The 57,671-nt window shown below is 59.1% G+C and carries 52 protein-coding genes and 1 other annotated feature (2 of these 53 running past the window's edge); of the genes, 30 read left to right on the forward strand and 22 right to left on the reverse strand.

The features are described from left to right. A protein-coding gene (locus V6582_RS26310; protein WP_156632812.1) for a saccharopine dehydrogenase family protein crosses the window boundary here: on the forward strand, window positions 1-833 show its 3' portion. It extends 409 nt beyond the left edge of the window; only the last 833 of its 1,242 coding nucleotides appear in the window; the start codon falls outside the window, past its left edge; its stop codon occupies window positions 831-833. A gap of 69 nt (window positions 834-902) precedes the next feature. Here the strand turns inward: V6582_RS26310 and V6582_RS26315 are convergent, their stop codons facing one another. Genes V6582_RS26315 through V6582_RS26335 form a run of 5 tightly spaced genes read right to left on the reverse strand, consistent with a single transcriptional unit; the run spans window position 903 to window position 7,089 of the window. After that, a complete protein-coding gene (locus tag V6582_RS26315) occupies window positions 903-2,639 on the reverse strand; it encodes an acetyl/propionyl/methylcrotonyl-CoA carboxylase subunit alpha (protein ID WP_156632813.1) in 1,737 nt (578 codons plus the stop codon). A gap of 20 nt (window positions 2,640-2,659) precedes the next feature. Next, on the reverse strand, window positions 2,660-4,303 hold the full coding sequence (locus tag V6582_RS26320; protein ID WP_156632814.1) for a 5-oxoprolinase/urea amidolyase family protein: 1,644 nt from the start codon (window positions 4,301-4,303) through the stop codon (window positions 2,660-2,662). Between the two features lie 7 nt (window positions 4,304-4,310). Continuing rightward, entirely contained in the window at window positions 4,311-5,117 is an 807-nt protein-coding gene (locus V6582_RS26325; RefSeq protein WP_156632815.1) for a putative hydro-lyase, read from the reverse strand. A gap of 11 nt (window positions 5,118-5,128) precedes the next feature. Then, window positions 5,129-5,893, reverse strand: a complete 765-nt coding sequence (locus V6582_RS26330) for a LamB/YcsF family protein (protein WP_156632816.1) — start codon at window positions 5,891-5,893, stop codon at window positions 5,129-5,131. A 32-nt stretch (window positions 5,894-5,925) separates the two neighbouring features. Then, window positions 5,926-7,089 (reverse strand): NRAMP family divalent metal transporter, encoded by a 1,164-nt coding sequence (locus V6582_RS26335; protein WP_234889761.1) that lies wholly within the window; start codon window positions 7,087-7,089, stop codon window positions 5,926-5,928. Between the two features lie 400 nt (window positions 7,090-7,489). Between V6582_RS26335 and V6582_RS26340 the strand changes: the two genes are divergently transcribed. Next, window positions 7,490-8,155, forward strand: a complete 666-nt coding sequence (locus tag V6582_RS26340) for a GntR family transcriptional regulator (protein ID WP_156632818.1) — start codon at window positions 7,490-7,492, stop codon at window positions 8,153-8,155. On the opposite strand, the gene V6582_RS26345 is transcribed toward V6582_RS26340, so the two are convergent. After that, window positions 8,156-8,620: an Lrp/AsnC family transcriptional regulator gene (locus V6582_RS26345; RefSeq protein WP_156632819.1), complete on the reverse strand. Its 465-nt coding sequence runs from the start codon at window positions 8,618-8,620 to the stop codon at window positions 8,156-8,158. A 162-nt stretch (window positions 8,621-8,782) separates the two neighbouring features. Between V6582_RS26345 and V6582_RS26350 the strand changes: the two genes are divergently transcribed. After that, the gene (locus V6582_RS26350) at window positions 8,783-9,796 is read left to right on the forward strand and encodes a 1-aminocyclopropane-1-carboxylate deaminase (protein ID WP_156632820.1); all 1,014 of its coding nucleotides are present in this window, start codon (window positions 8,783-8,785) and stop codon (window positions 9,794-9,796) included. Between the two features lie 48 nt (window positions 9,797-9,844). Here the strand turns inward: V6582_RS26350 and V6582_RS26355 are convergent, their stop codons facing one another. Both V6582_RS26355 and V6582_RS26360 read right to left on the reverse strand, forming a co-directional pair. Next, window positions 9,845-10,318: a hypothetical protein gene (locus V6582_RS26355; protein ID WP_156632821.1), complete on the reverse strand. Its 474-nt coding sequence runs from the start codon at window positions 10,316-10,318 to the stop codon at window positions 9,845-9,847. Window positions 10,319-10,590: 272 nt separating this feature from the next. Further along, the gene (locus V6582_RS26360; RefSeq protein ID WP_337739319.1) at window positions 10,591-11,514 is read right to left on the reverse strand and encodes a GNAT family N-acetyltransferase; all 924 of its coding nucleotides are present in this window, start codon (window positions 11,512-11,514) and stop codon (window positions 10,591-10,593) included. A gap of 236 nt (window positions 11,515-11,750) precedes the next feature. Between V6582_RS26360 and V6582_RS26365 the strand changes: the two genes are divergently transcribed. Both V6582_RS26365 and V6582_RS26370 read left to right on the forward strand, forming a co-directional pair. After that, a complete protein-coding gene (locus tag V6582_RS26365; protein WP_156632822.1) occupies window positions 11,751-12,674 on the forward strand; it encodes a 2-hydroxyacid dehydrogenase in 924 nt (307 codons plus the stop codon). Between the two features lie 94 nt (window positions 12,675-12,768). Further along, entirely contained in the window at window positions 12,769-14,226 is a 1,458-nt protein-coding gene (locus tag V6582_RS26370; protein WP_156632823.1) for an NAD-dependent succinate-semialdehyde dehydrogenase, read from the forward strand. Between the two features lie 30 nt (window positions 14,227-14,256). Here V6582_RS26370 and V6582_RS26375 read toward each other — a convergent pair whose 3' ends face one another. Beyond that, complete coding sequence (locus V6582_RS26375) at window positions 14,257-15,156, reverse strand: LysR family transcriptional regulator (protein WP_156632824.1); 900 nt, start codon at window positions 15,154-15,156, stop codon at window positions 14,257-14,259. Window positions 15,157-15,435: 279 nt separating this feature from the next. On the opposite strand from V6582_RS26375, the gene V6582_RS26380 reads away from it, so the two are divergent. The 5 genes from V6582_RS26380 to V6582_RS26400 are packed head-to-tail and all read left to right on the forward strand — an operon-like array spanning window position 15,436 to window position 19,697. Beyond that, window positions 15,436-16,212 carry a 5-oxoprolinase subunit PxpA gene (locus V6582_RS26380; protein ID WP_337739320.1) on the forward strand — a complete coding sequence of 259 codons (777 nt, stop codon included), beginning with the start codon at window positions 15,436-15,438 and terminating at the stop codon, window positions 16,210-16,212. A 12-nt stretch (window positions 16,213-16,224) separates the two neighbouring features. Next, window positions 16,225-16,467: an acetyl-CoA carboxylase gene (locus V6582_RS26385; RefSeq protein WP_156632825.1), complete on the forward strand. Its 243-nt coding sequence runs from the start codon at window positions 16,225-16,227 to the stop codon at window positions 16,465-16,467. Continuing rightward, the gene (locus tag V6582_RS26390; protein WP_156632826.1) at window positions 16,464-17,855 is read left to right on the forward strand and encodes an acetyl-CoA carboxylase biotin carboxylase subunit; all 1,392 of its coding nucleotides are present in this window, start codon (window positions 16,464-16,466) and stop codon (window positions 17,853-17,855) included. Before V6582_RS26385 ends, V6582_RS26390 begins: the two co-directional genes overlap by 4 nt. Continuing rightward, on the forward strand, window positions 17,855-18,730 hold the full coding sequence (locus tag V6582_RS26395; RefSeq protein WP_156632827.1) for a 5-oxoprolinase subunit B family protein: 876 nt from the start codon (window positions 17,855-17,857) through the stop codon (window positions 18,728-18,730). The genes V6582_RS26390 and V6582_RS26395 overlap by 1 nt, the downstream gene beginning before the upstream one ends. After that, window positions 18,720-19,697 carry a biotin-dependent carboxyltransferase family protein gene (locus tag V6582_RS26400; protein WP_156632828.1) on the forward strand — a complete coding sequence of 326 codons (978 nt, stop codon included), beginning with the start codon at window positions 18,720-18,722 and terminating at the stop codon, window positions 19,695-19,697. Before V6582_RS26395 ends, V6582_RS26400 begins: the two co-directional genes overlap by 11 nt. Before the next feature lie 32 nt (window positions 19,698-19,729). Here the strand turns inward: V6582_RS26400 and V6582_RS26405 are convergent, their stop codons facing one another. Then, window positions 19,730-20,728: a GntR family transcriptional regulator gene (locus V6582_RS26405; RefSeq protein ID WP_156632829.1), complete on the reverse strand. Its 999-nt coding sequence runs from the start codon at window positions 20,726-20,728 to the stop codon at window positions 19,730-19,732. A 528-nt stretch (window positions 20,729-21,256) separates the two neighbouring features. Here V6582_RS26405 and V6582_RS26410 point away from each other — a divergent pair. From V6582_RS26410 to V6582_RS26465, 12 genes are all read left to right on the forward strand, one after another. Then, entirely contained in the window at window positions 21,257-22,330 is a 1,074-nt protein-coding gene (locus V6582_RS26410) for an ABC transporter ATP-binding protein (RefSeq protein ID WP_337739321.1), read from the forward strand. 19 nt (window positions 22,331-22,349) lie between these two features. Next, window positions 22,350-23,222: an ABC transporter permease gene (locus tag V6582_RS26415; RefSeq protein ID WP_420360205.1), complete on the forward strand. Its 873-nt coding sequence runs from the start codon at window positions 22,350-22,352 to the stop codon at window positions 23,220-23,222. 1 nt (window position 23,223) lies between these two features. Further along, on the forward strand, window positions 23,224-24,069 hold the full coding sequence (locus tag V6582_RS26420) for an ABC transporter permease (protein ID WP_156632831.1): 846 nt from the start codon (window positions 23,224-23,226) through the stop codon (window positions 24,067-24,069). Further along, window positions 24,066-24,815 (forward strand): SDR family NAD(P)-dependent oxidoreductase, encoded by a 750-nt coding sequence (locus V6582_RS26425; protein WP_156632832.1) that lies wholly within the window; start codon window positions 24,066-24,068, stop codon window positions 24,813-24,815. Before V6582_RS26420 ends, V6582_RS26425 begins: the two co-directional genes overlap by 4 nt. A 19-nt stretch (window positions 24,816-24,834) precedes the next feature. After that, a complete protein-coding gene (locus V6582_RS26430; protein ID WP_156632833.1) occupies window positions 24,835-25,602 on the forward strand; it encodes an SDR family NAD(P)-dependent oxidoreductase in 768 nt (255 codons plus the stop codon). A 67-nt stretch (window positions 25,603-25,669) separates the two neighbouring features. Further along, a complete protein-coding gene (locus tag V6582_RS26435) occupies window positions 25,670-26,902 on the forward strand; it encodes an ABC transporter substrate-binding protein (RefSeq protein WP_156632834.1) in 1,233 nt (410 codons plus the stop codon). Between the two features lie 62 nt (window positions 26,903-26,964). After that, entirely contained in the window at window positions 26,965-28,074 is a 1,110-nt protein-coding gene (locus tag V6582_RS26440) for an ABC transporter ATP-binding protein (RefSeq protein WP_156632835.1), read from the forward strand. A gap of 47 nt (window positions 28,075-28,121) precedes the next feature. Beyond that, the gene (locus V6582_RS26445) at window positions 28,122-29,003 is read left to right on the forward strand and encodes a polysaccharide deacetylase family protein (protein ID WP_070150143.1); all 882 of its coding nucleotides are present in this window, start codon (window positions 28,122-28,124) and stop codon (window positions 29,001-29,003) included. A 69-nt stretch (window positions 29,004-29,072) separates the two neighbouring features. Beyond that, window positions 29,073-29,405 (forward strand): hypothetical protein, encoded by a 333-nt coding sequence (locus V6582_RS26450; protein ID WP_156632836.1) that lies wholly within the window; start codon window positions 29,073-29,075, stop codon window positions 29,403-29,405. After that, window positions 29,398-30,414 (forward strand): CobW family GTP-binding protein, encoded by a 1,017-nt coding sequence (locus V6582_RS26455; protein WP_156632837.1) that lies wholly within the window; start codon window positions 29,398-29,400, stop codon window positions 30,412-30,414. Before V6582_RS26450 ends, V6582_RS26455 begins: the two co-directional genes overlap by 8 nt. Before the next feature lie 72 nt (window positions 30,415-30,486). Then, the gene (locus V6582_RS26460; RefSeq protein WP_156632838.1) at window positions 30,487-31,713 is read left to right on the forward strand and encodes an ABC transporter substrate-binding protein; all 1,227 of its coding nucleotides are present in this window, start codon (window positions 30,487-30,489) and stop codon (window positions 31,711-31,713) included. 26 nt (window positions 31,714-31,739) lie between these two features. Next, window positions 31,740-33,104 (forward strand): amidase, encoded by a 1,365-nt coding sequence (locus tag V6582_RS26465; protein ID WP_156632839.1) that lies wholly within the window; start codon window positions 31,740-31,742, stop codon window positions 33,102-33,104. A 6-nt stretch (window positions 33,105-33,110) separates the two neighbouring features. Here the strand turns inward: V6582_RS26465 and V6582_RS26470 are convergent, their stop codons facing one another. Continuing rightward, window positions 33,111-33,587 carry an Lrp/AsnC family transcriptional regulator gene (locus tag V6582_RS26470; RefSeq protein WP_060717165.1) on the reverse strand — a complete coding sequence of 159 codons (477 nt, stop codon included), beginning with the start codon at window positions 33,585-33,587 and terminating at the stop codon, window positions 33,111-33,113. A 223-nt stretch (window positions 33,588-33,810) separates the two neighbouring features. On the opposite strand from V6582_RS26470, the gene V6582_RS26475 reads away from it, so the two are divergent. Then, window positions 33,811-35,148, forward strand: coding sequence for an NAD(P)/FAD-dependent oxidoreductase (locus tag V6582_RS26475; RefSeq protein WP_156632841.1), 1,338 nt, complete (start codon window positions 33,811-33,813; stop codon window positions 35,146-35,148). Between the two features lie 75 nt (window positions 35,149-35,223). After that, window positions 35,224-35,279: a sequence feature (sul1 is cis-regulatory element that is thought to sense ions involved in sulfur or methionine metabolism; They are found in Alphaproteobacteria), on the forward strand. Window positions 35,280-35,365: 86 nt separating this feature from the next. Further along, entirely contained in the window at window positions 35,366-36,847 is a 1,482-nt protein-coding gene (locus tag V6582_RS26480) for a SulP family inorganic anion transporter (RefSeq protein ID WP_156632842.1), read from the forward strand. A gap of 319 nt (window positions 36,848-37,166) precedes the next feature. On the opposite strand, the gene cysG is transcribed toward V6582_RS26480, so the two are convergent. The 9 genes from cysG to V6582_RS26525 all read right to left on the reverse strand — a co-directional run bounded on the left by cysG (window position 37,167) and on the right by V6582_RS26525 (window position 49,481). Beyond that, window positions 37,167-38,648 (reverse strand): siroheme synthase CysG, encoded by a 1,482-nt coding sequence (gene cysG, locus V6582_RS26485; RefSeq protein WP_156632843.1) that lies wholly within the window; start codon window positions 38,646-38,648, stop codon window positions 37,167-37,169. Further along, window positions 38,620-41,292, reverse strand: a complete 2,673-nt coding sequence (locus V6582_RS26490; protein ID WP_156632844.1) for a nitrate reductase — start codon at window positions 41,290-41,292, stop codon at window positions 38,620-38,622. The genes cysG and V6582_RS26490 overlap by 29 nt, the downstream gene beginning before the upstream one ends. A 5-nt stretch (window positions 41,293-41,297) precedes the next feature. Beyond that, complete coding sequence (nirD, locus tag V6582_RS26495) at window positions 41,298-41,633, reverse strand: nitrite reductase small subunit NirD (RefSeq protein ID WP_087730302.1); 336 nt, start codon at window positions 41,631-41,633, stop codon at window positions 41,298-41,300. A gap of 4 nt (window positions 41,634-41,637) precedes the next feature. Continuing rightward, window positions 41,638-44,085, reverse strand: a complete 2,448-nt coding sequence (nirB, locus tag V6582_RS26500) for a nitrite reductase large subunit NirB (protein ID WP_156632845.1) — start codon at window positions 44,083-44,085, stop codon at window positions 41,638-41,640. A 5-nt stretch (window positions 44,086-44,090) separates the two neighbouring features. Beyond that, window positions 44,091-44,888, reverse strand: coding sequence for an ABC transporter ATP-binding protein (locus V6582_RS26505; RefSeq protein WP_041698612.1), 798 nt, complete (start codon window positions 44,886-44,888; stop codon window positions 44,091-44,093). Window positions 44,889-44,957: 69 nt separating this feature from the next. After that, complete coding sequence (ntrB, locus tag V6582_RS26510) at window positions 44,958-45,866, reverse strand: nitrate ABC transporter permease (RefSeq protein WP_156632846.1); 909 nt, start codon at window positions 45,864-45,866, stop codon at window positions 44,958-44,960. Between the two features lie 38 nt (window positions 45,867-45,904). Beyond that, complete coding sequence (locus V6582_RS26515) at window positions 45,905-47,203, reverse strand: CmpA/NrtA family ABC transporter substrate-binding protein (protein WP_156632847.1); 1,299 nt, start codon at window positions 47,201-47,203, stop codon at window positions 45,905-45,907. A gap of 406 nt (window positions 47,204-47,609) precedes the next feature. Beyond that, a complete protein-coding gene (locus V6582_RS26520; protein ID WP_156632848.1) occupies window positions 47,610-48,881 on the reverse strand; it encodes a CmpA/NrtA family ABC transporter substrate-binding protein in 1,272 nt (423 codons plus the stop codon). Window positions 48,882-48,893: 12 nt separating this feature from the next. After that, complete coding sequence (locus tag V6582_RS26525; RefSeq protein ID WP_070150129.1) at window positions 48,894-49,481, reverse strand: ANTAR domain-containing response regulator; 588 nt, start codon at window positions 49,479-49,481, stop codon at window positions 48,894-48,896. Between the two features lie 481 nt (window positions 49,482-49,962). On the opposite strand from V6582_RS26525, the gene V6582_RS26530 reads away from it, so the two are divergent. Further along, window positions 49,963-50,688, forward strand: a complete 726-nt coding sequence (locus V6582_RS26530; RefSeq protein WP_156632849.1) for a pentapeptide repeat-containing protein — start codon at window positions 49,963-49,965, stop codon at window positions 50,686-50,688. Window positions 50,689-50,724: 36 nt separating this feature from the next. Here V6582_RS26530 and V6582_RS26535 read toward each other — a convergent pair whose 3' ends face one another. Beyond that, window positions 50,725-51,684 (reverse strand): hypothetical protein, encoded by a 960-nt coding sequence (locus tag V6582_RS26535; RefSeq protein WP_156632850.1) that lies wholly within the window; start codon window positions 51,682-51,684, stop codon window positions 50,725-50,727. A gap of 239 nt (window positions 51,685-51,923) precedes the next feature. On the opposite strand from V6582_RS26535, the gene V6582_RS26540 reads away from it, so the two are divergent. After that, window positions 51,924-52,574, forward strand: a complete 651-nt coding sequence (locus tag V6582_RS26540) for a DUF922 domain-containing Zn-dependent protease (RefSeq protein WP_234889758.1) — start codon at window positions 51,924-51,926, stop codon at window positions 52,572-52,574. Between the two features lie 16 nt (window positions 52,575-52,590). Here V6582_RS26540 and V6582_RS26545 read toward each other — a convergent pair whose 3' ends face one another. Beyond that, a complete protein-coding gene (locus V6582_RS26545) occupies window positions 52,591-53,505 on the reverse strand; it encodes a LysR family transcriptional regulator (RefSeq protein WP_156632851.1) in 915 nt (304 codons plus the stop codon). Window positions 53,506-53,605: 100 nt separating this feature from the next. Here V6582_RS26545 and V6582_RS26550 point away from each other — a divergent pair, with 100 nt between their 5' ends. From V6582_RS26550 to V6582_RS26565, 4 genes are all read left to right on the forward strand, one after another. After that, window positions 53,606-54,781, forward strand: a complete 1,176-nt coding sequence (locus V6582_RS26550; RefSeq protein WP_156632852.1) for an acyl-CoA dehydrogenase — start codon at window positions 53,606-53,608, stop codon at window positions 54,779-54,781. Window positions 54,782-54,791: 10 nt separating this feature from the next. After that, window positions 54,792-55,943 (forward strand): CaiB/BaiF CoA transferase family protein, encoded by a 1,152-nt coding sequence (locus V6582_RS26555; protein WP_156632853.1) that lies wholly within the window; start codon window positions 54,792-54,794, stop codon window positions 55,941-55,943. 105 nt (window positions 55,944-56,048) lie between these two features. Beyond that, on the forward strand, window positions 56,049-56,537 hold the full coding sequence (locus V6582_RS26560) for a nuclear transport factor 2 family protein (protein ID WP_156632854.1): 489 nt from the start codon (window positions 56,049-56,051) through the stop codon (window positions 56,535-56,537). Between the two features lie 210 nt (window positions 56,538-56,747). Next, window positions 56,748-57,671, forward strand: the 5' portion of a protein-coding gene (locus V6582_RS26565) for a P1 family peptidase (RefSeq protein WP_337739322.1). It continues 126 nt past the right edge of the window; only the first 924 of its 1,050 coding nucleotides appear in the window; its start codon is at window positions 56,748-56,750; its stop codon lies off the right edge, out of view.

Consider the following 57,671-nt stretch of genomic DNA (forward strand, 5'->3'; position numbering starts at 1 on the left):
AGTGTGAAGAGAAGGGCATTACCGCCATTCTCGGCGCGGGTTTCGACCCCGGCGTGGTTAATGCCTATGCCCGCCTTGCCAAGGACGAATATCTCGACAAGGTCACGGATGTCGATATCGTCGATATCAATGCCGGCAGCCATGGCAAATATTTCGCCACCAACTTCGACCCGGAAATCAATTTCCGCGAGTTTACCGGCGTTGTCTATTCCTGGCAGAAGGGCGAGTGGCAGGTCAACAAGATGTTCGAGATCGGCAAGGACTATGACCTGCCGGTGGTTGGCACGCGCCGCGCCTATCTCTGCGGTCATGACGAAGTGCATTCGCTGGCCAAGAACATGGATGGCGCCGATGTGCGTTTCTGGATGGGCTTCGGCGACCACTATATCAATGTATTCACCGTGCTGAACAGCATTGGTCTTCTGTCCGAGCAGCCGGTCAAGCTGGCCGATGGCTCGGACGTCGTGCCGCTGAAAGTGGTCAAGGCTTGCCTGCCCGACCCGTCATCGCTGGCCCCCGACTATGAAGGCAAGACCTGCATTGGTGACTATGTGAAGGGGGTGAAGGACGGCAAGGAAAAGACCGTCTTCATCTACAATGTCGCCGACCATAAGGAAGCCTATAACGAAGTCGGCTCCCAGGGTATTTCCTACACGGCTGGCGTTCCGCCCGTGGCGGCGGCCATGCTGGTTGCGACCGGCGAATGGGACGTGAAGAAAATGGCCAATGTCGAGGAACTGCCGCCACGGCCTTTCCTCAACATTCTCAACCATATCGGACTGCCGACCCGCATCAAGGATGAAGACGGCGACCGCGCGTTGGATTTCGCCTGATTTTTTTGAAACGGCATTGCCCGTCTTCCACCCTTGGGTTGTTCCAAGGGTGGAGAAAACTAAACGTCTTTACGCGATAATCTTCAAGAGCAGGCTTCCCGCCGCCAGATAATCGCCTTCGCTGGCAATGAGACTGACGGTGCCGGCTGATGTCGCGATGATCTGCGTCTCCATCTTCATCGCCTCCATAACAGCGAGAAGATCACCTGCCTGAACTTGATCTCCGTCCGTCACCTTGAAGGATTGAACCGTGCCGGACACCGGCGCGGTGATCGCGCCTTTTTCCGGCGTATTTGCCGCATCGCCTGTAGCTGCCGGTCCGGCATTGACTGACAGACTGCCAAGGCCCGCGAGAAGCTGGGCCGGAATGCCGAGGGCATGGCGCTTGCCATCGATTTCCACATGGGTGCGGATCAGCGACGTGTCGGCGGCTGGCTCCGGTCGCATGGCCGCCTCGGGCATGGCGGCGAAATCGGTCTCGATCCAACGGGTATGGACCTTGAAGCCGTCGGTGCCGATGAAATCGGCGGTTTCCATGGCGGCACGGTGGAAGGGCAGCACGGTTGCCACACCTTCGATCTGGAATTCCTTCAGGGCGCGTCTTGCCCTTTGCAAGGCTTGCTCGCGGGTGGCACCGGTAACGATCAGCTTGGCCATCAGCGAATCGTAGACGCCGGGAATGGTTGAGCCGGTATCGACGCCACTATCGAGCCGTACACCGGGGCCTGATGGGGACGCAAACCGGGTGATCGTGCCAGGCGTTGGCAGAAAGCCGCGACCCGGATCTTCGGCATTGATGCGAAACTCAATGGAATGGCCGCGTGGAACCGGTGTTTCCGTGATTGCCAACGGCAGGCCTTCTGCAATGCGGAACTGTTCGATGACGAGGTCGATGCCAGTGGTTTCTTCCGTCACCGGATGCTCGACCTGCAGCCGGGTGTTCACCTCGAGGAAGGAAATCGTGCCGTCAACGCCCAGCAGGAATTCCACCGTTCCCGCGCCGCTATAGCCCGCTGCCGCGCAGATCGCTTTTGCGGCATCATGGATGGATTGGCGTTGAGCATCGGAGAGGAAAGGGGCTGGGGCTTCTTCCACCAGTTTCTGGTTTCGTCGCTGCAAGGAGCAATCGCGGGTGCCGAGCACCAGCACGGTGCCGTGCTTATCGGCAATCACTTGCGCCTCGATATGGCGAGGCCGGTCGAGGAAGCGTTCCAGGAAGCATTCGCCCCGGCCAAAAGCGACTGTAGCTTCGCGCACAGCCGATGCGTAAAGCTCTGGGATTTCCTCCATTTTCCAGGCGACTTTCAAGCCACGCCCACCGCCACCATGGGCAGCCTTGATGGCGACCGGCAGGCCGTGACGCTCGGCAAAGGCAATCACCTCCTCGGCGGTGTCCACCGGCCCATCGCTGCCTGCCACCAGTGGCGCTCCGACGCTGGTGGCAATCCGCCGTGCCTCGACCTTGTCGCCCAGCGCTTCGATAACCTGCGGATCGGGGCCGATCCAGGTCAGACCAGCATCGATCACCGCACGGGCGAATTCGGCGCGCTCCGACAGAAAGCCGTAGCCGGGATGGACGGCGTCCGCGCCGGATCGTTTGGCAATGTCGATCAGCTTGACGATATCGAGATAAGTCTCTGATGGCTTGGCGCCGGATAGCCCATAGGCCTCATCGGCAAGCTGGACGAACAGCGCGTCGATATCCGGATCGGCATAGACTGCGACGGATTGCAGCCCGTAATCGCGACAGGCGCGGATGATGCGAACGGCGATTTCGCCCCGGTTGGCGATCAGCACTTTCTTCATCGGTGTCTCCTCTTTTATCGTTATGCGTTCGCGGCTGGGGCATCGACATGGTTGGGGGCAAGGGTGGGGGCGATGTCTGCAAAAGGGGCAATGGGCCGAAAGCGGATGCTGGCATTGATCGGAATCTGTCCCGCAAGATCCAGATGATATTCGGCAACCGTGCCGATAACAGGATAGCCACCGGTCAGCGGATGGTCGGCAAGAAACAACACCGGCTGGCCGCTATGCGGCACCTGAATGGCGCCGGTGGCGGTGCCTTCGCTCGGCAGTTCAGCGCTGTCGATCCGTTCCAGCGCCACGTCGCCCGCAAGCCGGATGCCGATGCGGCTGGATTGCGGCGTCACCTGCCAAAGCTGGTCCGTCAGTGTCGCCAGACCCCTTTCGGTAAACCAGTCGGTGCGCGGTCCAAGCACGACATCCAGCGTGACGATGTCGCCTGCGCTTGGCAGGCTCTCCGGCGGAGATTCATGCAGCGAAACCGCAGTGAGCCCTTCGCTGCCGCCCTTCAGCGTTAAAACCGTGCCTGCTGTCACCGGTTCAGGGCCGACCACGGCCAGCGTATCCGTGGCATAGCTGCCCAGCACCGGCTGGACCGCAAAGCCACCCCGCACGGCAAGATAGCTGCGCATGCCCCGTGGGGGCTGGCCAAGGCTGACGGTATCGCCGGGTTCCAGCGAAATCGGCTGATAGGTTTCAGCCTGCATGACCCGGCCAGAGGCATCCCGAATATGGACCGGGCAGGGCGCACCGGTCAGCGCGATGACGGCGCTTCTATCGCTTTCAAAGGAAAAGCCACCAAGCGTGATTTCCAGACACGGAAAGCCAGCCGGATTGCCCACCACGCGATTGGCAGCCTTCAAGGCCCCCTGGTCCAGAGCACCGGAGGCGGAAACGCCCTGGCCTGTCTGGCCAAGACGGCCAAGGTCCTGAAATACCGCAGGCATGGGGGCGGCAAGCACGGTGAAATGCCCCGCGCCATTCGCATCGGAAAGCTCATCAGACGGATTGGCAGGGGCTGCTGCGCTTGCCGTAACGGCAACCGGATGGACTGATTTCGCCATATCGGTGAAGCGCACCTGATAGCCGGGCTGAAACAGTGCTGGAGGATCGCGGCTGAGATCCCACATTTTTACCGGTGTGAGGCCGATGATTTGCCAGCCGCCGGGGCTGGCCTGCGGATAGACCCCGCTGAAGGCGCCTGCCAATGCCACAGCGCCAGCAGGAATGCGGGTGCGCGGGCTTTTGCGGCGCGGCACATGCAAGTCAGGGTCGCCACCGACGAGATAGCCGAAGCCCGGCGCAAAGCCACAAAAAGCAACCGTGAACGTGCTTTCCGTATGGCGGCGGATAACCTCTTCCACGGCAAGCCCGGTCAAGTCCGCCACGTCGGCCAGATCTTCGCCGTCATAGTGTACCGGTATTTCGACCAGATGATCTGAGGGTGCCAGTTTGGCCGAAAGGTCGCGGGTGCTGACCTCAGATGCCAGGGCTTCCGCTCGGATCGTCTGCGGGCGAAACCGGATCATCAAGGTGCGGGCGGCCGGCACCATTTCATCGATACCGGGGACGGGGCTTGCCTGAAGCGAGGCGAACAAAGCCAGGGTCTCATCGAGATCGGCAAGCTCGACCAGCATCGTCGTCAGGCTGACGGGGAGAAAGCGCATCGGAACCTCAGGCGTGATAGGCGGAATCGGGAATGTCGGTGATGAACATATGGCCGGGCGCATGGGTGATGGCAAAGGGGACGCCCGACGCCATCACGGCTGCTTGCGGGGTGACGCCACAGGCCCAGAACACCGGCACTTCACCCGGCTCAATGCGGACGGGATCACCGAATTGCGGCTTGGCCAGATCTAAAATGCCGATCTGTTCCGGCGCGCCGACATGAACCGGCGCACCATGCACCGCCGGGAACCGACCGGAAATCGTCGCGGCATCGGCAACCCGCGAGGCTGGGATTGGCCGCATCGACACCACCATATTGCCATGCAAACGGCCTGCCGGGCGGCAGGGCTGATTGGTCAGATACATCGGCACATTGCTTTTATCAGTCATGTGGCGGATCTCGATACCCGCTTCCACCATCGGCGTCTCGAAGGTGAAGCTGCATCCGATCAGGAAGCTGACGAGATCGGGATGCTCGGCCCAGGCGGCGGTGGCATCGGGTGTTTCCTCGGCCAGCTTGCCATCGCGCCAGATCCGGTAGAGCGGCAAATCGGTGCGCAGATCCGCGCCCTTGGCGAGCTCCGTCAGATGCGAACCGGGATCGGAGACGTCAAGGACCGGGCAGGCCTTGGGATTGCGCTGCGCATAGAGCAGGAAATCAAAGGCCCAGTCGCGTGGCAGGACGATCATATTGGCCTGGGTAAAGCCGGGGGCGACACCGGACGTCGGCTCCACAGCGCCATTGCGATACCGGGTGCGGGCGGCACGCGCCGGTTCGACATCCCAATGCGCCAGATGCTTCAAGGCAATCATCGCCTCTCTTCCTATGCTGTTAGAAACGGTTGGACGGCAATGCCCTCAGCCTCGAATCGCCTGCGGATTTCCTGGGCAATGGCGACGGCGCCGGGGCTGTCGCCATGCACACAGATTGATTGCGCGTCCACCTTGATCACGCTGCCATCGATGGCTTCCAGCGTGCCTTGGCGGGCAAGCTGCACCATGCGACTGGCGATCTTTTCCGCATCATGCAGAACCGCGCCCGGCTCCCGGCGCGAGACGAGCTGGCCTTGCGGCGTATAGGCGCGGTCGGCAAAGGCTTCCGCCACGGTGCTCAAGCCCGACGTGCGGGCCAGATCAAGGATGGGTGCGCCTGCGAGACCCATCAGCACCAACGAGGAATCGATAGCCTTGACGGCATCGATCACCGCCTGGCCCTGACGGGCATCATTGGCGATCCGGTTATACAGCGCCCCATGCGGCTTGACATAAGTAACTGAGGTGCCAGCGGCAGCCGCCATGCCTTTCAGCGCGCCGATCTGGTAGATCACGTCGGCGATCAGCTCTTCACTGGTCACGTCCATGTCGCGCCGGCCAAAGCCGACGCGGTCGGGGTAGGAAACATGGGCGCCAATCGATACGCCGTTTTCAGCGGCAGCCTTGACGGTTTTCCAGATGCCGGACGGGTCGCCCGCATGAAAGCCGCAGGCAATATTGGCACTGGAAACCACGGCCAGCATGGCGCTATCGTCGCCCATGCTCCATGCGCCGTAGCTTTCCCCAAGGTCGCTGTTGAGATCGATGGCAGCCATGTGCGTTCCTTCCTTGTTTAAAGGTTCAGCGTTTACAGCCCGAGCAGGGCGAAGATTGGCCCGACCGATTTATAAGCCATGTACCATGTCAGCGCGCAGGTGAGGACACCGAGGACCAAGAGCCAGCGCGGATAGCGATAGCCGCCCATCAGGTCGGAGCGCGCCCAGGCGGCATAGATGAAGATCGACAGGCCGATAGGCAGGATCAATCCGTTCAGGCCACCAACGAAGACCAGCATTTGCGCGGGCGGGGTGGTGATGATGATGTAGAAGAACAGCGAAATGGCGATGAATGCCACGGTGGCGAGATTGCGCGCCCGCTCACTCATATCCTGTTTGAAGGCGGTCAGGAACGAGACCGATGTGTAGGCTGCGCCGATGACGCTGGTGATGGCTGCGGCCCAGAAAATGACGCCGAACAGGCGAAGACCGATGTTACCGGCTGCACTCTGGAAGGCTTGCGCGGCCGGATTGGCGCTTTTGCCGGAAATGTCGATGACCACGCCGCTGGCGACGACGCCAAGCACAGCCAAAAACAGCACATAACGCATGACGCCCGTCACGGCGATGCCGGTCAGGGCGGCGCGGTTGACGGCACCGAGATTTTCAATGCCGACGGTGCCCTTGTCCAGCAGGCGATGCGCACCGGAATAGGTGATGTAACCGCCAACCGTGCCGCCGACAATGGTGGTGATGGTGGCAAAATTGATTGTGTCGGGCAGTATCGTCTGGCGCAGTGCCTCAAACAGTGGCGGGCCGGATACATAGGCGACAAACAGCGTCAGGGCGATCATCAGCAAGCCAGCGACGATGATGAAGCGGTCAATTGCCAGCCCTGCGCGCTTCGATAGGAAAATGCCAATGGAGAGCAGGGCGCTGAGTGCGCCACCCCATTTCGGGTCAAGGCCCAGCATGGCGTTGAGGCCAAGGCCGGTGCCGCCGATATTGCCGATATTGAAGAACAGCCCGCCGATAATGACCAGAACGGCAAGTAGATAGCCGGAGCCGGGAATGGCGGCATTGGCAATGTCAGAAGCGCGCATCCGGGTGAGCGTGACGATCCGCCAGATATTCAGCTGGACGACGAAGTCGATGATGATCGAGGTCAGGATGCCGAATGCGAAGGCTGCTCCCATGGTCGCGGTAAAGGTGGCTGTCTGGGTAATGAAGCCCGGCCCGATCGCCGATGTTGCCATCAGGAAAACCGCGGCTGTCAGCGCGGCGCGGCGGGTCTTGGTGGATTGTGGGCCTGAATTGCTTGTCACGGCGATCTTCTGCGGATCGCGCGCTGGGACGTGGTTCTGCGCCATTGGGAGGCTCCATGGTCATCGTCATCCGCCCCTCTGCGGATGATCCATGCAGGCAGTCTGCCACGTTTCACAATTCCGTCAATATTGTTGAACAATTTTATTTTATCGTTCTATCATTCTGTTTATTTGATGAGCGACTTGCCCACACCATTGGCAGAACATGCCAATGGTGTGGGCAAGTCTGCCCCGTTTTCCGCGCTGCCTTGCTCTGCCGGAGGGCATCGGCAATAGTCCCGGCGAAAGATGGCAGCCGTTGAACATGTTCGTGGCTGGGCAAGAGGGACCTATGGCAGACGAGGATGAGAGCCTTTCGCTGGCGGAACGGCTGGTGACAAAGATCCGCGATCAGCTGATCGCCGGGGAGTTGAAGCCCGGCCAGCGGCTGTCTGAAGCAGCACTCAGTACCCGGCTCGACGTGTCACGCAATTCGCTGCGTGAAGCCTTCCGGCTGCTCACCAAGGATGGCTTGCTGCGCCACGAGGCCAATCGCGGTGTGTTCGTCGCCACTCCCAGCATGGCCTCGATCATCGATATCTACAGGGTGCGGCGGCTGGTGGAATGCAAGGCGCTGGAACAGGCATTTTCCGGCCATCCCGCCGTCCGACGGATGCGGTTGGCGGTGGAGACGGCGCGGGCCTGCCGCAATAGCCGTGACTGGCTGGGGGTCGGCAGCGCCAATATGCAGTTTCACGCTGCCATCGTCGATCTCGCCGATAGCAGCCGCCTCAGTGAATTTTATACGCGAATCGCTGCGGAATTACGCTTGAGTTTTGGCCTGCTGGACGATCCGGAACTGTTACATGCGCCCTTCGTGGAGCTAAATGGCGAAATTCTCGGCCTGCTGGAAGTCGACAAGGCGAAAGAGGCGGCAGCCGCGCTCGATGCCTATCTGGTCCGCTCCGAGCGCACGGTGTTGGCGGCATTTGCCCGCGCCACGGCGGATGCTGGCTAATCAGAATTCCAGCGCCCGGTTATCGACCACTTCCTTCATCACGAAGAAGGTTCGGGTTTGCCGCACGCCGGGCAGGGCGATCAGCTGGCTGCCGTGAATGCGGTTGAAATCGGCCATGTCGCCGACCCGGATTTTCAGGAAATAATCGAAATCTCCGGCCACCAGATGGCAATCCAGCACGAAATTCAGCTTGGCCACCGCCGTTTCAAAATCGGCAAAGCTCTCGGGCGTTGACCGGTCCAGCACCACGCCGACCATGACCAGAGCCGCCCTGTTGACCTTGGCTGGCGCCACCATGGCCCGCACACCGGTGAGATAGCCTTGCGCAAACAGTTTCTGGGTGCGCCTGTGGCAAGTGGCCGGGCTGATCGAGACCTGCTCTGCCAGTTCGGCATTGGTCAGGCGACCGTTTTTCTGCAACAGACGGATCATTTTCAGGTCGATGCGATCCAGCGATTCAGTCATGAAAGAAGCTTCCATTTTTAGGGATCAAATAGCAGAATATGCACCTATTATTTCTAGAAAATTGAAATATAGCGCGTTTCATATTGCAACTTAGAAAGCACCTTTCACATTCAAAAGTCTAGCATCCGGGCATTATCAACCACCATTTTCAATGAGGATGCCATGCTCGACGCTTTTGAACGTTACCCGCTGACCTTCGGCCCCACACCAATCGAGAAGCTGGAGCGGCTGACCGATCATCTCGGCGGCAAGGTTCAGCTTTACGCTAAGCGGGACGATTGCAATTCGGGTCTGGCCTTTGGCGGCAACAAGCTGCGCAAGCTGGAATATATCATCCCGGATGCCGTTGCCTCAGGTGCCGATACGCTGGTGTCGATTGGCGGCGTCCAGTCCAACCATACCCGCATGGTGGCAGCTGTCGCTGCCAAGATCGGCTTCAAATGCCGTCTCGTGCAGGAAGCCTGGGTGCCGCATGAGGATGCGGTTTACGACCGGGTCGGCAATATTATGCTGTCGCGCATCATGGGTGCGGATGTGCGGCTGGTCGATGACGGATTCGATATCGGCATCCGCCGCAGCTGGGAGGAGGCGATTGAAGAAGTGAAGGCGGCGGGCGGCAAGCCTTATGCTATTCCGGCTGGTGCCTCCGTGCATAAATATGGTGGGCTGGGCTATGTCGGCTTTGCCGAGGAAGTGCGGGCGCAGGAAGCGGCATTGGGATTCGCGTTCGATTATATTGTCGTCTGCACTGTGACCGGTTCAACCCATGCCGGCATGGCGGTTGGCTTTGCCAAGGATGGCCGCGCCGACCATGTTATTGGCATCGATGCCTCCTTCACCCCGGATCAAACCCGCACCCAGGTGCTGGAAATTGCCCAGCGCACAGCGGATCTGGTCAAGCTTGGCCGTGACATGCGTCAGGAAGACATTGTTCTGGTCGAGGATTATGCCTATCCGGTTTACGGCGTCCCTTCGGAAGAAACCAAGGATGCCATTCGTCTTGTGGGGCGTCTGGAAGGAATGATCACCGATCCCGTCTATGAGGGGAAATCCATGCAAGGCATGATCGATCTGGTGAAGAAGGGGTATTTCCCGGAAGGTTCTAAAGTGCTCTACGCCCATCTTGGCGGAGCGCCGGCCCTGAACGGCTATGGGTATGCGTTTCGCAACGGCTGAAACCATCAGCTAGACGACCGGCCCGAAAAGGGCCGGTCCGTAGACATTTCAGCCGCGAACGCCAGCCTTCTTGGGGGCAAAGGCGACGCGGGTTGTGGTGGTCGCAGTTGGCATCCGCTCTACCGGGCGGCGGTTGCTGTTGGCCGAGACGGTGCGCATGCCGACCGGACGAATAATGGTCTTGGCTGCCACGGGACGGGCTACGGGCGTGGGCGCCGGTGCGGGCGCAGCCTTGGCCTTCTGGGCCAGCGTGACCCAGCGCATGATCGCTTCGAAAGCATGGCGGCCTTCGCGGCGCGCGGTGACCAGGCCGTCTTCGCTGAGCAGACAGGTGGCGCCGATTTCTTTCCAGTTCGGACGGCCGCCATGCAAAGGCGGGGTGGCCTGACGAACGATCAGCCCGAGCATATAGCTGCGCAAATTCTGGTAATCGGATTTGGCAAGCGCCGGCGCAAGCCGCACTTCGCAAAAGGTTTCGATTTTCCGATGAAATACCGGAGCGGAAGGGGTCAATCTTGGCATAATACTCGCAACTCATGAATGGCCCGGCGGTGAGATGCCGGGGTGGCGCTGCTACAGCATAATCGGCCCGACCGCAAGCGATTGGGTTGAAAATTATGCAGTATATTGAATATGTTACAGCGTGACGCTGGTGTCGTCGCCGACGCATCGCGCTGTAAGACATGGATGTTAAAATAGTGTTTCATCAGCCAGAGGGAGAGACCGCGAAGCAGCGGTCAATCACCTGCGAACCGATAGGGGAGCGCCGCTTTACGACTGTCAGGGTGTCTTAGTCAACCCAGTGCTTGGCTCGCCAATCCATAAGTGATGGCACGGGGCTCTGAGTGGCCCTTGTCATCGGCGCTCGGTTCCCCTTTTGGCCCGACCGGCCAGGGTGCTCGCAGCGACATGGTGGTGACGGTATCAAACAGGGAAAGCCCGGATTCCAGCAGGAATTCGGCAAAAGCACCCGAGCCATGCCGCGTATCGAGCCGCAGGAACCGTCCCTGATGGCGTGCGACATGAGGTCGCGTCACGGCAATGGCATCTTCATCGCTGGCGGCAACCACCGGTCCGATCACATGACCCCGCCCAAAGGGTCGGGATAGCGCGAAGGCGACGATTTTACCGGCGCGCAGCAGTGCCACGCCTTCGGACAGGGGCAGAAGGGTGCCAAGCCACCGCTGACGGTTTGCACCGAAGGCAATTGCATCCAGCGCGGCGACATCCGGTAAATCCTCAGGTTTTATGTCGCGCAGCTCTGCGCCATCCGCTGGATTTGCGGTTTCCGGCGGCAACCGTGCCTCGCCCTGGCATTGAAAGACCGAGGCTTCGACGGCAAAGCCGATGCCGCGATAGAGGCGTCTTGCTGCCCGGGTGGAGTTCAGCCCCAGCCGTGCGACGGGAATGCTGCCGAGGATATGATCCATCAGCCAGCGGCCGGTTCCCTGGGTTTGCAGGCGCGGCGAGGTGATCACCATGCCGATGGTGGCGAAATTCTCGTCCATGGGAAACCACATGGCCGAGCCCAGCACCCGGTCTATCGGGTCGATGGCGGCGACGCCCTGGCCATTTGCCAGAAGAAAAGCCCAATCCTCAGTCCGGTGCGGCCAGCCGACGGCGACGGAAAGCCCATGCAGGTGCTCGATGCCGACATCATGAATGTCGGTCAACGTCAGTTCAAAGGATTCCACCTGGATCGACGTTTTCACCGTCACATTGTCTTCCTTGCATCGGGTCGGTTTGCAGCAGATGCGACCGATGCTTATCTAAAGCTGTCCAAGGCAATAGATTCCACTGAAAGCGCCGCAATTTCCAGCATGTTTTATCGAAAAACCCACCAAGAGCGACACTTAGCCTGATGAAAGCGCGTTACTTTCACCTCCAGCGCTCTTTTTTGTGACACCGGCATCGTCAATGACGCCGGATTGAATTGACCCGTTTTAGGATAATCATGGCCTTTCTTTTCAACTCAGATCCGGTGCGTGGCGCGATCTTCGCGCAGGCCTTCGAACGCGACATGCCCGAGGTGGAGTTTCATGTTGTGCCATCGCCGGTCGAGCCTGCGCGTATCCGCTACCTGATGACCTGGGCGATGCCGGAGGAGATCGAGCGCTACACCAATCTCGAGGTGCTGTTTTGCATCGGTGCCGGTGTCGACCAGTTCGATCCCGCCCGGCTGCCCGATACCGTCAAGCTGGTGCGGATGGTGGAGGATGGCATCGTGCGGATGATGCAGGAATATATCACGCTTGCCGTGCTTTCCGTTTACCGCAAGCTGCCAGCCTATATTTGCCAGCAGCAGCAAGGTGAATGGCAGCCCCAACCGGTATCCCGGTCACTTGGGCAACGGGTGACGGTGCTGGGCCTGGGTATGCTGGGGCAGGCGGCGCTGGAGCGGTTGAAGCCTTTCGGCTTTCAGCTGTCGGGCTGGAGCCGTTCGCCCCGCGAAATCGATGGCGTCACCTGCCATGCCGGAATGGAGGCTCTGCCTGATCTGCTGGAGCAGACCGATATTCTCGTCTGTCTTTTGCCCCTGACAGCCGAGACCCGGCATTTCCTTAATGCCCAACTGTTTGCCCGCCTGCCGCGCGGAGCATCGCTTGTTCACGCCGGGCGTGGTGCGCAACTGGATCAGGCAGCATTGCTGGCGGCGCTCGATAGCGGCCACCTCACCAGCGCCTTTCTCGATGTCACCGATCCCGAACCGTTGCCGTCGGACCATCCGCTGTGGCGGCAGCCGAATGTGATCATCACGCCTCATATTGCCAGCGTCACTCAGCCAGAAACGGCGGCCATGGCTGTTATCGATAATATCCGTCGTCATCGCTCCGGTGAACAGATGATTGGCCTTGTTGATCGCGAGCGCGGATATTAAAGATTTTCCAACTCCAACGGTGACTGCGGCAGGACCGCACCTATGTTTCAACGACAGGACGGACCTTTTCGTCTCACTTTATTGAGGACATCCTATGCATAATCTCAAAGACAACACCTTGCTGCGCCAGCAGGGGCTGATTGGCGGCGAATGGGTCGATGCGGCCTCCACCAAGGTGATCGATGTCATTGATCCGGCCACACAATCGGTGATGGGCACGGTGCCGGATATGGGCGCCGAGGACACAAGCGCCGCTATCAAGGCTGCCGAAAAGGCCTTCAAGCTCTGGAAGAAAAAGACTCATGCCGAGCGCGCCGGGCTGCTGGAAGCTTGGTACGGCCTGATGATCGAGCATGTCGAGGATCTGGCGCTGATTCTGACGATGGAACAGGGCAAGCCGCTGGATGAAGCGCGCGGCGAAATCCGCTACGGCGCCTCCTTCGTCAAATGGTTTGCGGAAGAGGCGCGCCGCATCGGCGGCCATACCATTCCCTCGCCAACCACCGACCGCCGCATTGTCGTGCTGAAGGAGCCGGTTGGTGTCTGCGGCATCATCACGCCCTGGAATTTCCCCAACGCGATGATCACCCGCAAAGTGGCCCCGGCCTTGGCGGCGGGCTGCACCGTGGTGATCAAGCCCTCGGATTTCACGCCCTATTCGGCGCTGGCGCTGGGCGTGCTGGCTGAGCGTGCCGGTATTCCGGCGGGTGTCGTCAACATCGTCACCGGCATGCCGACCGAGATCGGCAATGAAATCATGGCCAATGACGTCGTGCGCAAGATTTCCTTTACCGGCTCCACTCGGGTCGGATCGCTGCTGATGCGCGGTGCCGCCGATACGATCAAGAAGCTCAGCCTGGAGCTTGGTGGCAATGCGCCATTCATCGTGTTCGACGATGCCGATCTCGATCTGGCTGTGGAAGGCGCCATCGTGTCGAAATTCCGCAATGGCGGCCAGACCTGCGTCTGCGCCAACCGCATCCTGGTTCAGTCCGGCGTCTACGATGCCTTCGCAGCCAAGCTGACGGCCCGGGTCAATGCCATGAAGGTTGGCCCCGGAACCGAGCAAGGCGTTTCGATCGGACCGATGATCAACGAGGCGGCAATCGGCAAGATCCGCCAGCATGTCGAGGATGCCGTTTCCAAGGGCGCGAAAATTGCCACGGAGAGCCATGCGCTGCCGGAGGGCAAGCAGTTCACCGCCCCCATCGTTCTGACCGGCGCCACCACGGATATGCTGCTGGCCAGCGAAGAGACTTTTGGCCCGGTCGCGCCGCTGTTCAAGTTCGAAACCGAGGAAGAAGCGCTGGAGATTGCCAATGGCACGCCCTTCGGTCTGGCCGCCTATTTCTACACCGAGAGCCTGAAGCGCTCCTGGCGGGTGGCCGAGGCGCTGGAAGCGGGGATGATTGGTCTGAATACCGGAGCCATTTCCACGGAAGTGGCACCGTTTGGCGGCGTCAAGCAATCCGGCCTTGGCCGCGAAGGCGCCCAGATCGGCATCGAGGAATATCTGGAAATGAAGACCTTCCATATCGGCGGTCTGGCCTGATATTCGCTTATGGTTCCGGGGCAGGGTAACCTACCCCGGAATATGAAAGGCCCGCCGGAAATAGGCGCGGAACGCCTCCATGGCCGGGCTGAAGTCCGCATTGCGCCGCCAGGCAAGGCCGACATCCATTGATGGTACCGGATCGGTCAGCGTGACCGTCTCGATCCGTCTACCCTCCAGTGACCATGGCCGATGCACCATATCGGAGAGAATGGCGACGCCCTGGCCATTGGCGACCAGTGAGCGCACGGCTTCGACCGAGGATGTCCGCAGCGTCACCTTCGGCTGGTAGGGCGTCGGGCTCCAGTATCTCAGCGTGGTATGCGACGCTTCGTCCACCGTCAGCATGATATAGTTTTCCTCCGCCACGTCCTTCAGGCCAACCGAGGGACGGGTCAGAAGCGGATGGCGGGCCGGTAGCCAGAGGCGCCGCTGCGAATTCAGCAGTGTTTCGGTGGTCAGTTCCGGGTTGAGAATGTTTGACGTCAGCAGCACGGCGACGTCATAGCGATTGGCGAGCAGACCCTCCTCGACGCTTTCCCGGTTGAGTTCGAATAGCTGAATATCGACCCCCGGAAATTGCCGTTTCAACCTTTCGATATGCAGCGGCAGAAAATAACCGATCACCGTATAGCTGGCGGCGACGCTGAGCTTTCCCTGCACCTTGCCGGTGACGGGATTGAGCGTGGTGATGTCATCGACCTTCCGCAGAATGTCATAGGCCTGGGATAGCAGCAGACGCCCGGCCTCGGTCAGGTCCATGCCATGCGGCGTACGCTCGAACAGCGGCGCGCCGACAATGGTTTCAAGCTCCTTGATTGCGGTGGTCACCGCCGATTGAGAGATGGCGAGGTTGATGGCTGCCTGCGAGACCTGCCCGGATTCGGCGGTTGCCACGAAATAGCGGATCTGACGAAGACTGAGCGACATGTAACGAATTCCCATCTTTATTTTTAATAATGCTATCTGAAAATCAGAACGAATAATCTTCTGATTGCAGTGCTTGGCATATTCACCTGGATCTTATGGTCTAGGGGGCGAAAAACATTCAAATTTCTCTCCTGACCTCCCGATCTACAGTTATCAGTAAATCAGATAATGACTTTCTGAAAATACCATTTTTCAAATGATGATTTTCTGCCTAGCTTTTCCTGACGAAAATGATGGCACTTGAGTTTTTTGCATAAAATTAAAGCATAGAGGTTCCCTGTGGCGCTTGAATCTGTCGATATCAATTGTGATCTGGGCGAGGCCTTTGGCCGCTGGCGGATCGGCGATACCGCCGATCAGGCTTTGATGGGGCTGATCAGTTCCGCCAATATCGCCACCGGGTTTCACGCTGGCGATCCCAATCTGATGGATGAGACCGTGCGGCTGGCGGTGGAGCATGGTGTCGGTATCGGCGCTCATCCCGGTTATGACGATCTCCAGGGGTTTGGGCGCCGCAAGATCAATGGCACGCCGCGTGAATTGGTCAACGATATCGTCTATCAGGTCGGAGCGCTGAAGGAATTCATGCGCCGCCATGGGTCAAGCCTGCAACATGTGAAGCCACACGGCGCGCTCTATATGGAAATGGCTGTTAACCCCGAATTGGCGCAGCTTTTCGTGCACTATATGCGTATCGCCAACCCCAATGCCTATGTGCTGTGCATGGCGGGTTCTGCGACCGAAATCGCGGCGCGCGAGGCAGGCCAGCCGGTGGCGCGGGAATTCTACGCCGACCGTGATTATGACGAAAGCGGCTCTATCGTCTTTACCCGCGATGTCGGGCGTCCCGATCCCGCCGCCATTGCCCGCAAGGTGTTGCGCGCCTGCCTGGAAGGCAAGGTGACGGCGGTGACGGGCAAGGATATCGAAGTGCCGTTCGAGACCATCTGCTTCCATTCCGACACGCTGGGCGCTTTCGACATCGTCCGCCATATGCGCGACGCCCTGGTTGCCGAAGGCATTCGCATTTCGCCCCTTTCAGACATTCTCAAATAATCGGAGACAGCCATGAGCACCCACGAGATCAGATCGCCCCTGCCTGGCACATTCTACCGCAAGCCGTCTCCCGATGCCCCGAGCTTCAAAAATGATGGAGACGCGGTGGCTGAAGGCGATGTCATTGGCTTGATTGAGGTGATGAAGACCTTTCATGAAGTGCATGCGGATGCCGCCGGCACTGGCCTCATCTTCGTGGCGGAAGACAATGAGCCGATCATGGCCGGTCAGGTGATCGCTGAGGTGCAGGCATGAGCATCTCGTCGCTATTGGTGGCCAACAGGGGCGAGATTGCCGTTCGGATCATCCAGGCGGCCAAGGCGCTCGGCATTCGCACCGTGCAGGTTCATTCCGCCGCCGATCGCGACATGCTGGCGGTCAAACTGGCCGATCAGGCGGTGGAGATCGGCCCGCCATCCGCCGCCAAGTCCTACCTGAATATCGAGGCCGTGCTGAAAGCGGCGCTGGAAACCGGTGTCGATGCCGTGCATCCGGGCTATGGCTTCCTGTCCGAAAGTGCTGCTTTCGCCAAGGCTGTCACCGATGCCGGGCTGATTTTCATTGGTCCAAGCCATGAAGCGATCAGTCTGTTGGGCGACAAGGTTGAGGCCCGGAAGGTGGCGATGCAGGCAGGTGTGCCGACGGTGCCGGGATCGAATGGCCGGGTGGATGATCTGGACGCAGGGCGGGCGATTGTCGAGACAATCGGGTTTCCTGTGATGATCAAGGCGGCTGCCGGTGGCGGTGGCCGGGGCATTCGCATTGCTGAGACCATGGAGGATTTCGAGCGGCATTTCCCGCAGGCGTCCTCCGAAGCGCTGGCTGCGTTTGGCGATGGCGGTCTTTACATCGAGAAGGTCATTACCCGCGCCCGCCATGTCGAAGTGCAGATCCTCGGCGATGGGGAAAATGCCATTCACTGCTTCGAGCGGGAATGCTCGCTGCAACGCCGCCGCCAGAAGGTCTGGGAAGAAGGCCCATCGGTGCGTCTGCCTGCGGATGTGCGAAAAGCCCTGTGCGACAGCGCCGTGGCGCTGGCCCGCTCGGTCCACTATCGCGGCGCGGGTACGGTTGAATATCTCTATGACGAGCAGAGCGGCGAATTTTATTTCATTGAGGTCAACACCCGCATCCAGGTCGAGCATCCGGTGACGGAAATGATTACCGGCATCGATCTGGTGCAGGAAATGATCCGCATTGCCGGTGGCGCGCCTTTGTCGCTGCGCCAGGAAGATGTGGTGCTTTCTGGCCATGCTATCGAATGCCGGATCAATGCCGAGGACCCGGCGCGTGGCTTTCTGCCTGGTCCGGGCACGGTCTCAACCCTGCACATTCCCGAGGGCGAGGGTATCCGCTTCGATACCATGCTCTATGAAGGCTATCAGGTGCCGCCGTTCTACGATTCCCTGCTCGGCAAGCTGATCGTCTGGGCGGAAAGCCGTGAGGCCTGCCTGGAAAAGCTTGGCTCGACGTTGGAGCACTTCGAGATTGGCGGCCTTGCCACCACCATCCCGCTGCACAAAAAGCTGGTGGCTGATCCCTCCGTGCGAAGCGCCGATGTCCATACCCGGTTTTTGGAGCCGTGGCTGGAAACGGCCTTTCCGGCTCCCTCCAAGGCACCCGCTTCAAAGGAGACTGTCTGATGGCAATGCGATATACATTCGGCGGTGATGAGCATCTGTTCGTGGAATGCAGCGAGGCGATGTCGCTGGAAGCATTCTTCACCTCGCTGTCGATGACCAACGGCATTTCTCAAGCCCGGATCAAGGGCGTTACCGAGATCTGCCCGGCCAATGCCTCCTTCCAGGTCAAGTTCGATCCTGACATCATTCACCCCGATGATATTTTGAAGGAAGTCCAGGCCATCGAAGTGGCGGCGGCGAAAAGCGATCCGGTGATCGCCACGCGGATCGTCGAAATCCCGGTCTTCTACAACGATCCATGGACCCATGAGACTCTGATGCGGTTTCGCGAACGCCATCAGGAGCCTGAGGGCACCGATCTCGATTATGCCGCGAAGATCAACAATTACTCTGGGGTCGAAGACTTCATCGCCGCCCATGCCGGTTCACCCTGGTTTGTCTCCATGGTCGGCTTCGTGTCCGGCCTGCCTTTCATGTACCAGATGGTCGAGCAGCAGCGGCAGATCGAGGTGCCGAAATATCTGCGGCCCCGCACCGATACGCCGAGGCTGACGGTCGGCCACGGTGGCTGTTTCGGCTGTATCTATTCGGTGCGCGGTGCCGGCGGCTACCAGATGTTCGGCATTACCCCGATGCCGATCTACGATCCGACGCAAACCACCTCTTACCTGCGCGACTTCATGGTGTTCTTCAAGCCGGGCGATATCGTCAAGTTCAAGCCGGTGGATAGAGACGGTTACGATCAGGCGGTGGAAGAGGTGGACAAGGGCATATTCGTACCGCCGATCCGCGAGGTGCGCTTTGATCTCTCGGAATTCCAGAAAGACATCGGCGGCTACAACGCCAGGCTGGAGGGCCTTCTCCATGGTCATTAAGGTTTTGCATCAAGGGCTTGCAACCACGGTTCAGGATCTGGGCCGTCCCGGTTATTTTCACCTCGGCATTCCCCTCGGCGGTGCCATGGATCGGCTGGCGCTGAAGGCCGCCAACCTGCTCGTCGGCAATGATGAAGGGGCGGCGGGGCTGGAAGCGGTGTTCATCGGACCGAAACTGGAATTTGCCGTCGACACCATGGTCGCCGTTACCGGAGCGGAAATGCCGATCCGGCTTGATGGCGAAGAACAGCCCGGCTGGACCGCCTTCAAGGTGCGTGCCGGTCAGGTGCTGAGTTTCGATTTCCTGAAAGCGGGGGCGCGGATCTATATCGCAGTTGCCGGTGGTATCGATGTGCCGCTGGCGCTCGGCTCACGCTCCACCTATGCCATCGGCGCGCTTGGTGGTTTCAAGGGTCGCGCAATTGCTGCTGGAGATGAATTGCCGGTCGGGCAGGCGAAGCCTGTGCCCGAAGGCCGGACCATTCCGCAGGCGCTGCGCCGCCGTCCGGGCGCGCCTGCCGAACTGCGCGTGCTGCCCGGTCTTTACTGGGATCGGTTGACGGAAGAGGCGAAGGGCAATTTTTTCGCGGACGAGTGGAAGGTAGCGCCTGAAGCTGACCGGATGGGCTACCGGTTTCGCGGCGGGCGCAAGCTTGATTTTATGCCCCGCACCCCGCCGTTCGGCGCCGGTTCCGATCCGTCCAACATTGTCGATAGCTGCTATCCCTACGGCTCGATCCAGGTGCCGGGTGGTACAGAGCCGATTGTCTTACACCGCGACGCCGTTTCCGGCGGCGGCTATTTCATGGTCGGCACGGTGATCTCAGCCGATATGGACCTGATCGGCCAATTGCAACCGCATACGCCGACCCGTTTCGTCAAAGTGGATATGGAGCAGGCATTGGCGGCACGGCGTGAGCGGCAGGCGATGATCCGCGACATCAGCGCCCATCTTGCCAAGGTTTAGGAGCGCAGGTCATGGCTGGGTCTGCACAACACTCATTCCTGAACACGGGTCAGATAGGCTGCGGTGGCGCCGGGGTCGGGAATGATCGCGACGATTTTCATCTGGGCGATGGTCCGGTTCAGGGCTGCGTCCAAATGGGTGCCATGCATGGCCGCCGCTGCCGTGGTCGCCCCACGGGCCAGCAACTCGACGATCAGCCGGAATTCGGTAATCGTCGTCAGGTCGCCGGGAAGACCAAGGCGGGCCAGCAGGCTGGTTGCCGCCGTCACCGGCAGAAGATTGTTGCGGATCAATTCCCGCAGCTTCTCATTGGGCGTGGCCAGAATGCAGACCTCGATGAAGCATTGCTGCATCTCCATCACATCTTTCAGCCCGTCTCCGGCATGATCCCTCTCCAGTTGCCGAAGCCGGTCCAGCAGGCAAAGCAGCGCCTCGCTATCGATGTTGGGCGCAGCCGTCGTCAATGCCTGTGGCTCCAGCATGGCGCGCAGCCCGAAATGGTCCTTGATGGTCTGGGCGGTCAACGGACCGGCGATCCAGTGGGAGCTTTGGTTCTTGCGCACCAGTCCCCGTTCGCTCAACCGCGCCAGCACATCGCGCACCACCGTGCGGCTGACATTGAAATGGCTGGCGAGTTCGGTCTCGATAATCCGGTAGCGGCCAAACACCACGCATCCGGCCACATCGCGCTCGACGGTGTCGTAGATCCGCTCCCAGGAGGACCGGTTCTGCAAGGCGTCGTCGGCATGTTTGGCGACGGTCAGGCCAATGCTGCGGATATCGGTCCTCAACGGCTCGATGCCAAACCCTGTCGGTCCGACGAGATAGCCGCGCCCGTGAAACCGATGCACCAGCCCGTCCGCCTCCAGCGCCTGCAAAGCCCGTTGTACCGGCGCACGGGACGTTTGCAGGATCTCGGCAATATGGCCTTCCAGCAGCACAAGCCCTTGAGGCAACAGGCCTTCGGCGATGTTGGAACGCAGCACCGCCTCGGCAATTTCATAGCGGCGTTGGCCGGTTTGTGTCGTCATGGCGCAGACTGTTCCCGTTGGTCTGTCTTCTCTGTAAGGCGAAAACCGCTTTCGAGACTAGAGGCATAAAAAGCAATATCCGCATGCAGCATCTAATTTTTGGATATCGTGTGCAATAGTCATTTTTAGATCGTATTCGGATTAGCTCAAAGCGTGGGCATTCCGAGGGCGATTGCAGGCATTCAATCTAAAAATCCTCGGGGAAATCGGCAGAAATTGCCGATTTTGATTGGTCCCTTTGTGCTTGCCTGTAGGAATGCGCAATGTATGGCGTTGGCGGGAACTTGATGGGTTACCCTAAAAATCAACTGAATTTAAAAATCATAAAAAAGTATATTGAATACAAAAATCATCCGTGCAATGCTTCGACTGTATCGTGCCAACAGAAGCGCGGACAAGCGGAACGAATAGAAAAATGCCCGATTGCCGATTCCTGTGATGCGCCTTTGCTAAAAGGTGCAAGCGCTCTTCCTGTGTTTTCGGGGAGGGTGTTCGGGTCCGGCTGGGGCGCAACTGGCGAGAACCGACGTGACATCCGTGCTCGAGCTACACAATCTGGTCAAGACCTATGGGGACACGCGCGCCCTTGATGGCTTGAGCCTTTCGCTGCCCGACGATCATTACATTTCACTGCTCGGCCCGAGCGGATCGGGAAAGACAACCCTGCTCAGGGTGATCGCCGGGTTTGAGCGTTGCGAAGGTGGTTCTATCCGCTTTGCCGGACAGTCCATGCAGGACGTGGCACCGCATCGCCGTGGCATCGGCTTCGTCTTTCAGAATTTCGCGCTGTTTCCACATCTGAGCGTGCGGGAAAACATCGCCTTCGGCCTTGCCAATCGTGAGGTCGCGCCGGTGACCAATGCTGGCGAAGTGGCTGACAGGGTGCGTGACATCATCGCGCTGGTCGGCCTGCAAGGCTTGGAAACCCGCGCCGTTACCCAGATTTCCGGTGGCCAGAAACAGCGTGTCGCGCTGGCCCGCACCCTGGTCACCGAGCCGAAAATGGTGCTGCTGGACGAGCCACTCGGCGCGCTGGACGCCAATCTGCGCGCTCGCATGCGCAATGAGTTGCGCGACATCCGCGAGCGCTGCGGTGTCACCTTCCTGCATGTTACCGGCAGCGAGAGCGAGGCGCTGGCCATGGGCGACATGGTTCTGGTGCTGGACCGCGGGCGGATTGCCCAGACCGGCAGCTCGGACACGATCTATAACCGTCCGGTTTCCGCCGATGTGGCGCGTTTTCTGAATTGCTACAATCTGTTTTCCGGTTCTGTTGACGGCAACAGTTTCGTTGCCCCGGCAGGCCGCCTGCCGCTCGGCGGCTTCAGACAATCGGCTTCTAGCCCCGCCTATGCCATTCGCCATGACCGCATCTCCATCCGTCCTGTTATCGCCGAGCGCGGCATTGATGAGGTGGCAATCGAAGCGAGCTTTCTGGCCGAGGAATATACCGGTTCGGCGGTCTATTCGTTCTTCTCGGCGGATGATGGCTCGGTCTTCGAAGTGGAAACCCATTTGAGCAAGGACGCCCGCCCGATCCTCGAACCGCAGACCCGCTACGCGCTGGTCTGGAACAAGGAGCACGCCCTTGTCTACGCATAATCAAGCCCTTGGTGACACCATCACCGCCATCGCGGAACCTGCCGCCAAGCCGTCGCGCATCTCCTTCTGGCTGGTCCTGCCGGGCGTTGTCTGGATGCTGTTGTTCCTGGTGCTGCCGATGTTGATGATGGTCTATGTGTCCTTCTGGACGCAGACCACCTTCACCATCAAGCCGGTGTTGACGCTGCAAAGCTGGATCACCTTTTTTTCCAGCGATACTTATCTGGGTGCGCTCTGGACCACGGTCAGGATTTGGCTTCTGGTATTGGTTGCGACCTTGGCTGTTGGCTATCCGGCGGCGCTGTTTGTCGGGCTGTTCGTCAAAAACAAGACGCTGCAAACCGTGCTTCTGGTGCTCTGCGTCATTCCGTTCTGGACCTCTTTCCTGATCCGCGTCCTCGCCTGGCGGCCAATGCTTGGCAAGGAAGGGGCGATCAACATGATCCTGATGAAGCTTGGTATTGTCAGCCATCCCATCGAAGTCCTGCTGTTTTCCGAACTGTCTGTGATCATCGGCATGACGCAGATCTATTGTGTGTTCATGGTCGGCCCCATCGCCTTCATGCTGGGGCGGATCGAGCCGGCAATCATTGAGGCGGCACAGGATCTCGGGGCCGGTTTCTGGCGGATTTTCCGCACCATCATTCTGCCGATGTCGATGCCGGGCGTGGTGGTGGGGGCGATCTTTGTCTCGGTCATGGTGCTCGGCGAATTTGCCACCTCGGCGGCACTGTCGGGCCGCAAGGTCAATCTGCTCGGCAATATCATTGTTACCCAAGTCGGGTCGCTGAAATGGGCCTTTGCGGCGGTGGCGGGCGTTATCCTCACCCTGCTGATGGGGCTGGTTGTCGCGGCGCTGCTGCGGGTCGTCGATCTCAGGAAGGAGTTGTAGGATGAATTCCGGAGCGGTCAAACTGGGGCTTGGCGTCTATACCACGCTGTTTCTGGTGTTTCTCTACGGGCCTTTGGTGGTTCTCGCCATCCTGTCCTTTCAGACGGGACCGGAAGGTGGCCCGCAATTTCCGATCATCGAATGGTCGGTCTATTGGTACAAGCACCTGTTCGGCCTGACTCCGCCCTCGCGCATTGCGCCACTGCCGATCAACGACGCCCTGGTGCGGTCCATGGGGCTGGCGGTGATGACAATGATCGTCTCCACCGTGCTGGGGGTGATTTCGGCCCAGGCTTTCCGCAGCCGGTTCAAAGGCTCCGGCCTGGTCTTCTACCTGATCGTGCTGGGCATGATGGTGCCGGGCGTGCTGGTCGGGCTTGGCATGGCGCTGGTTGCCAACACATTGGGCATCGACCGCCACTGGTGGGGCACGGCCTTTGTGCTGCATGTCGTCTATACCTTCCCCTTCGCCTTTCTGGTGATGCTGGCGATTTTCAATCGCTTCGACCCAAGCGTCGAGGAGGCGGCCTGGTCGCTTGGCGTCAGCCCGATGCGGACCTTTCGCAAGATCACCTTTCCGCTGATCTTTCCGGGCGTGCTGTCGGCCATGCTGTTTGCGTTCACGCTGTCCTATGACGAGTTTTCCCGCACGCTGTTTGCCTCTGGCCGCGATCTCACCCTGCCGCTGGCGATCTACGGGACGTTTTCGGTGGAAGTACACCCGAATGTCTTTGCCTTCGGCGTGCTGACCACGCTGTTTTCCTTCGCGCTGCTTGGCACTTACGCTGTGCTGATGGGGCTTTCGGTGCGCCGCGCCCGGCGCATGGCTGTTCAGGAGGATGCATGATGGAAAAGTCCAAGTCCCCGTCCGCCATTGTCACCGGAGCTGGTTCCGGCATTGGTCGCGCCATCGCGCTTCGGCTGGCTAAAGACGGGTATGGCGTGCTGGTCAACGATCTTGCCATCGACCGGGCCAAAGCCGTGGCCGATGAGATCATCGCCGCAGGCGGCAAAGCCTCGGCCTATGCTGGCGATGTCTCGGATGAGGTGCAAGCGGCGGCCATTTGCGCTGCCGCCGTTGTCGCCCATGGGCCGGTCGCACTGCTGGTTAACAATGCCGGGATTGCCCATCAATCGCTGTTTGAACACCTAGAGGTCGCTGATTTCGACCGGATGTTTGCGGTGCATGTGCGCGGCAATTTCCTGATGACCCGCACTGTGTTGCCGCCGATGGTGGAGCGGGGAGACGGTGTTATCGTCAATATTGCCTCACAGCTCGGCCAGATCGGTGGCGTCGAACTGGTGCATTATTCCGGCGCCAAGGCGGCGATCATCGGCATGACCAAGGCACTTGCCCGCGAAGTTTCAGCCCGTGGCGTGCGTGTCAATGCGGTCGCTCCCGGCCCAATCAATACGCCGCTGGTCATGGGTCTGTCGGAAGACTGGCGAGCCGCCAAAAAGGCGCAGCTGCCGCTTGGCCGGTTTGGCGAGCCAGAGGAAGTGGCCGCTGCCGTCTCCTTCCTTGCCTCCCCGGATGCTGCCCTGTTCGTCGGTCAGACTCTGGGGCCGAATTCCGGCGATGTGATGCTTTGAACCTTGAAGGAAGAGAGCCATGAGCAAGCAGAACCAGCGGATCGTCATCATCACCGGAGCCGGCATCGGCATTGGCGCCGCCGCCGCCAAAGCCTTCGGCGCGCTTGGTGACCATGTCGTTGTTACCGATATCATGGACGCCGAAGGCGAGGCGGTGGCGCAGGCTATTCGCGCTGGCGGTGGCTCGGCGGAATTTCATCATTATGACGTGCGCTCGACACCGGCAGCCGATGCGCTGGTCGCCGATATCGAGGCGCGGCTTGGCCGGATCGATGTGGTGGTCGCCAATGCCGGCATTGCGCATCGCGTGCCGCTTAAAGAGTTGACCGATGAAAAATGGGACCTGACTTTTGATATCGACCTCAAGGGTATCTTCCGCCTCGTGCGGGCGGCCACTCCCGGCATGCGCGCCCGCAAAAGCGGGGCGATTGTCGCGTTGTCATCGATCATGGGCATTGCCTATGGCTGGGATGAGCATGTCCATTATTCCGCTGCCAAATCTGGGGTGGTCGGGCTGGTGCGCGGTCTGGCCGTCGAGCTTGCCCGTGAGGGGGTGCGGGTCAATGGCATTGCGCCGGGCTATATCCGCACCGCGCAATTGCTGTCGGAGGAAAACTCGCTCGGGCCGGTAGGGGCCGAAAAAGCTGCCGAAATCATCCCGATGGGACGGCTCGGAACACCCGAGGATATTGCCGATGTCATCACCTTCCTCGCCTCCAATGCCGCCCGCTACATGACCGGTCAGGTGCTGGTCGTCGATGGTGGCCTGCTGGTTGGGCGTTACTAAAAGCAACTATCAACAACAACAAAAACCGGCAAAGCCGGATCGGGAACTCAAAAACTGGAGAACTGCCATGTCATTACTGGAATTAAACCGCAGATCGCTTCTCAAACGCTCCACCGGCATGATGGCGCTGGCTATGGGGGCAGGCACGCCCTTTCTGTCGTCGCGGGCTGCCTATGCCCAGGCGACCAGCCTTGCCAGCCAGCAATTGCGCACCATCGGCCTGTCGGTGACGGTGCAGGAACGCATTCTTAATGACTTCAAGAAGGCCTCCGGCGTTGGCGGCACATCAGGTACGGCTGCAACCTTCCCGGATGCGCAGACCAAGATCCTGTCTGGCTCGAAGGATTATGATTGCTGGGAAATCATCGCCGAGCGCCTGCCTGCCATCGTCATGACCAACAATGTCGAGCCGCTGCCGGCCTCGGGCTTGAAAAACTGGGCGAATATCCGCGACACCTTCACCAAACCATCCGACAAATGGGACCGCAAAGCGCAGATCGTCGGGCAGATCTGGGCCGATGAAGGCCAGACGACGCTGAACATGGTGCCCGCCGTCTATAACTACGATTCCATCGGCTATAACCCGGATGTGGTCTCTGCCGAGGAAGCCAATAGTTGGGCGGCGATTTTCGACAAGAAGTGGAAGGGCAAGTCCGGCCTTAACACCGATCCGCTGATTGCCTTCGGTCAGGCGATCATGGCGATGAACACGCTTGGCCTGCTCAACGTCAAGAACCCCGGTAATCCGAGTGCCAAGGAAATCGACGAGGCGGCGGCATTTCTGGTGTCGAAGAAGAAGGAAGGTCAGTTCCGGGCTCTGTGGGGCGATTTCGGCGAACTGGTCAATCTGATGGCCTCGGGTGAAATGGTGGTTTGCGATGCCTGGCAACCGGCCGTCATGGCGGTGAAGGCGCAGGGCAAGCCTTGCAAATATGCCGTACCGAAGGAAGGCTATCGCGCCTGGGCCATCGGTCCGTCGATGATTGCAGGCACCACCAACAAGGAAGCCGTCACCGCCTATGCCGATTACTGGCTGTCGGGTGAGCCGGGCATCGCGGTGTCGGAGCAGGGTTATTATTCGCCCTCCACCAATATCAAAAGCGTCATGGCACCGGAAAAATATGCCTTCTGGTACGAGGGTAAGCCTTGGACCGGCGCGGCCGAGCGCGGCATCAAGGAAGGCGACCTGCGCGATGGTGGCTCGCTGGAAGAGCGCGCCAAGAACGTCGCTTATTGGCATCAATGGCCGGATGAATACGACCATCTGGTGCAGAAGTGGGACGAGTTCCTGAATGCCTGACGAGACGCGGGAAGACCGGCTGGCTCCGGTCTTCCCTTTTGATACTGCACCGGAGAAAGCCGATGATTTACGACCTGGAACTGATCGATGTGGGCAAGGTCTATGACAATGGCACCACGGCTGTCAGCGCCTTCAGCCTGGCGGTGAAGAAAGGTGAGTTCATCGCTTTTCTCGGCCCATCCGGCTGCGGCAAGACCACGACGCTGAGGATGATTGCCGGGTTCGAGGGCATTTCCTCCGGCGATATGATGATCAAGGGCGTGCGGATGAACGACGTGCCGCCGCAAATGCGTCCGACCGCGACGATCTTTCAGAACTACGCGCTGTTTCCCCATATGAGCGTGCGCCGCAACGTCGCGTATGGTCTTGAAGTCAAGGGGATGGCCAAGGCCGAGCGCGACCGCAAGGTGGAGCGGATCATTGCAACGCTTGGGCTCGAAGACATTGCCGAACGCAAGCCGGAAAAGCTTTCCGGCGGCCAGCGTCAGCGGGTGGCCCTGGCGCGTGGACTGGTGATCGAGCCGGACATTCTGCTTCTGGATGAGCCGCTTGGTGCTCTGGATGCCAATTTGCGCAAGGCGATCCAGAACGAGCTGAAAATTCTGCAAAGGACACTGGGCGTCACCTTCATCTTCGTTACCCACGCGCAATCGGAGGCGCTGGCGCTGTCCGACCGGGTGGTGGTGATGAACCAGGGCCGCGTTGAGCAGGTCAGCCCGCCACACCAGCTCTATACAAGGCCCGCCACGCCGTTTGTGGCGCAATTCATTGGCCGAAACGCGATTTTCAAGGGGCATGCCCGTGCCGATGGCGCAGGCGACTTGCGGGTCGAGACCCCGGAAGGATTGCTCGCAGGCCTGGTCAATGGCCCGTTATCTGAAGGTGGCCTCGCCAATCTCGTCGTTCCCGCCGAGGCCATTCAGGTTCATCAGGGAAGCCGCGAACAGCTTGCCCGGGTGGCTATGGCCCACGGTGGCAACGCGGTGCATGCCCGCATTCAACGCGCCGATGTCGTTGGTCACGTCTCGCATATCTCAGCGGTGCTGGCGGATGGTCGGTCTCTGTCTCTCGAGGCCCATGTCGAGAAATATCGCCCGGATGAGTTTCCTGTCGGCTCAGACGTGTTCCTGTCGTGGAAGCCTTCGGATGCCACCATTATCGCCGCACATTGACAATCCAGCACCTGATTAAAAAGTCTTTATCAAAAGGAGAAAACACCATGGCAAAGGAAATCTTTTGCAGCTTCGGCATCGATGTGGACGCGGTGGCCGGCTGGCTCGGCTCTTACGGCGGCGAGGACTCGCCTGACGATATTTCCCGTGGCCTGTTTGCCGGTGAAGTCGGTGCGCCGCGCCTGCTGAAACTGTTCGAGCGTTTCGGCATCAAGACCACATGGTTCATTCCCGGCCATTCCATCGAGACCTTCCCGGAACAGATGCAGGCGGTGGCCGATGCTGGCCATGAAATCGGCATTCATGGCTATACCCACGAAAACCCGATTGCCATGACCCGCGAGCAGGAAACCGAGGTGCTGGACAAGTGCATCGAGCTGGTCACCAAGCTGTCTGGCAAGCGTCCGACAGGCTATGTCGCGCCGTGGTGGGAGTTTTCCAATGTCACCAATGAATTGCTGCTGGAGCGGGGCATCAAATACGACCACTCGCTGATGCATAATGATTTCACGCCTTATTATGTGCGGGTTGGCGATAGCTGGACCAAGATCGACTATTCCAAGAAGCCATCCGACTGGATGGTGCCCTTGAAGCGTGGTCACGAGACCGACCTGATCGAAATTCCGGCCTCCTGGTATCTCGATGACCTGCCGCCGATGATGTTCATCAAGAAATCGCCCAACAGCCATGGCTTCGTCAATCCGCATGATATCGAGCAGATCTGGCGCGATCAGTTCGATTGGGTCTATCGTGAAATGGATTATGCGGTTTTCCCGATCACCATTCACCCTGACGTTGCCGGGCGCCCGCAGGTGCTGATGATGTTGGAGCGGTTGTTTGCCCATATGAGCAAGCATCCCGGGGTGAAATTCGTGACCATGAACGAGATCGCCGACGATTTCGCCAAGCGCTTTCCGCGCAAAAAGTAACGGGGCAAGACGTGAAAAGACTGGAAGGGGCGGCGCTATGCCGTCCCTTGGCTGTGAAAGGAGATCGTCATGTGTTCACTCTGCGGTGTGATCGGCGGCAATGAGCATTGGGCCGATGCCGTGGCCCGCCCCGGTGTCTACACCCGCAATGGCGAGCGGGTGGACCGCCGCCGGGAACGGATGAACCGGGTGAGCACCGCCAACCGGGTGCTGAAGGCGTTCGGCCTGTCGCTGTCGGATTGGCAGGGCTCATCCTATCTTCTGTCCAGCCTGACGGGAAAGACCGAGATCATCGAGGATCTCGGTCATCTCTGGGTGGTTGCTGAAAAAATGTCCGGTCGGGCCTGCGATCCGCTTGATCCGGCGCTGATTGCGCGGATGGAAACGGCCAATAATGGCTGATGCAAGGAGTGCTATTCCCCAGTTCACGCCCGTCAATCTGCTGACCGGCTTTCTGGGCTCCGGCAAGACGACACTGCTCAAGCGCTTGCTGTCGGACCCGGCGCTTGCCGATACGGCGGTACTGATCAATGAATTCGGAGAAATCGGCCTCGATCACGATCTGGTGGAAACGGTTGATAGCGATACGGTGCTTCTGCAATCCGGCTGCGTCTGCTGCACGATTCGCGGCGATCTGGCAGAAGCCGTACGCACCTTGCACGAGCGGCGCGAGCGCGGCGAGGTTGCACCCTTTCGCCGGGTGATGATCGAAAGCACCGGGCTTGCCGATCCGTTTCCGATCTTATCGACGCTGAAAGCCGATCCGGTTCTGCGCCATCACTTTCGCCACGGCAATGTCATCACCACGGTCGATGCCATCAACGGCTTGGGTCAACTGGACGCTTACGGCGAATCGGCCCGCCAGGCGGCAATTGCCGACCGGTTGGTCATCACCAAAACCGATATGGCTGAAGCCCTCGAACATCAGGAATTGGCGGCCCGGCTGAAGGGACGGCTTGTGGCGATCAATCCGGATGCGGCCATTCTGACCGCGGCGGATGCGGATTTTTCAGTTGCCAGCCTGCTGGAAGACGATGCCAGCCTGCATAGTTCCACCCTGCAATCGGCCAGCGGTTTTTACTGCGAAGCGCCCGCAGATGCTGGCCATAGCGGTGACTTCCGCTCCTTCGTGGTCACGGTTGACGCGCCGATCGATTGGACCGCTTTCGGTATCTGGTTGACCATGCTGCTCAACCGCCATGGCGCCAAGGTTATCCGGGTGAAGGGCATTTTGAACATCGCGGGCGAAGACCGGCCCGTTGCCATTCACGGCGTCCAGCATCTGGTGCATCCGCCGGTCCATATGGCCGGCTGGCCATCGGCGGATCGGCGCTCCAGACTGGTCTTCATTGTTGATGGATTGGAGACGGCGCTGATCAGGCGGTCTTTCGAGGCTTTTGCGATAAAGTGAGAGCATGGATGGTGGTGGAGGCTCTCTGGTTTTACAGTGGCTTTATAAGTGAGTGAGGAATGTCAAACCCGAATGAACACCCATAACCCACCGGCTGCCTTTCCTGCGCCCGCCCTTCATACCGAAGGCAAGCCGCGTCTGCGGGTACTCGGCACGGCGATTTCATTGCTGGAGCCGCTGCGTCTCCAAGCGCAGCAGGATCTCGGCATCGAAGTCGTGTTCGACAATAACGATTTCCTGACTACCCAGCATAAGGCGGCGCAGGCACCGGACTGTTACGACATCTACGACCAGTGCTTTCATAACCTGGATATCGTCTGGTACTGGCGGGCCGTCCAACCGATAGAACTAAAGCGGATCGACCTCTGGACCGAGATTTCCGATCTCACCAAGACCGGTCGGCTGGAGCCGAGCGCCCAACTGGGCAAGGGTGATGCTCCGGTCAAAAAGCTTTTCGTCCAGCCGGATCTGTCACTGGGAGAAAATCCGACCGGCCATATTTCCATGCTGCCCACCACCCATAATTTCGATAGTTTTGCCTATCGCAGCGACCTGGTGAATAGCCCCAAATCTGTGTCCAGCTGGGCAAGCCTGTTGGACGAGGCCTGGGCGGGCCGAGTGGCACTGGTGGATGAGCCAGCCATCGGTATCTTCGATGCAGCTCTTGCTGCGGAGGCGGCTGGCTTGATGCGGTTCGACAATATCGACAATATCGGCAATATGACCGTGGCCGAAATCGACCGGCTGATCGCCATCCTGACTGAGAAGAAAAAATCCGGATTTTTCAGAGATTTCTGGCGCACCGCCGAAGATGCCGCGACCCTGATGGTCCGGGGGCGTACCGATATCCAGAGCATGTGGTCAACAGGCATTACCATCCTGAGCGGCCAGGGCATGGCCGTCGAGCAGGCGGTGCCGGTGGAAGGTTACCGGGCCTGGCATGGCGGGCTTTGCCTGTCGCGCGGCCTTGAAGGCCGGATGCTGGACGTGGCCTATGACTATCTTAACTGGTGGATATCAGGCTTGCCAGGCGCGGTCGTTGCGCGGCAAGGCTATTATATTTCCACGCCGCAACGCTCAAAGGCGTATCTGAGCACGGCGGAATGGGATTATTGGTATGGCGGTTTACCCGCCGCGCAGGATTTGCCCGGACCGGATGGCGCCATTCGGATCAAGGCTGGCGAAAGCCGCAGCGGTGGGTCTTACTGGCAGCGTGCCAACCGCATCGCGGTGTGGAACACCACCATGGACGAACATAATTACCTGGTGCGTCGCTGGCTTCAGCTGATGGCAGCATAATATTCTATTGATTGAAGGAGTAACCGATGACCCCCACCATGTCAGGCAAAAGCATTGCGCAGCTTGCGGTGTTGATCCAGTCCGGCGCGCTCGATCCGCAGGATCTGGCCCATCAGACGTTGGCAGCCATCCGGGATCACGCGGATCAGACGATTTTCACCCGGCTGACGCCGGAGCGGGCGATGCAGGAGGCTAAGGCTTCGGCATCGCGCATCCGGGCCGGTTGCTCGCTTGGCCCTTTGGACGGGATACCGATTGCCTGGAAGGATCTCTTCGATCTCAAGGGAATAACCACCACCGCAGGCTCCGTGGTGTTGGGTGATCAGCCACCGGCGGTGCGCGATGCGGATGTGGTCCAGGCTTTGGCAAACGCCGGGATGGTTTCCATCGGTCATGTCAATATGAGCGAATTTGCCTTTTCCGGCCTTGGGGTCAACCCGCATTACGGTACGCCGCGCAATCCGCACAGCATGGGTGACGCACGGGTTCCCGGCGGATCGTCCTCAGGCTCTGGCGTTGCCGTTGCCTCCGGGCTGGTGCCTGTGTCGATCGGGACGGATACGGGCGGATCTGTCCGCATTCCCTCCGCCTTCAATGGTATTGTCGGCTATAAGGCGACCCGTGGCCGCTATTCCATGCGCGGCGTCTTTCCGCTCTCCAAAAGCCTCGATTCCCTTGGGCCACTCTGCCGCACGGTGCAGGATGCGGTTTGGGTGGATGCCGCCATGCGCGGGTTGACGCAGCCGCAGGTGACCCGCACCGCCTTGGCCGGACGCCGTTTCGTGGTCCCGGAAACAGTGTTTTTCGACGGTGCGGAGGATGGTGTGGTTCAAGCCTTTGAGGCAGCGATCCGCCGCCTGGAGCAGGCGGGTGCTGTTGTGCGTCGTCAAGCCTTCTCGATCATGCAGCAGATCCTCGATATTCTCGCCAAGCATGGTCCGCTGGTGACGGCGGAGGCCTATGTACTGCATCGCCACCGTCTGCATGGACCGGAGGCGGCCCGCATGGACCACCGCGTCGCCACCCGGGCGCGGTTGGGCGAAAACATCAGCCTTTCCAGCTATGTCGAGCTTATCGACCGGCGTGAGCAATTGATCGCGGAATTTACCGGCCAGATCGGCACGGATGAATTCATCCTGACGCCAACCGTCGCGCATGTCGCACCGCTGACCGCGCCGCTTGTGGCTGACGATGACCTGTTCGTGGCAACCAACGGCAAGACATTGCGCAACACGATGCTCGGCAATTTTCTCGACTGGTGCGCGGTTTCGCTGCCATGCGGAACGGGTGACGCCAATATGCCTGTTGGCCTGCAAGTCTCCGGACCCGCATGGTCCGATGAGGCCCTGCTTGGTCTGGCGCTTTCGGTGGAAGCGGTGGTTTGCGGCTAAATAAGCTTACATCGGAAACAGGCTGGTCAAGGGCATATGCGATTTGACGATCGGTGACTTCAGCACCACGAAGCTGAAATATTTGTCGATGCCGATATCCATGTCGGTCAGCCTTTCCATGATCGACTGATATTCGCCGATCCCCGATGTGACGAATTTCAGCATGTAATCATAGCCGCCGGAAACCAGGTGACATTCGATCACCTGGTCGACCTTTTCAACTGCGGCCAGAAAACGGGCAAAATCGATCTGTCTGTGGTTCTTCAAGGTGATTTCGGTAAACACCGTCAGCGTCTGGCCGAGCTTGCTGACATTGATCTGGGCGGAATAGCCTTCGATATAGCCCTCCGCTTGAAGTTTCTTTACGCGCATCAGGCAGGGGCTAGGGGAGAGATTGACCAGTTCGGCCAGTTCCACATTGGTTATCCGGCCGTTCTTTTGCAATTCATAGAGAATCTTGATGTCGATCCTGTCGAGTTTCACTCTACTGTTTCCCCTAATGCCTGTCTGCCAGCATATTATGCTTCGAAAGCCAAAGTGCAAGCCGTCATCATCAGGAAAGCAAGCTGGAAGGCTTTGAAAAACCTTATGCAACGCAGGGATTGTTTGCGTTTCTAAAAACGGAAGGAAATGCTGAATCTGGGGCAATCGCGGTGCTTTTCACTGATGGAAATGCTTATGCTGATCGGCAATCAAGGAGCTTTTCATGCGTGTACCCCTGTTGCGAATCGAGACCCACACCACCCTGCCTGAGGCGGCTGATGTCGTGGTGATCGGCGGCGGTATCGTCGGGACATGCACCGCCTATTTCCTGGCAAAGCGCGGCGTCAAAGTCGTGCTGTTGGAAAAGGGATTGATCGGGGCGGAACAGTCCAGTCGCAATTGGGGCTGGTGCCGCCAGCAAAACCGCGATGCCCGCGAATTGCCGATGGCGACCAAAAGCCTGGATCTGTGGGACAGTTTTGCCAGCGATATTGGTGAGGATGTCGGGTTTCGCCGCTGTGGCCTGCTTTACCTGAGCAATAGCGAGGCGGAAATCGCCACCTGGGCCAAATGGCGTGACTTTGCCAAAACGGTCGGCGTCACTACCCATATACTTTCGGGTAAGCAAGCCGCCGAAAAAGGCAGCGCGACGCACAAGCCCTGGCTCGGCGGGGTCTTTTCGCCCAGCGATGGCATCGCTGTCCCTGAGCGGGCTGCACCCGTCATTGCCCGTGGCGTGATGAAATTCGGCGGAACCGTCATGCAGCATTGCGCGGCCCGTGGGTTGGAAACCGAGGCTGGCCGGGTCAGTGCCGTGGTGACGGAAAAGGGTACGATCCGCACGGCAACGGTGGTGATGGCGGGCGGCGCCTGGGCGTCGTCCTTCTGCAATCAGCTGAACATTCGCTTTCCTCAGGCCTCTATCCGATCCTCCATTCTGTCTGTCGGTCCTCTTGACGGATTAGAGGCAGAAGCTTTGCCGGACGCCCTGCATACGGCGCGGGTGTCGGTGACCCGCCGGGGCGATGGCGGCTATACCATGGCGATCAGCGGTCGTGCCAGCGTCGATCTGACCCCCCAGCAGATCCGCTACGGCAAGGCCTTCCTGCCGATGTTCCAGCGGCGGTGGAGAAGCCTGAAGCCAGGTACGATCGAAGGTCTGCGCAATGGCCATGAGACACTGGCGAAATGGGCGCTGGACAAGATCACCCCCATGGAGCGCAACCGTATTCTCGATCCGATACCGGATCGCAAACTGATCGCCGAAACCTATCGCCGCGCCGGCGAATTGCTGCCTGCTTTGGCTGGTGCAAAAATTTCGGCCAGTTGGGCTGGCTATATCGACAGCACCCCGGATGGTGTGCCCGCCATCGGCGAGATTCCATCCCTGCCGGGCTTTATTCTGGCCGCCGGATTCAGTGGCCATGGTTTTGGCATCGGGCCAGGGGCAGGGCATCTGATCGCCGACATCATCACCGGTTCCGAACCGATTGTCGATCCGGCTGACTATCGGCCCGAGCGGCTGGCTCACTCCGCCTGGGGCAAGGTCGCGGGCTTCTGATCCCCGCTTCTTCCCGGCCAGGGCGGGTATGGGATTGCAAAACTGCGGCTTTCTGCCTATAGAAAGGCCATTAACCCCGGACCCGGTGAAATTCCGGGTGGCTATTCTGGCCGCCGATCCGCCAGACAACGCACGACATTTCTGAAACGTGATGATCCGTTTATTCGGTCAGCTCTGAGCGTTTGTGAAAAATCTTCCCCGTTGCGAAACAATCTCCATGAAAAAAATTGAACGATACCAGCGAGACTGGTTCTCGAATATCCGTGGCGATGTCCTGTCGGGCATTGTCGTGGCCCTTGCGCTTATTCCCGAAGCCATCGGCTTCTCGGTGATTGCCGGGGTCGATCCGAAGATCGGGCTGTTTGCCTCAGTTATCATCGCCTGTGTATCCGCCTTCTGTGGTGGGCGCCCCGGCATGATTTCCGCTGCCACTGCCGCAACCGCTGTGTTGATCGGTGGGCTGGTCAAGGACCATGGCATTCAATATCTGTTTGCCGCAACCGTGCTGATGGGCCTGTTGCAAATTCTGGCTGGCTTCCTGAAGCTCGGGCGTTTGATGCGCTTCGTGTCGCGTTCGGTGATGACGGGCTTCGTCAATGCCCTGGCAATTCTGATCTTCATGGCGCAATTGCCGGAATTGCTTGGCCGCCCACCATCGACCTTCGTGATGATCGGTGTGGCGCTTGCCATCATCTATCTCTTCCCGCGTCTCACCAAGGCGGTGCCATCGCCGCTGGTGGCAATCGCCGTGCTGACGGCTGCGACCTGGTGGTTCGGATGGGATGTCCGCAGCGTCAGCGATCTCGGCGAATTGCCGTCCAGCCTGCCATTGTTCGGCTGGCCGCAGGTGCCGCTGACCTTCGAGACGTTGCAGATCATTTTCCCGTATTCCATCGCGCTCGCTGCCGTTGGCTTACTGGAATCGCTGCTGACGGCGCAGATCGTCGATGACATGACGGATACGCAAAGCAACAAGAGCCAGGAATGCATCGGCCAGGGAGCAAGCAATATCGCTTCCGGCTTGTTTGGAGGCATGGGCGGCTGCGCGATGATTGGCCAATCGGTGATCAATATCTCGTCGGGTGGGCGAGGGCGTCTTTCGACCTTCGTGGCCGGTAGCTTCCTGCTTGTGCTGCTGCTGGTGCTGGATGATATCCTGCGGGTGGTTCCCATGGCCGCCCTGGTGGCGATCATGATCATGGTGTCGATCGGCACGTTTTCCTGGCGGTCGATCATCGACCTGCGCACCAACCCTCCATCCTCGTCGCTGGTCATGCTGGCAACCGTGGTGACAGTGGTTGCCACCCACGATCTGTCGAAAGGCGTGCTGGTCGGCGTGCTGCTGTCGGGCGTGTTCTTTGCCGGTAAAGTGGCGCGCATGGTGCATGTCAAAGCCGAAGACCATGCCGATGGTTCAAGACTGTACCGGGTGGACGGGCAGATTTTCTTTGCGTCCTCTGAAGCCTTTATCGCCGCCTTCGACTTTGATGACGAAGTGAAATCCATCACCATCGACGTAACCCAGGCGCATTTCTGGGACATTACCGCGGTTGGCGCCCTCGACAAAGTGGTGCTGAAGTTCCGCGCCAAGGGGGCTGTGGTGGATGTGAAGGGACTGAATGTTGCCAGCGCCCATATGATGGACCGCTTTGCCTTGCATCGCGATCCGCAAGCCGTTCTCAGCGCGGGTGGGCATTGATACGACTCGTGATTGAAGAGGGAATTTCGGATGAGGGACGGATGAGCAATTCGCTACGCGCATAGCGCATGGCTGACGTGCGAAAAACTGCCTCGAAAATGTGCGAAAATCAGGTATAACTCTCTTCATCGAAGCAATGCATCCTCCTCCCGCAGAGCTTCGATATACCGGGCCAGCTTCTCCTCCTCCCAGAGCGGCCCGTCGGAATGACGACACTCCTCCTCCCAGTCGTCATTCGGTTCTTTCGAAAAGCCTGCCGCACCTCCTCCCGCGGCAGGCTTTTCGTTTTTGGAGGGTTTTCTCTCAATAAGCCGCTCTTTTACGAAGCCGCCAATTGCTGTACTGCCTGTTCGGGCAAAGCAGACTGCATAGCTGTGCCTGGCTGGGCAAAGGCCGCGCCGACGCCGATGAGGATTGGGTTGCTGACACCAAGTGTGGCGACCGCATCGGCCAGTTCCCCGACCGTTCCACGCCAGCTCGTCTGTTGCGCACGGCTGATTGAGGTCATCGCCACCGCTTGCGTGTTGGACGCCATACCAGCTGCGATGAGATTTTCGGCAATCCGGCCCGCCATCCGGCCGCCCATATAGAAGATCGTCGTGACGGATGGATCGGCCATGTCGCGCCAGTTGAGGCTTTCCGGCAGGTCGCCGTGTCTGGAATGGCCCGTCACCAATCGCAGTGATTGAGCGTGATCGCGGTGGGTGAGCGAAATGCCAAGCGCCGCCGCCATGGCGCTGGCCGAGGTAATTCCGGGTACGACATCCACGGCAATACCCTCATTCGCCAACCTGGCGATTTCCTCGCCTGCTCGCCCGAAAATCATCGGATCGCCGGATTTCAGCCGCACCACCCGTTTTCCAGCCTTGGCAAACCGCACCATCATCTCATTGATATCGTCCTGCTTGCAGCTTTCCCGCCCGCCACGCTTGCCAACCAGCATGCGCTTGGCCTCACGGCGGGCAAGTTCGAGAACGTCAGGGGAGACCAGATCGTCAAACAGGATGACATCGGCAGCTTGCAGCGCCCGCACGGCTTTCAGGGTCAATAATTCCGCATCGCCTGGTCCCGCGCCGACCAGTGTGACCCGCCCATGTGCCGGGGCGTTTGCGAGCCTGGCCGCCTCGTTCAGCAGCAAATGCTCCTCATTGTCCTGCGGCGGTGCATTGCCGGCAAAGGCGCGGTCCACGAACCGTTCCCAGAATGTGCGGCGCGGTGAGCCGGGTGCCAGCTTTTCATTGATCCGGCCACGGATCGCTTGTGCCAGTTCCGCCCATGGTTTGAGCGCTGGCGGTAGCAGCGTTTCAATCCGCCGCCGGATAGCCTGCCCGAGGATTGGTGCTGCGCCATCGGTGGAAATCGCCACCACGACCGGCGAGCGGTTGACGATGGAGCCGAACTGGAATTGGCAATAGGCGGGCTTGTCGATGACATTGACTGGAACGCCCGCCGCTTTTGCGGCGCAATAGAATGCCTTAGCCTCGTCCTCCGTCTCGCAATCGGCAAGCGCCAAAGCGGCGTTTTCAAAAATGCCGATATGCCAGCAATGGGGATGAAGGACCATGCGGTCTTGCTCATCAAGGAGGGTGCGGAAGGTGTCGGACAATTCGTCCTTGGCGCAGAACACCTCGACATCAGCGCCACAGGCCGCTAGCAATTCGGCCTTCCAGGCTGCTCCTTCCGAACCACCGGCGACGATGACCCGCTTGCCTTCCAGCGCCCAGAAAACCGGCAGTTTGGAAAGCGGTGCGACCCGTTCCGGGCGCCGAGACTTATTCTGCGGCAAGGATTTGAACAGCATCGATAATCCTCCTGATTTCGGCGCGGCAGGAGCCGCAATTGGTTCCAGCGGACAAGGTCTGGCCGACGGCTTCGACCGAGCAGCAGCCGCCCCTGACAGCATTGGTGATCTGGTTGATCCCAACCGAGAAACACGAGCAGACAATCGCTCCCGGATCGACCTGGCCCGCGCCTGGCCGTCCGGCAATTAGCGCCAGCCGGGCGTGGCGATCGCTGAAGTCGTCGGCAAGCCGGGCGCTGGCCCAATTGCGTGACACCGCAACCGGTTGGCTCGCCATGAACAGCGCGGCGCAAAGCCTGCCTGCGTTAAAAAACGCCAAACGGACATCGCCACTGGCATGGTCGCTATAGCCGATCATCTCTGCGGTGACGGGTACGGCAAGCGTTGCTCTCGCCCAGCTTTCCCAATCGCAGTCACGCTCAAACGCCAGCTCCAGCCGCCAGCCATGCTCGGCCTTGGCCAAAGCCCAATAGGATGCATCCAATGCCTGCGGCTTATGAGCTGACACGGCAAAACCATAGGCCTTAGCCGCATAGGGCTTTGCCGCAATGGCCACATGTTTCAGCGCTGGCTGACCCGAAACCGGGTCTACCAGGGAAGGTACGAGGCTATCGATGCGGGCCAGTGAGGCGGTTTCGCCAGTCCAGTGCATCGGCACGAAAATGGCACCACGGCTTTGGCGGTTGGTCAAAAGCGCGCGAACGATCACCCGGCTGCCGGTCTCGCTGGAAATCTCCACCAGGGCCGCATCGGCAATACCGAGATTGGCGGCGTCCAGCGGGTGGATTTCCGCGAAGGGTTCGGCCAGATGCGCCGATAGCCTCGCGCTTTTTGCCGTCCGTGTCATCGTATGCCAATGATCGCGCACCCGCCCGGTATTGAGGGTGAGGGGAAAATCCTGGCTTGCCCTATCTGGTATTACGGGTTCGCAGGCAATGAAACGGGCCTTGCCATCGGCATGATAAAAGCCGCCATTGGCGAAAAACCGGCTTTCCGCCGCAGGCTCGCCTTGTCTCTGGGGCCATTGGAAGGGGGCAAGCGCCTGATAGTCTGCATCCGTGATCGCGCCGTAAGCACCGATATCGAAATCGCGGGTGCCATTGTTTTCAAAACCCGATAGGGCGGCATGTTCGGCAAAGATATCGGCGGGCGACTGATAGCGAAAGGCTTTGCCAAAGCCCATGCGGCGGCCAATCTCAGCCATCTGCCACCAGTCTGCTCTGGCCTCGCCGGGGGCTGGTTTGAATGGTCGCTGGCGGGAAATCCGTCGTTCCGAATTGGTGACGGTGCCGGATTTTTCGCCCCAGCCAGCCGCTGGCAGCAGCACATGCGCCAGCTTTGCCGTATCGGTATCGGCCTGCATGTCGGAGACGACAACGAAGGGGCAGGCGGCAATCGCCGCTTTGACGGCATCGGCATTGGGCATGGAGACGACTGGATTGGTGGACATGATCCACAGCGCCTTGATCCTGCCATCGGCCACCGCCTGGAACATGTCCACGGCCTTCAAGCCGGGCCTGTCGGCCATGGTGGGCGAGGCCCAGAACCGCTGCACACGATCCCGATCCGTGGGATTGCCCAGCTCCATATGGGCGGCCAGCACGTTGGCGAGCCCACCGACCTCGCGTCCTCCCATGGCATTCGGCTGGCCGGTCAGCGAAAACGGTCCCATACCGGGTCTGCCGATCCGTCCGGTCGCCAGATGGCAATTGATGATCGCATTGACTTTGTCGGTGCCAAGCGACGACTGGTTGACGCCCTGGCTATAGCAGGTCACGGTTTTTTCCGTCGCGGCAAACAGTTGGAAAAACTGCCGCAACTGCATGGCAGGCAGGCCGGTCGCTTCCATCAGATCACCAAGCGATTGACCGGCAGCGGCGGCAAATGCTTCGGCAAAACCGTTTGTATGGGCGGCAATGTAGGATTGGTCGATGCTACCGTTTTCGACCAGATGCGCCAGCAAGCCGTTGAACAGCGCCACATCGCCATCCGGGCGGATGGATAGATGCAGGTCGGCAATGTCTGAGGTCGCGGTGCGGCGCGGATCGATCACCACCACTTTCAAGCCGGGGCGCTTGGCCTTTTCCGCAGCAATCCGCTGATAGAGCACCGGATGGCACCAGCCCATATTGGAGCCGACCAGCACGATGAGATCGGCCAGTTCCAGGTCACGGTAGGTGCCGGGAACGGTATCGGAGCCGAAGGCCCGCTTATGGCCAGCGACCGAAGAGGCCATGCAGAGACGCGAATTGGTGTCGATATTGGCCGAGCCGATAAAACCCTTCATCAGCTTGTTGGCGACGTAATAATCCTCGGTCAGCAATTGGCCGGAGAGATAGAAGGCGACCGAATCCGGCCCATGCTCGGCAATGCTGCGGGAAAACCTCTCGGCGACGAGATCGAGCGCCACATCCCAGGTCTGGCGCTCGCCGTAGACGGTCGGAGTGAGTGCCCTTCCATCCAGATCCAGCGTTTCACCCAGCGCCGAGCCCTTGGAACAGAGCCGGCCGAAATTGGCCGGATGATCCGGGTCGCCCATGATGCTGACGGCACCATTGTCCTCAACCTTGGTGTCCTCGACCTTGGCAATCACGCCGCAGCCAACGCCGCAATAGGGACAGGTGGTTTTCGTCTCGCCGGACATGATGCTCACTCCGCTGCCTGCAACAGGCTTTCCATGGCAATGGAGAGCACGCCTTCGACATTGCGCACGGCAATTGTTCGTACTGCCCCTTCATCGGCACCCAGCGCTTTGCCGCTTTCCAGCGAGATCACCCAATTGTGCAGCGGGCAAGTCACCGCCTTGCCATGGACGATGCCCTGGCTGAGCGGCCCACCCTTGTGCGGGCAATGGTCCTCGATGGCGAAGACCTCGTTTTCGGCGGTGCGAAATACCGCGATCTTGCCTTGAGGGGTTTTTACGCAGCGCGCGCCGCGCAGCGGAATGTCGTCGATATGGCCGATAGAGGTCCAGTTCTGATCCATGATCTCACTCCGCTGCCTGGGTGTAGCCGATGGTCGCCATCGGCTTGAACTCATGCTTGTCCTTGCCGGAAACGCGCTCCGACCAGGGGTCGACCTGGGCGAATGTCTGGCTGAAAACGAAGCGGTCGAAATAGGCCTTGCGCTTGGTTTCATCCTCCATGATCTGGCGGCGCACCTCGTCATGGCCAATGCGTTTTGCCCATTTGTAGATCCGCTCCAGATAGCGGCCCTGTTCGCGGTACATCTGGGTCAGCGCAACGATATGCTCCAGCGCCTCTTCCTCGGTTTTGACGAGGCCCAGAACATCGGTACCCTTGATGTCGAGACCAGCAGCGCCTGCGAAATGAATCTCGTAGCCTGAATCGACGCAGATGACGCCAATATCCTTGCAGGTCGCTTCGGCGCAGTTGCGCGGACAGCCGGAGACGGCCAGTTTCAACTTGGCGGGCGTCCAGGAGCCCCACATGAATTTTTCAAGCTTGATGCCAAACCCGGTGGAATCCTGCGTGCCGAACCGGCACCAGTCGGAGCCGACGCAGGTCTTTACGGTGCGCAGACCCTTGGCATAGGCCTGGCCGGAGACGAAGCCTGCCTTGCCGAGATCGGCCCAGACGGCGGGCAGGTCTTCCTTTTCGATGCCCAGCAGGTCGATGCGCTGGCCGCCGGTGACCTTGACCATGGGGATTTCGAACTTGTCGACCACATCGGCAATGGCCCTGAGTTCGGCGGCATTGGTGACGCCGCCCCACATGCGCGGCACGACCGAATAGGTGCCGTCTTTCTGGATGTTGGCATGGACGCGCTCATTGATGAAGCGCGACTGATAGTCGTCGGCATATTCGTCCGGCCAATCGCAGACGAGGTAATAGTTGAGCGCCGGGCGGCATTTGGCGCAGCCGCAGGAGCTTTTCCATTCCAGTTCCTGCATGACGGCGGGGATGGTCTTCAGTCCCTTGGCCTTGATCAGCCTGCGCACATCGTCATGGCCAAGGTCGGAGCAGGCGCAGATCGGCGTGACGGCCTTTGGGTTATAAGCATCACCCAGCGTCAGCGCCATGACCTGCTCGACAAGGCCGGTGCAGTTGCCGCAGGAGGCGGAGGCTTTCGTATGGGCGCGCACCTCATCCAGTGAGGTCAGGCCTTTGCCGGTAATGGTCGAGACGATCTTACCCTTGCAGACGCCGTTGCAGCCGCAGATTTCCGCATCATCCGGCAAGGCTGCAACGGCCGCCATAGGGTCCAGCGGTGTACCCCCCTGGTAGGACTGGCCGAAAATAAGCGTGTCGCGCATCTGCGAAATGTCGGTGCCGCGCTTCATCAGATCGAAGAACCACGAGCCATCACCGGTTTCGCCGTAAAGCACGGCGCCGACAATGCGGTTATCCTTCAGCACCAGCCGCTTGTAGATGCCGGATGAGGCATCGCGCAGCACGATTTCTTCGCGGTCAGGTGCTTCTGCAAAATCCCCGGCGGAAAACAGGTTGATGCCGGTGACCTTGAGTTTGGTATTGACGACGGAGCCGTGATATTCGGCATGACCACCAGTCAGCCGGTCGGCCAGCACCCGGGCGCTTTCATAGAGCGGCGCAACCAGGCCGTAGCACATGCCGCGATGCTCGGCGCATTCGCCAAGCGCAAAGATCGACGCGTCCGACGTCTGCATGCCGTCATCAACAACGATGCCGCGATTGACGGCAAGACCGGCATCCTTGGCAAGCTGTGAAGCCGGACGAATACCAACCGCCATCACCACCACGTCGCCTGAAATCACCCGGCCATCTTCCAGCTCGATGCCTTCGACTTTGTCCGTACCGAGGATCGCCTTGGTATTGGCTTTGGTGATGATCTCGATGCCCCGTTCGGAAAGCGCCTTTTCCAGAAGATAGGCGGCAGCGGGGTCGAGCTGGCGCTCCATGATGGTCGGCATCAAGTGAATGACGGTGACCTCCATGCCCTGACGCTTCAAGCCATAGGCGGCTTCAAGCCCCAGCAGCCCCGCGCCGATGATGATGGCCCGGCCTTGGCCCTTGCTGATCTCCAGCATTTTCTCGACATCATCGAGATCGCGATAGGCGAGCACGCCGGGCAATTGATGACCGGGGACCGGAATGATGAAGGGCAGGGAGCCGGTGGCAATCACCAGCTTGTCATAGGCGGCGGTGATGCCGTTTTCCGAGGTTACGGTTTTTGCCTGCCGGTCAATACCGGAGACTTTCGCGCCGCGATGCAGGGTCACGCCATGGGTTTCATACCATTGATCGTTATGGATGATGATATCTTCATAGGCTTTTTCGCCCGACAGCACCGGCGAGAGCATGATGCGGTCGTAATTGACGCGCGGCTCGGCATTGAAAACGGTGACGTCATAAAGGCCGGGAGCTTTTTCGAAAAGCTCTTCCAGCATCCGGCCCGGCGCCATGCCATTGCCGATGATAACCAGTTTTTCCGCCATAGTGTTTACTCCGCGGCTTCGACGAAGCGGTGACGTTCGTAGAGGAACTTCAACACGGCTTCGCGGGATTTGAGATAGGTCCGGTCTCCGGCCAATGCGATGCGGTCACGAACGCGCGGGATCGGCACATCAAGCACTTCACCGATCTTTGCGGCGGGGCCGTTGGTCATCATGACGATCCGGTCGGAGAGCAGCACGGCCTCATCGACATCATGGGTAATCATGATCATCGTATTGCCGAGGCGCGCATGGATTTCCATCACGGCGTCCTGCAAATGGGCGCGGGTCAGCGCGTCCAGTGCCCCGAACGGTTCGTCCAGCAACAGGATTTTCGGCTCCATGGCCAGCGCCCGGGCAATGCCGACACGCTGTTTCATGCCGCCGGAAATCTCCGCGGGCCGCTTGTCCTTTGCATGCCCCATCTGCACAAGATCGAGATTGCGCATCACCCAGTCATGCTTTTCCGCTTTGGTCTTGCGGCCAGCAAACACCTTGGAGACGGCGAGATTGACGTTTTCATACACCGTCAGCCATGGCAGCAGCGAATGGTTCTGAAAGACCACGGCCCGTTCCGGCCCCGGCGCGTTGACCTCGGTGTTTTCCAGCAGGATCGCGCCTGCGGTTACGCGGGTCAGACCGGCGATCAGATTCAGCAGCGTGGACTTGCCACAGCCGGAATGGCCGATGATCGAGACGAACTCGCCCTTGCCGATGGACAGGGAGACATCTTTCAATACCTCGGTCTTTGTGCCTGATCGTTCGAAGCTTTTGTCGATATGGTCGATTTTGAGATAGGCATTCATTAGCAGGCCTCTCCTTTTGTTGTGCGCATGACCGGACGGAAAACCGCTTCACACTTTTCCTGGTCATGCTTAGTTTTTCGCGGTGCCACGGGTGATGACACTGCCAAGGAGAGCGACGAGCTTGTCGAGGACAAAGCCGGTCACACCGATATAGGCAAGCGCCACGATGATGTCGGAGAGCCGCGAGGAATTCCACGCATCCCAGATGAAGAAGCCGATGCCGACGCCGCCGGTCAGCATTTCAGCGGCAACGATGGCCAGCCACGACAGGCCGACGCCGATGCGAAGCCCGGTAAAGATGTAAGGGGCGGCGGCAGGCACCATGATGCGGATGAAGAATTCCAGCGGGTTCAGCCGCAGCACCCGGGCAACATTGCGGTAATCGTCGGGAATATTGCGCACGCCGACGGCAGTGTTGATGATGACCGGCCAGATCGAGGTGATGAAGATCACGAAAATCGCCGAGGGATTGGAATTCTGGAAGGCAGCCAGCGATAGCGGCAACCAGGCAAGCGGCGGCACGGTGCGCAAGATCTGGAAGATCGGGTCCAGGCCGCGCATTGCCCAGATGCTCTGGCCGACCACAGCACCGAGAAAGACGCCGACAATGGCCGCCAGCCCGAAGCCGATTGCCACCCGCTCCAGCGACACCAAAACGCGCAGGCCAAGACCGATATCCTGCGGCCCATTGTTGAAGAACGGGGCCGTGATCAGGTCATGGGCTTCTTCCCAGACCTGGCTTGGCGGCGGCAAGGTTGCACCTGCATGGGAACAGGCGATCTGCCAGATGCCCAGCAGGATGGCGAGAACGACGAATGGTGGCACGACATTGCGCAACACATTTGCGCCGATGCGCTGACTGTTGAGCCTGCGGGTGGGGCGGCGCGTCATGGCAACCACTGTTCCAACTGACTGAGGGGCGGCCGATTGATGGGCGGCAAGGGCTGTGGGTTCTGCTTTGCGAAGACTTGCGGACATTGGTTTCTCCTGTTGCGGCTTTCTCCTGTTGCGTGCGGTCACGCCGTAGCCTTGATGGTCAGGCTGTCGAGATAGGCCTTCGGGTTTTCAGGGTCGAAGACCTTGCCGTCGAAGAAGGTCTCTTTGCCGCGTGAGGTCGATGCCGGAATATCGGCGCTGGCGACCGACAGATCCTTGGCGGCAGCCCGCCAGATGTCTTCCCGGTTGACCTTGTCGACCAGTGCTTTCATGTCGAGATCGGCGGCAAACTTGCCCCAGCGGATGTTTTCGGTGAGGAACCACAGGTCATGGCTCTTGAACGGGTAGGAGGCATGGTCCTGCCAGAATTTCATCTGCAAGCCGGTGTTTTCCACCACGCGGCCATTGCCGTAATTGATATTGCCCTTCAGGCGGCCAAGCACATCCTTTGGCGGCACGTTGAACCATTGGCGCTTGCCGAGAATGTCGGCCATTTCGGCCTTGTTCTCCATGCTGTCGCACCAGATCTGCGCTTCCATGATCGCCATCATCAGCGCTTTGGTGGCATTGGGGTTCTTTTCCACCCAGTCGGTGCGCATCGAGAAGGCTTTTTCAGGGTGGCCCTTCCAGAGCTCGCCGGTGGTACAGGCTGTAAAGCCGATGCCCTGGTTGACCAGTTGCTCGTTCCAGGGTTCGCCGACGCAGAAGGCGTCCATGGAGCCGACTTTCATATTGGCGACCATCTGCGGTGGCGGCACGACGATGGTTGAGACGTCCTTGTCGGGATTGATGCCGCCAGCGGCAAGCCAGTAGCGAATCCACAGATCATGGGTGCCACCCGGAAAGGTCATCGCCACCTTGACTTCGCCGGTCTTGGCTTTCTTGGCGGCAAAAGCGTCCTTCAGCTTGGCGGCGTCAAGGGCGACGCCGGTTTCTGCATATTCCTTGGCCACCGAAATGCCCTGGCTGTCGAGATTGAGGCGGGCAAGGATCGACATGGCCACGGGCACGCTGTTTTGCGTTACTTTGCCGGTTTGCATCAGGTAGGGCATCGGGGTGAGGATATGAGCGCCGTCAATGCCATTGGATGCGCCGCCCAGCACAAGGTTGTCGCGGGTCGCACCCCAGGATGCCTGTTTCGACACTTCCACACCGGTCATGCCATATTTGGCAAACAGGCCTTTTTCCTGCGCGATGATCAAGGGGGCGGCATCCGTCAGGGCGATGAAGCCAAGCTTGGCACCGCTGACTTCCGGGGTGGCGGTGGCCGCCAGCGCGCCTGTGGGCAACAGGATGCGGGCGGCGGCAAGTGTGGCGGCCGCACCTGTTGCCTTGAGAATTGAACGGCGATTGATAGCGTGATGGGCGATGCGGGTCATGACTGGCTCCTGTCGGGCGGGCAAAAGGGCAAAACGCAAAAAAACGCCGCGAAGATTCCTGCGCGGACCGGGAGGTGTCCGCTCAAAAACCTTGCGACGTCGATGTCTCAGGGAAAGCGCAGCGTCTGCGCTATTTCGCGTCGGTCGCCGTTGACCACGCAAATATACAGAAGCAAAGCCTGTGCCAGTTTTATAAAAACCTAGCGAGAAGAGCGGAATTGCTCGGGTCTGATGCGAATTAAGAAGTTAATGTATTGAAATTAAACAATTTAAAAAATCAGGCGAAAGACATGGATTTTGGATGTCGATGGAACGTTAACGGAGGCCAATCGAAAATCTGTCGAGGCTCTCGTCTAATTATTGCGCAGTGCTTATTTACGTGGCGAAAAAACTGCCCGAAATCCGATCAAATTTCGTCTGGTCCCGCAGATGTTGCAAGAGGGGCGTGCACCGGAAACTGCTTTGGATAGGAGGCAAGTTTGGCGGGATCGAAGACGAAACCATCGATGAAACGGTCTCCGTCGCGCAGTCCCTCTACCCGTAAATCGTCTTCTGCCAAGTGGTCAGGCAGACCAAGAGCGGTGCGGTAGATATCCGGGCGAAAAGCGCTGGCTGCTTTTTCCACATCGGCGGCGTCGTAGCGCGTCTGTCCCCAGCGGATCATCTGGCTATAGATCCACAAGGCCTGGCTTGGGCGGGGGTAGTTTGCCTGCTCGGCATGGAAGCGGAAATAGTGGTCGATGACCCGGCGATTGCCTTTTGCATCCAGATGGAAGACACCGCCCAGTACATGACGGATGATGTCTCCAGGCGCGCCGATATAGCGTGGTGCGGAGAGCATTTCGGCCAGCGCATCGCGGTTGTCGGGCGCGTCGCACCAACGGGCAGCCTCATCGAGAGCCGTGATCAACCTGTTAACAGTATCCTGGTTTGCCGCCGCCCAATCCGGGCGCATACCCAGCACTTTTTCAGGGGCCGATGGCCAGATATCCTGCTTGGCGGCGACGATCCGGCCAACGCCGCGCTCGGACGCGACCATGTTCCAGGGGGCGCCGACACAAAAGCCATCGATGGCGCCTGCGGCCAGGGCATCGGAGGTGAGCGGCGGCGGCACCACGACCAGCTTCACATCGCGGTCTGGATCGATGCCGCCAGCGGCCAGCCAATAGCGAAATTCGTAATTATGCGAGGAAAACGGATAGGTCATGCCCAAGGTCGGCATCGGCTCGCCGCGTTCACGCATGGTCTCCAGCACACGGGCCAGCGCCCGGACATTGTCCAGCGCGCTCGCCTGCGCTGCAACCAACCCGGTTTCTTCCATCCGCTGAAACAGCCGGATCGACAGGGTGATAGCATTGCCACCCTGTCCCAGCGAAAACGCCGTAATGGTCGGGGAGGGGTTGGAGCCGAGGCCGAGCATGGAGGCGACCGGCATCGGCGACAACATGTGAGCGACATCGAATTGCTGGAAGGCCAGTCGGTCACGGAGATTGGCCCAGGACACGTCCTTGACCAGCTCCAGCGTCAGGCCATGGCGCGCCGCAAAGCCGAATTCAACGGCGGCAATCAACACCGAGGCATCGACCAGCGGAATGAAGCCGACGCGCAGGTGACGGGTTTCCGTCCGGCCTGGTGCCGGTGCGGAAAGAACGGACCTCTGTGTGGCGGCCTCGGTCATGGTCTGGCGTCCTCACATCAAAAGGCTGGCGGCGGTGACAACGCTTTGGGCGATCTCCACCATTTTCTTTTTCTCGTTCATGGCGCTTTGCCGCAGCAGGGCGAAAGCCTCTTCTTCCGAAAGGCCGCGCATTTTCATCAGGATGCCCTTGGCCCGCTCGATCACCTTGCGCTCTTCCAGCGCCGTGCGGGCTTCCGTCAATTCGCGCTGCAACCTGTCGAAGGCCCTGAACCGGATGACAGCCATATCGAGGATCGGCTTGACGCGCTCCTTGCGCAATCCATCGACGATATAGGCGGAAACCCCGGCATCGACGGCAGCGGCAATCGATTCCGTATCGGCGCGGTCGACGAACATCGCAATCGGTCGGCTGACACTGCGGCTCAGTTGAAACAGATGTTCAAGCATATCGCGATTGGGGCTTTCCAGGTCGATGATGATCACGTCTGGCGCCAGCGTTTCTATGCTGCGGGCGATACCCTGGACCTCATTGATAACTGTGACATGCAGATGCCCTGCCTCCCGCAGCCCTTCCTCGATAATCGAGGCGCGGATGGCATTTTCATCGATGACAAGAATGGTCAGGTCGCTATGGGTCACGCAGCAGGCTTACCGCACCGCGAAATACTTGACAATTGCATTGCATACCAATGAACCTGCCAAGTTGTTCGAAAGGATCGCCGCCCGGCATGATTTGTGAGCATGACAGTCTGTCCGGGTGATGTTTTTCTTGACGAAGCTGGGTTTTTGAAGGGCAATCGACGATTTTGGAGAAAAATCGTACCCGTAAAGGGCGATTTGAGCAGAGACTTGTTGGGTAACAAGGGAAGGTCTGGTTAGATAGGTCGATAGCAGACTTGACGCCTCTATCGTTTCCATATGTGAATGGTGCGCAGAGATGCGTCAAAACAAGATGTGTCAAACAAGATGCGTAAAAACAAAGGGCTATAGCACGTTAAATTGCTGCATGATTTTCTCCTTACATCAGGTGGGATTTAAGGAATTATGCAGTGGGGGGAATGCGTGGTGACCGTGTTGTTGGTTTCCGTGCATGGCCAAAAGGTGAGGTTGGACCAGATCTATGCAATTCGCTTTGTTCCAGGATGTCAAAAACACTGCCAGGCTTGCGTCTTGCCTGTTTTCTCTCGTTGTCGTCTCCATGCTCGGAACGAGCGTTGCTCAGGCAGCCGATTGCCGAAGCGGCCCGGCCAGCAAGGTCGATTGGTCGGAATGCCGCAAACGGCAATTGATGCTGGGCGGCAGCGACCTACGCGCTGCCAATCTCTATGATGCGGACTTGAGTTTTACCGATTTGAGCAATTCCAGTTTGCAGGCCGCCGATCTGGAAAAGGCGACATTGATCCGCGCCTCTTTTGCCGGTGCCAATGCCGATGGTGCGAAATTCGACCGTATCGAATCCTACCGAGCCGAAATGTCGGCAATGTCTGGCGTGGACGCCACTTTTATCTCCGCGGAAATGCAGCGCGTCAATTTAGCTGGCGCCAATCTGGCCGGTGCTGATTTTACCAAGGCGGAACTCAGCCGGGTCAATTTCGAAAAATCCATTCTGATGGGAGCCAAATTCACATTGGCAAATCTGTCGCGCGCCAGTTTTAATTTTGCGCGGCTGGATGGCGGCGTCGATTTTGAAGACGCATTTCTGTTTCGGACCCGCATTGAGGGCGTGGACCTGTCGACAGCCAAAGGGCTGAAACAGGAGCAGGTCAACCTTGCCTGCGGTGATGCAAAGACCAAGCTTCCCGCAGGATTGACCAATCCATCAGATTGGCCCTGTCCTGCGGATTAATGGCCTGCGGATTAACGACTGGCAGCGTTCAGCGGTTCAGCGCAGGATCGGTTCGCCGTGGAAGCGGCGCTTTGACGGTTTGGAAACACCAAAGCCGACTTCCATCATCAAGCGTGGCTTAGCCGTTGGCACCGTACCCATATGGAAACCAAACGGGTCTTCAACAAAGCCTGATCCCGCCGGTCCGGTGAGCGTGACAGCGCTGTCCTTGCCGTAATAGTCAAGAACTTCTTCTGCCGGGTGGCCGACAAGCAAGGTCAACTGGTGTTTCAGACGGCGGCGGCGGTGGCTGCCCTTGACGAAGATATGCGGCCCCGTTCCCTCATCGACGCTATTGATATTGAAGAAGAATTTCAACATGCGCCAGTCGTCGAGGTCGAAATGAAACTTGTCGAGCGAGGCCATGCTGCGGTCTTTCTCGGTGGCGGCAGTTGGAAAGCTCCACCAGAGACGAGTGGTGATCAACTGCGCCTGACCGCCAAGATAATTTTTGGCGATATCGATCAGCAACGGATCTCTTTGCACGGCGACAGCGGCTTCGCAATTCAATGTCCGCTCGAACAGGTGACCGCTCAGGATCGGGCGTCCGAAGGTTTTCTCGGCTTCGGCATGATCGCCTGCCTTGAATTCCAGTCGCCGGTCGAAATTCCCGAAGCAGGACGTTTTCAGCGCATGGTCATGAATGGCTTCATGGATGTCGCCGGGCAATTGCAGGCCGGTGAAAATTCCGTCCTTGCGCAAGGCAAGAGTGGCGGCACCGCTGTCTGCCTTAAACATGCTGGCTTGGGTATGGGTGCCTGTTTTATGCTTGCGTGCCGTCAGCCAGTGCAGGTGTCGACCCGGCATGGTTCTGGCCAGCATAAACATCGGCAGCCATGCAGGGTTTTCCTTCACGTCGGCAATATATGTCGGAATTCGCACAGCCATGCGGCGAAAGGCACTACCTTTACGAGCAATGGATTCTAGGTCCTGCGGGTTCGATTCAATTGTCTGCATCACTGAAGTCTCCTGGCGAATGCTGCCAAACAGCACGATTCGATGGATAGGAGTTATGCGTCATCCACGCCTAATACAGTACATTACATTGTGGCGAAATCGTGACATTTGTTTTATTTCAATGAGTTAGAGTATTCTCGGGCAAAAAAACACTTGCTTTCAGAGGTGTGTTTGAGGCAGGAAAATAAACCTTACTATTGTTTCAGTAACGAGCCCTTGTCACAGGATCATGAACAACCATGCTTGATCGCTTTTTTGGCAGTAACAACCTATCGGGTGTATTTCGCTCGAAGAAAATGGCTATTGGCGTTATGGCATGGCTTTTTTTAAATGTCGCAAATCCATCATTCGCAGACTGGCAAGCGGTCGAGCAGATTGCGACTTACCCCGTATCAGGTCAGAGCGGGCCGCAACTCTATCAATCCATCGGGGAAAAAGGCCCGATGATTGGTACTGACAAACGGATACATGTTATTGCTCATACCACATTCAAGCTGACATGGACACGCAAATATGTGCCGCATGGCAGCACGTGCGTGCTGGAGACGGCCATTCCCAAATTGACTGTTATCTATACGCTGCCCCGTCCATCCCAGTCGCTTACAAGTCCGGTTCGGGAAAACTGGGCGAAATTTATCGCCGGGATTGAGACACACGAGCGCGTCCACGGTCAAAACATCAAGGACATGGTCAAGGCGATCGAGGCGGCAAGCATCGGTCTGACCGTGCCGGATGATCCCGACTGCAAGAAAATCCGCACGGACCTGACAAAGCGCCTGGGAGAAATTTCCGACCGGAAGCGTGAGCGGGACCGGATATTCGAGCAAGCCGAAATGGCGCCGGGCGGACCCATCCAGCAGCTTATCCTGGCGCTGGTCAATGGCGGGTGAAAAGCAGCGTTTTTCGTTAAATTGGCTCTCCGTCTGTGAAGGCCTTTACCTCCTGCAGAAGCCATTGCGAAAATGCCGCCAGCGGTTTTGATGCTGAACGGTTATCCGGTGACACGAGATAATAATTGCTCTGGCTGTTGACCCTGTGCTGCGATGCCAGGACGAGCTGACCGCTTTCCAACTCCGGCCCGATCAGAAATAGCGGCATCAGCGCGATGCCAAGCCCGGCAATGCTGGCCTGGGCCACATTCATGAACTGCTCGAAACTCATGGCGGCGCGCGGTGTGGCGGTGATGCCGAGGCTGTCAAACCAATGGTCCCAAGCCAGCGGTCTCGACTTCATCTGGATCAGCGGCAGGTCGGCGAGATCGCTGTCCGATTTGATGCGATGGCTGGCTAGAAAAGCCGGACTGCACACCGGCGCCACGGTCTCGTCCATCAGGAAAGTGCTGGTGGCACGCGGCCAGTTTGGCTTGCCGATATGGATGGCGGCATCCAATTGTTCGGCATCGAAATCAAATATCCCGATGCGGGTTGCGAAATTCAGGTTGATATGCGGATGGGTGGCGACAAAGCTGGAAATGCGTGGCAACAGCCAACGTGTTCCAAAGGTCGGGAGAATGGCGATGTTCAGCGCATTGCCTTGCGAACCGGTCATGGCCTCCAGCGAGGCGTCCTGAATGAGAGAGAGCGCTGCCTGGATGGCGCGGTGAAAATTCTCCCCACGCGGCGTCGGGACCACGCCGCGACCGTTGCGCAGGAAAAGTTGCGTTCCCAATTGCTCTTCCAGGGTCTGAATCTGCCGGCTGATCGCGCCCTGCGTCAGGTTCAATTCGCTGGCGGCAGCGGAAAAACTGCCCAGCCTCGCCACGGAGTCCATGGTGACCAGGGCGCTGGTGGACGGCAGCAAACGGCGTTGAATGAGCTTCATCAGCTATGATTATAACTCATATCCCGTTTCGTAAACATTGTTTTGCGAATCCGGTTTGATCTGCGAAACTGGTGTTCAGAATTTTTGATGCGAGGATGCCATGAGCTTTGTGTGGGACGATCCCTTTCTGCTGGAAGACCAGTTGAGCGAAGAAGAGCGGATGATCCGCGATGCAGCGGCGGCATTTGCCAAGGCGGAACTGAGCCCCCGTGTCGAGGACATGTATCTCAACGAAACGACGGAGCGTGGACTGTTCCCGCTGATGGGCAAGGCTGGCTTGCTGGGCGTAACCCTACCGGAAAAATATGGCGCAGCGGGAGCAAATTACGTCAGCTACGGGCTGGTGGCGCGCGAAGTGGAGCGGGTGGATTCCGGTTTCCGGTCGATGATGAGCGTGCAATCCTCGCTGGTGATCCATCCGATCTTTGCCTATGGCTCGGAAGAACAGAAAGACAAATATTTGCCTGGTCTGGTGTCCGGTGAGTTGATCGGTTGCTTCGGCCTGACCGAACCTGACGCGGGCTCCGATCCGGGCGGCATGAAAACCAGAGCCGAAAAGATCGAGGGCGGTTACCGTTTGCGCGGCTCGAAAATGTGGATTTCCAACGCGCCGATTGCCGATGTCTTCGTGGTCTGGGCGAAATCCGAGGCGCATGATGGCGCCATTCGCGGCTTTGTGCTGGAAAAGGGCATGAAGGGGCTGTCCGCCCCGAAGATCGGCGGCAAGCTATCGCTACGCGCCTCGATTACCGGCGAAATCGTTATGGACGGCGTCGAGGTTGGTGAGGATGCCTTGCTGCCAGGCGTCAGTGGGTTGAAAGGCCCGTTCGGCTGCCTGAACCGGGCGCGCTATGGTATTTCCTGGGGCGTCATGGGCGCTGCCGAGGATTGCTGGGTTCGCTCGCGTCAATATGGTCTCGACCGCCATCAGTTTGGCAAGCCGTTGGCCGGGATGCAGCTCTATCAGAAGAAGCTCGCCGATATGCAGACCGAAATCGCGCTGGGCTTGCAGGCGTCCTTGCGGGTTGGGCGGTTGATGGACGAGCACAAGCATGCGCCGGAAATGATTTCCCTTATCAAGCGCAACAATTGCGGCAAGGCGCTGGATATTGCCCGCATGGCCCGCGACATGCACGGCGGCAATGGTATCCAGATCGAATATCATGTCATGCGGCATTCGCAGAACCTGGAAACGGTCAATACCTATGAAGGCACCCATGATGTGCATGCGCTGATCCTGGGCCGCGCCCAGACCGGCATCCAGGCATTTTTCTGAGGGCAGATCGATGTCGAATGCGCCACTGTCGGGATTGAAGGTCATCGAACTGGCCCGGATTCTGGCCGGTCCCTGGATTGGCCAGACGCTGGCCGACCTTGGCGCCGACGTGATCAAGGTGGAAAGCCCGCAAGGCGACGATACCCGTAGCTGGGGACCGCCTTTCATCGATGACGGTGTGGAGAAGGCTGCTGCCTATTTCCACGCCTGCAATCGCGGCAAACGGTCGATCACAGCGGACTTCACCAAGGCTGAGGATATCAAAACCCTTCGCGATCTGATTGCCTCCGCCGATGTGGTGATCGAGAATTTCAAGGTTGGGGGTCTTGCCAAATATGGCCTCGATTACGACAGCCTGAAAGACCTCAATCCGAAGCTGGTCTATTGCTCCGTCACCGGCTTTGGCCAGGATGGGCCATATGCGCAACGTGCTGGGTATGATTTCATGATCCAGGGCATGAGCGGCATCATGGACCTGACCGGAGAACCTGATGGTGCGCCGCAGAAGATCGGCGTTGCCTTTGCCGATATCTTCACCGGGCTTTATGGCGTGATCGCCATCCAGGCGGCGCTGGCCCAACGCCTTCAGACCGGGCGCGGGCAGTTCATCGACATGGCATTGTTCGATTGCATGTCGGCGGTATTGGCCAATCAGGCGATGAATTACGCTGCTTCCGGCATTGTGCCGAAGCGGATGGGCAATAATCATCCCAATATCGCACCCTACCAGACCTTTCCGGTTGCCGATGGCCATATCATCATCGCCTGCGGCAACGACGGCCAATTTGTCCGGCTGTGCGGTGTGCTGGGTCTTTCCGAACTGGCGGTGGCACCTGAATTTTCCACCAATGCGGCCCGTGTCGCCCATCGCGATCAATTGACCATGGTGATGGAAGACAAGACAAGGCAGTTCGAGCGCGACGATCTTTTGGCACGGCTGGAGGCGGCGACCGTTCCAGCCGGGCCGATCAACACGGTGGCGGACCTGTTTGCCGATCCGCAATTTGCCTTCCGGCAGATGAAGATCACCCCGGATGGCGTGCCGGGCATTCGAACACCCATTGTGTTTTCGCAGGCAGAGCTGGAGACCGCACGTCGCGCACCGCGCCTGGGAGAACATACCGCTGAGGTTCTGGCGGAGATACGGCGCGCTAAGGATTGAAAAGGCTGGTTTCCTTTTGGTTTCTATGGGTCGGAAAACTGCCGTCTTGCATGGGGCGCTGGGGTGTGATCTCAAAGCGTCCATCATTCACTGACGGGATCGGCCATGAAAATCTTTCTTTCCATCGTTGCGCTGTCGTTCAGCCTCGCCTCAGGTGTTTTTGCACAGGAGCCAGTTCGTGGCGTTGACAATGCCGAAGCGCTGTTTACCAGCCCCGATCCGGTGCTGAACCGCAACAAGCAGGCGACCTATAAGATCCTGAAGGAACTGCTGGAGGCCAATCACTGGGACCGTGCCGAGCTCTATCTGACCGAGCGCTACATTCAGCACAATCCCAATGCGGCATCGGGCCGTCAGGGCGTGATCGACTATTTCACCAAGGTGCGAAAAGTCACGCCTTCGCCGATCCCGGAAAAGATGCAGACCAAAGTGGTCTCGGTGGTGGCTGAAGGGGACATCGTCACCGTTGCCTTTCCCCGCGAACTGAAGGACCCCAAAGACCCGACCAAGACCTATACCACGACCTGGTTCGACAGCTGGCGTTTCGTGGATGGCAAGGCGGACGAACATTGGGATTCCGCGACCAAGCCGTGAACGATCAGTCATTGAAGATCACTGATCGGTTTCCTTTTGCAAATCCCTCGAGCCCCGGCTGCATTCGAGAGATTTGCAATGTCTTCAAGCCGAGGATGCGTAAGCATCTTCGAGCCTTTCGACAACATGGTGGATATCCCTAGATTTGCCGTGATATTTGTTAGACCCGGGCGTAGGGTGCCGCCGATTTGACGATTGGCGGAGCAGGATGTGACGGAAAATTCGCGTGCGCGGTTCAGGGAGCTTGGTGGCCCCGTCGGCCATTATCCCGCCGGACCGCTCAATGCCATTACCGATGTCACAGGCGTTTCCGTTGGTCATAAGACCCTGATAGACGGGGAGCGGACGCGCACCGGCGCTACCGCGATCCTTCCGCATGGTGGCAATCTGTTTCAGGACAAGGTGCCTGCCGGTTTTGCTGTTTTGAATGGTTACGGCAAATTTGCCGGCAGCACCCAGATCGTCGAGCTTGGTGAGATCGAGACCCCGATTGTGCTCACCAACACGCTTGCGGTCGGGCGCGCCATCGAGGCGATCAATCTCTATACGCTGGCCCAGAAGGGTAACGAGTGTGTCACCTCGCTCAACGCCGTAGTCGGTGAAACCAATGACAGCCGCCTCAATGATATCCGCGCTGCCCGTCCCGATGCCCAGGAGATTTGCGCGGCGATTGCGACGGCACAGCCTGGTCCGGTAGAGGAGGGGGCTGTCGGTGCCGGCACGGGAACCGTGGCTTTCGGGCTGAAAGGTGGCATCGGCACCAGCTCGCGGCTGGTTGAGATCGGCAATGCCCGATATACAATCGGCGTTCTCGTGCAGTCCAACTATGGCGGCCATTTGCTCGTTGCGGGCAAGCCCTATCGCTCCGATGCGGTTCACGACAAGGATGGCTCCATCGTCATGATCGTGGCGACCGATGCGCCGCTTTGCCCGCGCAATCTGACCCGGTTGGCTGAACGCTGCTTTGGCGGCCTTGCCCGCACCGGTGCTGCGCTCAGCAATGGTTCAGGCGATTATGCACTGGCATTCTCGACGGCAGACTCGGTCCGGCGCACCCCGGCGCGCCGAAAGGCGATGATGAGTGTCGAACAGCTCTCCAATGACGTTGTTTCGCCGCTTTTCGAGGCTGTGATC

Source organism: Agrobacterium vitis (assembly GCF_037039395.1).
Classification (GTDB): Bacteria; Pseudomonadota; Alphaproteobacteria; order Rhizobiales; family Rhizobiaceae; genus Allorhizobium; species Allorhizobium vitis_E.

Coding starts and splice junctions, on each gene's coding strand:
- V6582_RS26315 (WP_156632813.1), bottom strand. CDS start 2,639: ATGAAGAAAGTGCTGATCGCCAACCGGGGCGAAATCGCCGTTCGCATC.
- V6582_RS26320 (WP_156632814.1), bottom strand. CDS start 4,303: ATGCGCTTTCTCCCCGTCAGCCTGACGACGATGCTGGTCGAGCTTGCC.
- V6582_RS26325 (WP_156632815.1), bottom strand. CDS start 5,117: ATGATTGCCTTGAAGCATCTGGCGCATTGGGATGTCGAACCGGCGCGT.
- V6582_RS26330 (WP_156632816.1), bottom strand. CDS start 5,893: ATGGCTGCCATCGATCTCAACAGCGACCTTGGGGAAAGCTACGGCGCA.
- V6582_RS26335 (WP_234889761.1), bottom strand. CDS start 7,089: ATGGCAACATCGGCGATCGGGCCGGGCTTCATTACCCAGACAGCCACC.
- V6582_RS26340 (WP_156632818.1), top strand. CDS start 7,490: ATGGCAGACGAGGATGAGAGCCTTTCGCTGGCGGAACGGCTGGTGACA.
- V6582_RS26345 (WP_156632819.1), bottom strand. CDS start 8,620: ATGACTGAATCGCTGGATCGCATCGACCTGAAAATGATCCGTCTGTTG.
- V6582_RS26350 (WP_156632820.1), top strand. CDS start 8,783: ATGCTCGACGCTTTTGAACGTTACCCGCTGACCTTCGGCCCCACACCA.
- V6582_RS26355 (WP_156632821.1), bottom strand. CDS start 10,318: ATGCCAAGATTGACCCCTTCCGCTCCGGTATTTCATCGGAAAATCGAA.
- V6582_RS26365 (WP_156632822.1), top strand. CDS start 11,751: ATGGCCTTTCTTTTCAACTCAGATCCGGTGCGTGGCGCGATCTTCGCG.
- V6582_RS26370 (WP_156632823.1), top strand. CDS start 12,769: ATGCATAATCTCAAAGACAACACCTTGCTGCGCCAGCAGGGGCTGATT.
- V6582_RS26375 (WP_156632824.1), bottom strand. CDS start 15,156: ATGTCGCTCAGTCTTCGTCAGATCCGCTATTTCGTGGCAACCGCCGAA.
- V6582_RS26385 (WP_156632825.1), top strand. CDS start 16,225: ATGAGCACCCACGAGATCAGATCGCCCCTGCCTGGCACATTCTACCGC.
- V6582_RS26390 (WP_156632826.1), top strand. CDS start 16,464: ATGAGCATCTCGTCGCTATTGGTGGCCAACAGGGGCGAGATTGCCGTT.
- V6582_RS26395 (WP_156632827.1), top strand. CDS start 17,855: ATGGCAATGCGATATACATTCGGCGGTGATGAGCATCTGTTCGTGGAA.
- V6582_RS26400 (WP_156632828.1), top strand. CDS start 18,720: ATGGTCATTAAGGTTTTGCATCAAGGGCTTGCAACCACGGTTCAGGAT.
- V6582_RS26405 (WP_156632829.1), bottom strand. CDS start 20,728: ATGACGACACAAACCGGCCAACGCCGCTATGAAATTGCCGAGGCGGTG.
- V6582_RS26420 (WP_156632831.1), top strand. CDS start 23,224: ATGAATTCCGGAGCGGTCAAACTGGGGCTTGGCGTCTATACCACGCTG.
- V6582_RS26425 (WP_156632832.1), top strand. CDS start 24,066: ATGATGGAAAAGTCCAAGTCCCCGTCCGCCATTGTCACCGGAGCTGGT.
- V6582_RS26430 (WP_156632833.1), top strand. CDS start 24,835: ATGAGCAAGCAGAACCAGCGGATCGTCATCATCACCGGAGCCGGCATC.
- V6582_RS26435 (WP_156632834.1), top strand. CDS start 25,670: ATGTCATTACTGGAATTAAACCGCAGATCGCTTCTCAAACGCTCCACC.
- V6582_RS26440 (WP_156632835.1), top strand. CDS start 26,965: ATGATTTACGACCTGGAACTGATCGATGTGGGCAAGGTCTATGACAAT.
- V6582_RS26445 (WP_070150143.1), top strand. CDS start 28,122: ATGGCAAAGGAAATCTTTTGCAGCTTCGGCATCGATGTGGACGCGGTG.
- V6582_RS26450 (WP_156632836.1), top strand. CDS start 29,073: ATGTGTTCACTCTGCGGTGTGATCGGCGGCAATGAGCATTGGGCCGAT.
- V6582_RS26455 (WP_156632837.1), top strand. CDS start 29,398: ATGGCTGATGCAAGGAGTGCTATTCCCCAGTTCACGCCCGTCAATCTG.
- V6582_RS26460 (WP_156632838.1), top strand. CDS start 30,487: ATGAACACCCATAACCCACCGGCTGCCTTTCCTGCGCCCGCCCTTCAT.
- V6582_RS26465 (WP_156632839.1), top strand. CDS start 31,740: ATGACCCCCACCATGTCAGGCAAAAGCATTGCGCAGCTTGCGGTGTTG.
- V6582_RS26475 (WP_156632841.1), top strand. CDS start 33,811: ATGCGTGTACCCCTGTTGCGAATCGAGACCCACACCACCCTGCCTGAG.
- V6582_RS26480 (WP_156632842.1), top strand. CDS start 35,366: ATGAAAAAAATTGAACGATACCAGCGAGACTGGTTCTCGAATATCCGT.
- cysG (WP_156632843.1), bottom strand. CDS start 38,648: ATGCTGTTCAAATCCTTGCCGCAGAATAAGTCTCGGCGCCCGGAACGG.
- V6582_RS26490 (WP_156632844.1), bottom strand. CDS start 41,292: ATGTCCGGCGAGACGAAAACCACCTGTCCCTATTGCGGCGTTGGCTGC.
- nirD (WP_087730302.1), bottom strand. CDS start 41,633: ATGGATCAGAACTGGACCTCTATCGGCCATATCGACGACATTCCGCTG.
- nirB (WP_156632845.1), bottom strand. CDS start 44,085: ATGGCGGAAAAACTGGTTATCATCGGCAATGGCATGGCGCCGGGCCGG.
- V6582_RS26505 (WP_041698612.1), bottom strand. CDS start 44,888: ATGAATGCCTATCTCAAAATCGACCATATCGACAAAAGCTTCGAACGA.
- ntrB (WP_156632846.1), bottom strand. CDS start 45,866: ATGTCCGCAAGTCTTCGCAAAGCAGAACCCACAGCCCTTGCCGCCCAT.
- V6582_RS26515 (WP_156632847.1), bottom strand. CDS start 47,203: ATGACCCGCATCGCCCATCACGCTATCAATCGCCGTTCAATTCTCAAG.
- V6582_RS26520 (WP_156632848.1), bottom strand. CDS start 48,881: ATGACCGAGGCCGCCACACAGAGGTCCGTTCTTTCCGCACCGGCACCA.
- V6582_RS26530 (WP_156632849.1), top strand. CDS start 49,963: ATGCAATTCGCTTTGTTCCAGGATGTCAAAAACACTGCCAGGCTTGCG.
- V6582_RS26535 (WP_156632850.1), bottom strand. CDS start 51,684: ATGCAGACAATTGAATCGAACCCGCAGGACCTAGAATCCATTGCTCGT.
- V6582_RS26540 (WP_234889758.1), top strand. CDS start 51,924: ATGCTTGATCGCTTTTTTGGCAGTAACAACCTATCGGGTGTATTTCGC.
- V6582_RS26545 (WP_156632851.1), bottom strand. CDS start 53,505: ATGAAGCTCATTCAACGCCGTTTGCTGCCGTCCACCAGCGCCCTGGTC.
- V6582_RS26550 (WP_156632852.1), top strand. CDS start 53,606: ATGAGCTTTGTGTGGGACGATCCCTTTCTGCTGGAAGACCAGTTGAGC.
- V6582_RS26555 (WP_156632853.1), top strand. CDS start 54,792: ATGTCGAATGCGCCACTGTCGGGATTGAAGGTCATCGAACTGGCCCGG.
- V6582_RS26560 (WP_156632854.1), top strand. CDS start 56,049: ATGAAAATCTTTCTTTCCATCGTTGCGCTGTCGTTCAGCCTCGCCTCA.